General features: G+C 71.8%; 44 protein-coding genes (2 of these 44 running past the window's edge). 18 read left to right on the top strand and 26 right to left on the bottom strand.

The genetic code is table 11. From position 1 onward, the window contains the following. The 10 genes from gltX to HCC61_RS20445 form a co-directional block, all read right to left on the bottom strand. Positions 1-521, bottom strand: the 5' end (the start) of a protein-coding gene (gltX, locus tag HCC61_RS20490; protein WP_169137383.1) for a glutamate--tRNA ligase. 1,048 nt of this gene lie to the left of the window's left edge; only the first 521 of its 1,569 coding nucleotides appear in the window; its start codon is at positions 519-521; its stop codon lies off the left edge, out of view. After that, positions 514-1,296 carry a fumarylacetoacetate hydrolase family protein gene (locus HCC61_RS20485; RefSeq protein ID WP_169137382.1) on the bottom strand — a complete coding sequence of 261 codons (783 nt, stop codon included), beginning with the start codon at positions 1,294-1,296 and terminating at the stop codon, positions 514-516. Before HCC61_RS20485 ends, gltX begins: the two co-directional genes overlap by 8 nt. Positions 1,297-1,883: 587 nt before the next feature. Beyond that, a complete protein-coding gene (locus tag HCC61_RS20480; RefSeq protein ID WP_028435360.1) occupies positions 1,884-2,468 on the bottom strand; it encodes an ATP/GTP-binding protein in 585 nt (194 codons plus the stop codon). Then, entirely contained in the window at positions 2,449-3,111 is a 663-nt protein-coding gene (locus tag HCC61_RS20475; RefSeq protein WP_169137381.1) for a DUF742 domain-containing protein, read from the bottom strand. The genes HCC61_RS20480 and HCC61_RS20475 overlap by 20 nt, the downstream gene beginning before the upstream one ends. Before the next feature lie 136 nt (positions 3,112-3,247). Continuing rightward, on the bottom strand, positions 3,248-3,661 hold the full coding sequence (locus HCC61_RS20470; RefSeq protein WP_169137380.1) for a roadblock/LC7 domain-containing protein: 414 nt from the start codon (positions 3,659-3,661) through the stop codon (positions 3,248-3,250). Positions 3,662-3,671: 10 nt separating this feature from the next. Then, on the bottom strand, positions 3,672-6,935 hold the full coding sequence (locus HCC61_RS20465; protein WP_169137379.1) for a nitrate- and nitrite sensing domain-containing protein: 3,264 nt from the start codon (positions 6,933-6,935) through the stop codon (positions 3,672-3,674). A 497-nt stretch (positions 6,936-7,432) separates the two neighbouring features. Continuing rightward, entirely contained in the window at positions 7,433-8,017 is a 585-nt protein-coding gene (locus HCC61_RS20460; protein ID WP_169137561.1) for an ATP/GTP-binding protein, read from the bottom strand. 16 nt (positions 8,018-8,033) lie between these two features. After that, complete coding sequence (locus tag HCC61_RS20455) at positions 8,034-8,444, bottom strand: DUF742 domain-containing protein (protein ID WP_028435355.1); 411 nt, start codon at positions 8,442-8,444, stop codon at positions 8,034-8,036. Positions 8,445-8,518: 74 nt separating this feature from the next. Beyond that, positions 8,519-8,932 carry a roadblock/LC7 domain-containing protein gene (locus HCC61_RS20450; RefSeq protein ID WP_028435354.1) on the bottom strand — a complete coding sequence of 138 codons (414 nt, stop codon included), beginning with the start codon at positions 8,930-8,932 and terminating at the stop codon, positions 8,519-8,521. A gap of 9 nt (positions 8,933-8,941) precedes the next feature. Next, on the bottom strand, positions 8,942-12,553 hold the full coding sequence (locus tag HCC61_RS20445) for a nitrate- and nitrite sensing domain-containing protein (protein WP_169137378.1): 3,612 nt from the start codon (positions 12,551-12,553) through the stop codon (positions 8,942-8,944). 548 nt (positions 12,554-13,101) lie between these two features. Between HCC61_RS20445 and HCC61_RS20440 the strand changes: the two genes are divergently transcribed. Beyond that, positions 13,102-13,287, top strand: a complete 186-nt coding sequence (locus HCC61_RS20440; protein WP_169137376.1) for a hypothetical protein — start codon at positions 13,102-13,104, stop codon at positions 13,285-13,287. A 229-nt stretch (positions 13,288-13,516) separates the two neighbouring features. Here the strand turns inward: HCC61_RS20440 and HCC61_RS20435 are convergent, their stop codons facing one another. Together HCC61_RS20435 and HCC61_RS20430 are read right to left on the bottom strand one after the other, a co-directional pair. Continuing rightward, positions 13,517-13,741 (bottom strand): acyl-CoA carboxylase epsilon subunit, encoded by a 225-nt coding sequence (locus HCC61_RS20435; protein WP_169137374.1) that lies wholly within the window; start codon positions 13,739-13,741, stop codon positions 13,517-13,519. 26 nt (positions 13,742-13,767) lie between these two features. Further along, a complete protein-coding gene (locus HCC61_RS20430; RefSeq protein WP_169137372.1) occupies positions 13,768-15,405 on the bottom strand; it encodes an acyl-CoA carboxylase subunit beta in 1,638 nt (545 codons plus the stop codon). A gap of 465 nt (positions 15,406-15,870) precedes the next feature. Here HCC61_RS20430 and HCC61_RS20425 point away from each other — a divergent pair, with 465 nt between their 5' ends. Next, entirely contained in the window at positions 15,871-17,199 is a 1,329-nt protein-coding gene (locus HCC61_RS20425) for a cytochrome P450 (RefSeq protein WP_169137370.1), read from the top strand. A 107-nt stretch (positions 17,200-17,306) separates the two neighbouring features. Here HCC61_RS20425 and cimA read toward each other — a convergent pair whose 3' ends face one another. From cimA to HCC61_RS20395, 6 genes are all read right to left on the bottom strand, one after another. After that, positions 17,307-18,917 (bottom strand): citramalate synthase, encoded by a 1,611-nt coding sequence (gene cimA / locus HCC61_RS20420; protein ID WP_169137368.1) that lies wholly within the window; start codon positions 18,915-18,917, stop codon positions 17,307-17,309. A 606-nt stretch (positions 18,918-19,523) separates the two neighbouring features. Next, positions 19,524-20,627 (bottom strand): branched-chain amino acid aminotransferase, encoded by a 1,104-nt coding sequence (locus HCC61_RS20415; protein ID WP_169137366.1) that lies wholly within the window; start codon positions 20,625-20,627, stop codon positions 19,524-19,526. 229 nt (positions 20,628-20,856) lie between these two features. Beyond that, positions 20,857-21,894: a 3-isopropylmalate dehydrogenase gene (locus HCC61_RS20410; RefSeq protein WP_169137364.1), complete on the bottom strand. Its 1,038-nt coding sequence runs from the start codon at positions 21,892-21,894 to the stop codon at positions 20,857-20,859. Between the two features lie 118 nt (positions 21,895-22,012). Further along, a complete protein-coding gene (locus HCC61_RS20405) occupies positions 22,013-22,153 on the bottom strand; it encodes a hypothetical protein (protein ID WP_169137057.1) in 141 nt (46 codons plus the stop codon). Positions 22,154-22,520: 367 nt separating this feature from the next. After that, the gene (gene pruA, locus HCC61_RS20400) at positions 22,521-24,152 is read right to left on the bottom strand and encodes an L-glutamate gamma-semialdehyde dehydrogenase (RefSeq protein ID WP_169137362.1); all 1,632 of its coding nucleotides are present in this window, start codon (positions 24,150-24,152) and stop codon (positions 22,521-22,523) included. 94 nt (positions 24,153-24,246) lie between these two features. Next, the gene (locus HCC61_RS20395; RefSeq protein ID WP_169137360.1) at positions 24,247-25,176 is read right to left on the bottom strand and encodes a proline dehydrogenase family protein; all 930 of its coding nucleotides are present in this window, start codon (positions 25,174-25,176) and stop codon (positions 24,247-24,249) included. 336 nt (positions 25,177-25,512) lie between these two features. Here HCC61_RS20395 and HCC61_RS20390 point away from each other — a divergent pair, with 336 nt between their 5' ends. From HCC61_RS20390 to HCC61_RS20370, 5 genes are all read left to right on the top strand, one after another. Next, positions 25,513-26,778 carry a helix-turn-helix domain-containing protein gene (locus tag HCC61_RS20390; protein WP_169137559.1) on the top strand — a complete coding sequence of 422 codons (1,266 nt, stop codon included), beginning with the start codon at positions 25,513-25,515 and terminating at the stop codon, positions 26,776-26,778. A 431-nt stretch (positions 26,779-27,209) separates the two neighbouring features. After that, positions 27,210-28,748, top strand: a complete 1,539-nt coding sequence (locus tag HCC61_RS20385) for an FAD-binding oxidoreductase (RefSeq protein ID WP_169137358.1) — start codon at positions 27,210-27,212, stop codon at positions 28,746-28,748. Between the two features lie 187 nt (positions 28,749-28,935). After that, a complete protein-coding gene (locus tag HCC61_RS20380; RefSeq protein WP_346777308.1) occupies positions 28,936-30,072 on the top strand; it encodes an EfeM/EfeO family lipoprotein in 1,137 nt (378 codons plus the stop codon). Then, positions 30,069-31,379: an iron uptake transporter deferrochelatase/peroxidase subunit gene (gene efeB, locus HCC61_RS20375; RefSeq protein ID WP_169137356.1), complete on the top strand. Its 1,311-nt coding sequence runs from the start codon at positions 30,069-30,071 to the stop codon at positions 31,377-31,379. The genes HCC61_RS20380 and efeB overlap by 4 nt, the downstream gene beginning before the upstream one ends. Before the next feature lie 178 nt (positions 31,380-31,557). Next, complete coding sequence (locus HCC61_RS20370; protein WP_169137354.1) at positions 31,558-33,396, top strand: alkaline phosphatase family protein; 1,839 nt, start codon at positions 31,558-31,560, stop codon at positions 33,394-33,396. A 142-nt stretch (positions 33,397-33,538) separates the two neighbouring features. Here HCC61_RS20370 and HCC61_RS20365 read toward each other — a convergent pair whose 3' ends face one another. The 6 genes from HCC61_RS20365 to HCC61_RS20340 are packed head-to-tail and all read right to left on the bottom strand — an operon-like array spanning position 33,539 to position 40,083. Continuing rightward, positions 33,539-35,002, bottom strand: coding sequence for a UbiD family decarboxylase (locus tag HCC61_RS20365; protein ID WP_206322748.1), 1,464 nt, complete (start codon positions 35,000-35,002; stop codon positions 33,539-33,541). Beyond that, entirely contained in the window at positions 34,995-35,801 is an 807-nt protein-coding gene (locus HCC61_RS20360) for an alpha/beta fold hydrolase (protein ID WP_169137352.1), read from the bottom strand. The genes HCC61_RS20365 and HCC61_RS20360 overlap by 8 nt, the downstream gene beginning before the upstream one ends. After that, positions 35,798-36,292, bottom strand: coding sequence for a (2Fe-2S)-binding protein (locus HCC61_RS20355; protein WP_169137350.1), 495 nt, complete (start codon positions 36,290-36,292; stop codon positions 35,798-35,800). Before HCC61_RS20355 ends, HCC61_RS20360 begins: the two co-directional genes overlap by 4 nt. After that, entirely contained in the window at positions 36,289-38,631 is a 2,343-nt protein-coding gene (locus tag HCC61_RS20350) for a molybdopterin cofactor-binding domain-containing protein (RefSeq protein ID WP_169137348.1), read from the bottom strand. The genes HCC61_RS20355 and HCC61_RS20350 overlap by 4 nt, the downstream gene beginning before the upstream one ends. Further along, positions 38,591-39,487 (bottom strand): FAD binding domain-containing protein, encoded by an 897-nt coding sequence (locus HCC61_RS20345; protein WP_169137346.1) that lies wholly within the window; start codon positions 39,485-39,487, stop codon positions 38,591-38,593. The genes HCC61_RS20350 and HCC61_RS20345 overlap by 41 nt, the downstream gene beginning before the upstream one ends. Beyond that, positions 39,487-40,083 (bottom strand): SRPBCC domain-containing protein, encoded by a 597-nt coding sequence (locus HCC61_RS20340; protein WP_169137344.1) that lies wholly within the window; start codon positions 40,081-40,083, stop codon positions 39,487-39,489. Before HCC61_RS20340 ends, HCC61_RS20345 begins: the two co-directional genes overlap by 1 nt. A gap of 171 nt (positions 40,084-40,254) precedes the next feature. On the opposite strand from HCC61_RS20340, the gene HCC61_RS20335 reads away from it, so the two are divergent. The 3 genes from HCC61_RS20335 to HCC61_RS20325 all read left to right on the top strand — a co-directional run bounded on the left by HCC61_RS20335 (position 40,255) and on the right by HCC61_RS20325 (position 43,930). Further along, entirely contained in the window at positions 40,255-41,028 is a 774-nt protein-coding gene (locus HCC61_RS20335) for an IclR family transcriptional regulator (RefSeq protein ID WP_169137342.1), read from the top strand. A 210-nt stretch (positions 41,029-41,238) separates the two neighbouring features. After that, positions 41,239-42,570, top strand: a complete 1,332-nt coding sequence (locus tag HCC61_RS20330) for an MFS transporter (protein WP_169137340.1) — start codon at positions 41,239-41,241, stop codon at positions 42,568-42,570. A 40-nt stretch (positions 42,571-42,610) separates the two neighbouring features. Continuing rightward, a complete protein-coding gene (locus HCC61_RS20325) occupies positions 42,611-43,930 on the top strand; it encodes an MFS transporter (RefSeq protein WP_169137338.1) in 1,320 nt (439 codons plus the stop codon). Between the two features lie 62 nt (positions 43,931-43,992). Here the strand turns inward: HCC61_RS20325 and HCC61_RS20320 are convergent, their stop codons facing one another. Continuing rightward, entirely contained in the window at positions 43,993-44,862 is an 870-nt protein-coding gene (locus HCC61_RS20320) for an AraC family transcriptional regulator (protein ID WP_169137336.1), read from the bottom strand. A gap of 234 nt (positions 44,863-45,096) precedes the next feature. On the opposite strand from HCC61_RS20320, the gene HCC61_RS20315 reads away from it, so the two are divergent. Continuing rightward, positions 45,097-45,789, top strand: a complete 693-nt coding sequence (locus HCC61_RS20315) for a class I SAM-dependent methyltransferase (RefSeq protein WP_169137334.1) — start codon at positions 45,097-45,099, stop codon at positions 45,787-45,789. Positions 45,790-45,804: 15 nt separating this feature from the next. Here the strand turns inward: HCC61_RS20315 and HCC61_RS20310 are convergent, their stop codons facing one another. Continuing rightward, positions 45,805-46,497 carry a TetR/AcrR family transcriptional regulator gene (locus tag HCC61_RS20310; protein WP_169137332.1) on the bottom strand — a complete coding sequence of 231 codons (693 nt, stop codon included), beginning with the start codon at positions 46,495-46,497 and terminating at the stop codon, positions 45,805-45,807. A 203-nt stretch (positions 46,498-46,700) separates the two neighbouring features. Here HCC61_RS20310 and HCC61_RS30840 point away from each other — a divergent pair, with 203 nt between their 5' ends. The 7 genes from HCC61_RS30840 to HCC61_RS20280 form a co-directional block, all read left to right on the top strand. Next, positions 46,701-47,615: a hypothetical protein gene (locus tag HCC61_RS30840; RefSeq protein ID WP_240969136.1), complete on the top strand. Its 915-nt coding sequence runs from the start codon at positions 46,701-46,703 to the stop codon at positions 47,613-47,615. Next, positions 47,612-48,643 carry a 2-oxoglutarate and iron-dependent oxygenase domain-containing protein gene (locus HCC61_RS20305; RefSeq protein WP_346777298.1) on the top strand — a complete coding sequence of 344 codons (1,032 nt, stop codon included), beginning with the start codon at positions 47,612-47,614 and terminating at the stop codon, positions 48,641-48,643. The genes HCC61_RS30840 and HCC61_RS20305 overlap by 4 nt, the downstream gene beginning before the upstream one ends. A 138-nt stretch (positions 48,644-48,781) precedes the next feature. Then, positions 48,782-50,389 (top strand): amino acid permease, encoded by a 1,608-nt coding sequence (locus HCC61_RS20300; protein WP_169137328.1) that lies wholly within the window; start codon positions 48,782-48,784, stop codon positions 50,387-50,389. Positions 50,390-50,984: 595 nt separating this feature from the next. After that, positions 50,985-51,815 carry an urea amidolyase associated protein UAAP1 gene (locus tag HCC61_RS20295; protein ID WP_169137326.1) on the top strand — a complete coding sequence of 277 codons (831 nt, stop codon included), beginning with the start codon at positions 50,985-50,987 and terminating at the stop codon, positions 51,813-51,815. Next, positions 51,812-52,567, top strand: a complete 756-nt coding sequence (locus tag HCC61_RS20290; RefSeq protein ID WP_169137324.1) for an urea amidolyase associated protein UAAP2 — start codon at positions 51,812-51,814, stop codon at positions 52,565-52,567. The genes HCC61_RS20295 and HCC61_RS20290 overlap by 4 nt, the downstream gene beginning before the upstream one ends. Next, positions 52,564-56,175, top strand: a complete 3,612-nt coding sequence (uca, locus tag HCC61_RS20285; RefSeq protein ID WP_169137322.1) for an urea carboxylase — start codon at positions 52,564-52,566, stop codon at positions 56,173-56,175. The genes HCC61_RS20290 and uca overlap by 4 nt, the downstream gene beginning before the upstream one ends. Next, a protein-coding gene (locus tag HCC61_RS20280) for an allophanate hydrolase (RefSeq protein WP_169137320.1) crosses the window boundary here: on the top strand, positions 56,172-57,671 show its 5' portion. Its footprint extends 153 nt past the window's final position; only the first 1,500 of its 1,653 coding nucleotides appear in the window; its start codon is at positions 56,172-56,174; the stop codon falls past the right edge of the window. The genes uca and HCC61_RS20280 overlap by 4 nt, the downstream gene beginning before the upstream one ends.

Here is a 57,671-nt window from a genome sequence, read left to right as displayed (position 1 = left end):
ATCTGCTCGGCGGTCAGGTCGCGGCACTTGCCGTCGTAACCGGACGGCCTGCCGGCCTTGCGGGCGGCCTCGCGGCGCACCTCCAGCTCCTCGGCGGTGCAGTAGCAGGGGTAGGCGAAGCCGCCCTCCTGGAGCCTGGCCGCGACGTCGGCGTAGATCTCGGAGCGCTGGGACTGCCGGTACGGACCGTGCGGGCCTCCCCCTGGGCCTGCGGCCCGGGCGGTACCCCCAGGGCCGCCCGAGACGGCGTCGAAGGCCGTGGGGCCCTCGTCCCAGTCCAGGCCGAGCCAGCGCATCGCGTCCAGCAGCTGCTCGTACGACTCCTCGGTGTCGCGCGCCGCGTCGGTGTCCTCGATGCGGAAGACGAGGGTGCCGCCGTGGTGGCGGGCGAACGCCCAGTTGAACAGGGCGGTGCGGACGAGGCCGACGTGGGGGTTGCCCGTCGGGGAGGGACAGAACCGTACGCGAACGTCCTTCGTGACGGCCGTGGACGGGGGCGCGGTCGCGGTCGCGTCAGTCACGCTTGACCACCTTGTTGGTGAGAGTGCCGATGCCTTCGATGGTGACGGCGACCTCGTCGCCGACGGCGAGCGGGCCTACGCCCGCGGGGGTTCCGGTGAGGATGACGTCGCCGGGCAGCAGCGTCATCGCCTCGGTGATGTGGACCACCAGGTCCTCGACGGAGCGGACCATCTCGCTGGTGCGTCCCAGCTGGCGCTGCTCGCCGTTGACGGTGCACATCACGCCGAGGTCGGACGCGTCCAGCTCGGTCTCGACCCACGGGCCGAGGGGGCAGGAGGTGTCGAAGCCCTTGGCGCGGGCCCACTGCGACTCGGCGCGCTGGATGTCGCGGGCGGTGATGTCGTTGCCGCAGGTGTAGCCGAGGATCACGTCCTTGACGCGCTCGCGGGGCACGTCCTTGCACAACCGGCCGATGACCACGGCCAGTTCGGCCTCGTAGTGCACCTCGGAGGAGAAGGACGGGTAGGTCACCGGGTCGTGCGGGCCGCACACGGCGGTGGACGGCTTGAAGAATACGACCGGGGTGTCCGGGACCTCGTTGCCCAACTCCCGGGCGTGCTCGGCGTAGTTGCGGCCGATCGCGACCACCTTGTTGGGCAGTACGGGCGGGAGCAGCCGCACCTTGTCCAGCGGGAGCTTCTGGCCCGAACGCTCGAACTCCGCGAAGGGATGGCCCTTGATGATGTCGAGGACGGGGCCGCCTTCGGTCTCCGCGTCCCCTTCCACGACGCCGAAGGCGACGTTTCCGTCGAGGGAGAATCTTGCGATGCGCACGGGTTCGGGCTGCCCTTCGGATGAGGCCGGTGTGGCGGTACGGGGGTGACGACGCTCCAGCGTATGCGATGCGGTACGGCGGGGGCTCCGCCCCCACCGTCCCCCGCCCGTGGCGCAGCCCCGGGGGCCCCGGGTGCCCTCGGGTGGAGCGGTGGGCGGAAGCGGCGCCCGGGCCGGGGCGGTCGGGCCTCTGTGCGGGGCGGGGCCCGTCGCGCGGACCCCGGTACGTGAGCAACCGCCGGACACGCGCGTCGCGGTGCGGCACCGTCGCGGCGGAAAAAGGGTAGGCCCGGTATGTGGACAACCGCCGGGCACGTGCGTCGGGGTGCGGCACCGTCGCGGCGGAAAAAGGGTAGGCCCGGTACATGGACAACCGCCGGGCACGTGCGTCGGGGTGCGGCACCGTCGCGGCGGAAAAAGGGTGGGCCCCGTACGTGGACAACCGCCGGGCACGCGCGTCGGGGTGCGGCGCCGTCGCGGCGGAAAAAGGGTGGGCCGGGAGCGGCGCCGCGGGCGGGAGAGCCCGGGGATGCGAGGAGCCGGACCCCTGGGGGTCCGGCTCTTCGGGGGCGGCGCGCGGAAGCGCGCTAGCGCAGGCGGGCCATCAGCGCGTGCTCGACCAGCGTGATCAGCGCGCTCTTCGCGTCCGCGCGGTGACGCGCGTCCGTGGTGATGATCGGGGCGTCCGGCCCGATCTGAAGGGCCTCGCGGACCTCCTCCGGCGTGTAGGGCTGGTGCCCGTCGAAGCCGTTGAGGGCGATCACGAAGGGAAGGCCGGAGTTCTCGAAGTAGTCGACGGCCGGGAAGCAGTCCGCGAGGCGGCGCGTGTCGACCAGTACGACCGCGCCGATCGCGCCGCGGACCAGGTCGTCCCACATGAACCAGAAGCGGTCCTGACCGGGCGTACCGAAGAGGTAGAGGATCAGGTCCTGGTCGAGGGTGATGCGGCCGAAGTCCATGGCCACCGTGGTGGTGGTCTTGTCGGCGGTGTGCGACAGGTCGTCGATACCTGCCGACGCCGACGTCATCACGGCCTCTGTGCGCAGCGGATTGATCTCCGACACGGCACCGACGAAGGTCGTCTTGCCCACACCGAATCCGCCAGCAACCACGATCTTCGCGGAAGTGGTGGAACGGGCAGCAGCGCCGCCGCTAGAGCTTCCGAAGTCCACTGAGCACCCTTTCGAGCAGTGTCACGTCTGGCTGGCCGTCGGAGTTGGCGTCGTCGCCGCCAGGCTGGTGGATGGCGACGAGACCCGCTTCGGCCAGGTCGGCGACGAGGATACGGGCGACGCCGAGGGGAATGGTGAGAAGTGCAGAGATCTCAGCTACCGATTTGATCTCGTAGCACAGGCGGCAGATCCGCTGGTGCTCGGGCAACTGGCCCTGGAGCCTCGCGGGTTCGGCCGACGTGTGCACCAGCGCCTCGATGGCTAGCTGGTAGCGGGGACGGGTCCGTCCACCCGTCATTGCGTACGGGCGCACCAGGGGCTGCTGCTCGCTGCGGCCGCCCTGCTCGGGCTTCTTGCGCGGCTGCGGCTGCACCGGCTGGATGCGGGGCGGCGGTGCCTGCTCGAACTGGCGGCGCTCGTACTCCCCGTAACGCGAGGAGTCGTAGAGACCCTCGTCATAACGGGACGGCTGCCGGCGCCGCGGCGGTGGCGGCGGCTGCTGTCCGTGCCCCTGCGGCTCGTCTCCGGGCTGCTGCGGAGCGGCGTGCCGGCTGCTGGGCGTGGAGGGGAAGTTGAAGCGCCTCGGGCGCCCGTTCTCATGACCGCTGCCGTACGACGACGGGCCGCCTGGGGGCATTGTCATGTTTCCTCCTCCGACTTACGGACGTGCGGGCCACACATTGTTCCGTCCTGCTCCGGCACCACCTTCAGCGGGCTCCGCACCTCCGCACTTTATGGCGCTCGGGCGCAACGCGCACTGCCTGTCTGCCGGTTGAGGACTAGTTCAGCAGGCTTCCTTGCAGTTCGGCACGGAGATCCGGGGTCAGGACCGTACCCGCGCGATCGACGAGAAGTGCCATTTCGTACCCGACGAGGCCGATGTCCGCCTCGGGGTGTGCAAGAACCGCGAGCGAAGAACCGTCCGAGATGGACATGATGAAGAGAAATCCACGCTCCATCTCCACAACCGTCTGGTTCACTCCGCCGCCCTCGAAGATCCGGGAGGCTCCGGCCGTGAGTGAGGTCAGCCCGGACGCGACCGCCGCCAACTGGTCGGCGCGATCGCGCGGGAAGCCCTCGGACATCGCGAGCAGAAGTCCGTCCGCGGAGACCACCACAGTGTGGGACACACCTGGGGTGCTCTCCACGAAGTTGGTGATCAACCAGTTCAGGTTCTGCGCCGCCTGGCTCATCGGGCTCACACTAACGCTCCTGATCGTAGGTGCTGCCGGGGCCGAAGCCCTGTCGGTCATTCTGGGAGGCGTCACCCGCTCCGCGCCCTCGTCGGATGCCGCGGTGGAGGTTGCTCAGCCTGCCGCGGACGTCCTCGGGTGCGCGGGAGACCATGGGGCCTCCCGTGGGGTTCGCTTCGGCGGTGCCCGCGACCAGGTTGGCCCTGGGCACCCGCCGGGGAAGGCCGGATGAAGTGACCCCGCTGGTCTGTGGATCACGCACTCGGCCGGCCCGGCTCCAGCGCTCGTCGTTGGCGTTACGCCAATCCTCGGAGGGTTCCGGTTGAGGCTGGTGCTGCTGGTGTTGCTCTGCCGGCCCGTCCACCTGCCGTGACTGCGCCGTCTCCCGGCGCGGAAGACCGGCGCCGGTCGTGGTGCGGTAACTGCTCGGGGCCGGGCCCGGACGGTCGAAGCCTACGCGGTCAGGCCCATCTTCGTGAACGCCCGTACCGGATTCCGCTTCTGGTCCCGGTGAAGCGTAGTGGCTCCCGCCGGAGTACAACTGGTCGGGTTGCGAGGGCAGTTGGGGTTCCGGCGGCTGCGGCCCCGGCTCGGGCTCCCGCTGGCCGCGGAAGGCCGGGAACGACGGGCGGTCGGGGAACTGCTGGCGAGGGGGGAACTCCGGTGCCCGTCCCGGCTCACGGGGCTCGCCGCGCTGCGGCGGCTCTCCCCACTGCCCGAACTCCTGAGGCTGCCCGAACTCCTGAGGCCGCTCGAACTCCTGAGGCCGCTGGAACTCCTGGGGCAGCGGGAACTCCCCGGTCCGGCCGGGCTCCTCGCGCTGCGGAGGCACCTGGCCACGTGGAGGCTCCTGACCCCGCGGGGGTTCCTGCCACCGGTGCTGTCCGCCCGGCGCGTCCCACACGTCGTCGCGCGCGTACTCCGCCTCCTCGCGCTGCCGGGCCTCCATCGCCTCGCGGGCCTCGTCGCGCAGCTGCGCGCGCCCTATCGGATGGACGGGGCCGAGCGAGGAGAGGTCGTCGGGCACCTCGTAACTGCCGCCGTCGTAGCCGAGTTCGCCCGCGTTGCGGGACGGCGGCAGTCCGCGGCCGTACCCGGGCGGCTCGGGCATGCCCGGGCCCGGCGGGACCTCGGGCATGATGCGGGAGACCGTGAAGTCCTCGTAGCCCTCGTCCTCGCCGCCGCCGCCCTGGGTGATCCCCTCGGGGAGCATGACCAGGCACGTCGTGCCGATCTGCTCGCCGGAGGGCCGCAGTTGGACGCGGATCCCGTGCCGGTCGGCGAGGCGGCCCACGACGTACAGGCCCATGCGTCGGGCGAGGCTCGCGTCGACGGTCGGCGGGTTGGCCAGCTTGTGGTTGATGTCCGCGAAGTCCTCCGCGGTCAGTCCGACGCCCTTGTCGTGGATCTCGATCACGACCCGGTCGTCGGGCAGGCGGGTCGCGGTGACCTCGACCCGGGTCTGCGGCGAGGAGAACGAGGTGGCGTTCTCCAGGAGTTCGGCGAGCAGATGCACGAGGTCGTTGACGACGTCGCCGTGGATCTCGGTCTCGGGGACCCCGGAGAGTTCGATGCGCTCGTAGTGCTCCACCTCGGACGAGGCGGCGCGGAGGATGTCGACCAGCGGCACCGGCTCGTTCCAGCTGCGGCCCGGTTCCTCGCCGGCGAGGACGAGGAGGTTCTCGCCGTTGCGCCGCATACGGGTCGCGAGGTGGTCGAGCCGGAAGAGGCTCTCCAGCTGCTCCGGGTCGGCCTCGTTGTTCTCCAGGTCGGAGATGAGGCCGAGTTGGCGCTCGATGAGGCCCTGCGTGCGGCTGGAGAGGTTGGTGAAGATGGCGCTGACGTTTCCGCGCAGCAGCGCCTGTTCGGCGGCGAGACGCACGGCCTCGCGGTGCACCTGGTCGAAGGCGCGGGCGACTTCGCCGATCTCGTCGGTGCTGTCGAGCGGAATGGGTGCGACACGGGTGTCGACTCGGCCCGGATCCGTGCGCGACAGCTGGTCGACGAGCATCGGCAGCCGCTGCTCGGCCACGTCGAACGCGGCGTTGCGCAGACTGCCCATGCTGCGGCTCATCGAGCGGGCCATCATGCCCGCGAGGAAGAAGGCGAGCAGCAGGGCGACGAGGACGATGACCCCGTTGATCAGGGCGTCGCGGGCGGCGTCGTCGGAGATCCGGGCCGTCTCCGCGACGGCGCGGTCGGCGAGTTCCTTCTCGACGGCGCGGTACGCGTCGAACTTGCCGGTGCTCGTCGCGAACCAGCTCTCGGGGGTGATGCCCTGGGCGGCGAGCGCGCGCTTCCCGGCGCCGGAGACGATGACGGGGATCGCCTTCTCCGTCGACGGCGGGGGCACGAACTCCTTGCCCGCCGCGGTCGCTTGGGCCCTGGCCTTGGCCACACGGGCCTTGCCCTTGGCCTCGGCCTTGGCGGTCTCCTCCTTCAGCAGCTTCACGTCCGTGGGGCGCCCGCCGCCCACGTACTCCTCCAGGGCGATGCGTTCGAGGTACGCGTAGGAGGTCAGGGCCGTGTTCTGCCGCTTCGTGTCCGCCTTGCCGGGGCCGGGGCTCAGCAGCAGGTGCATGCCGATGGAGCGCTCCAGCGACTGGGCGGCCTTGCCGAGCGAGACCGAATAGACCGTGCGGCCGTAGGAGGTGACGTTGCCGGTGCCGAAGCCGAGTTCGTTGGAGAACTCCATCAGCGGGTGCTGGACCTCGACGTAGCCCTCCTCGGTCTGCACTCCGCCCAGCCGCTTGGTGTACGCGGCGGCGCGCAGGGGGCCCAACTTGGGCTCGCCCTTGCGGAAGACGGCGAGACGTCGCTGGAGGCCCGGCTTGTCCGGCATGGCCGCCACCGCGTCGTCGAAGTCCTTCTTGGCGCGGTCGGTGACCTTGCGGGCCTTGTCGACCACCGGGTCGTTGCGGTGGCCCGCCAGCAGAGGTGCGGCGGTGCGGTCGCGCTCGTCGAGGATGGCGTTGCCGTACGCGGCGGCGGCGCGGACGAGTTCGGCGGTGTGCTGTGCGTCCTCGGCCTCGTTCCAGGTGTCTATCGAGTCGTTGACGCGGAAGCCGCCGAAGACCAGACCTACGGCCACGGGGATGAGGAGGATGGCGTAGAGCCTCGTACGCACCCGCCAGTTGCGGACCGCGAAGCGGCTGCCGGGGCGTCCCGGCCCGTCGGGCAGGTCGGATGTCGCCGAAACCCGCGACGGCGGGGTGAAGTTGCCTCTCGACTCCACCCGGGTCCCTGTCGCAGCGCCCGTCTTGCTTCGCCTCACGCGACTCCTCACCTCTTGACCCCCGGTGTCCGTATCCGACGTCCACGGGCCGGCGACGTGCCAACTCACTACCGCTGAGTTTCAGCGCATTTCAGCACGTCAGGACTGCGTCAGCCAAACACTTCATCGAGGCCGGTACGAGGGCTCGACGGGGCTGCCGAATAGGGCATAAAGGGGCGAGAGGTGCGAAGAGTCCGGGATTTGTGAGCAGAGTGAAGCCTTCTGCTCGCCAGCCGTATTCACAGCTTCGTAATTCACTGTCGAAACGTTATGAACCTGAAGGAGCGCGCGGCGGGACGCGGCCGGGCGGCGCTGAATCGCCCGGCGAAGCTTCCCGGCGGCTGCCGGAGCGGGCGCCAACTCGGGTCCGTACGGGGCGAGTCGGGCACCGGCATGCGGCGCTCGGGTGCGCACGGGCCGCTCGCCGACGAGGCCGCACCCGCCGGTCAGCCGCGGCCGTCATGCCGGCCGGTGGGCGAACCGGCCGGCGGCGCGGCCTACTTGAGGCGGGCGAGCAGCGCGTGTTCGACCAGCGTGATCAGCCCGCTCTTCGCCTCGGCACGGTGGCGCGCGTCCGTGGTGATGATCGGGGCGTCGGGCCCGATCTGAAGGGCCTCGCGGACCTCTTCGGGTGTGTAGGGCTGATGCCCGTCGAAGCCGTTCAGCGCGATGATGAACGGCAGGCCGGAGTTCTCGAAGTAGTCCACGGCCGGGAAACAGTCAGCCAGACGCCGGGTGTCGACGAGGACCACGGCGCCGATCGCACCGCGCACCAAGTCGTCCCACATGAACCAGAAACGATCCTGCCCGGGTGTGCCGAACAGATACAGGATCAGGTCGTCGTCCAGCGTGATGCGGCCGAAGTCCATGGCCACCGTCGTGGTGGTCTTGCCGCCGGTGTGGGTCAGATCGTCGATCCCGGCGGACGCGGACGTCATGACCGCTTCCGTACGGAGCGGGTTGATCTCGGAGACGGCGCCCACGAAGGTCGTCTTGCCCACGCCGAAGCCGCCGGCCACCACGATCTTCGCGGAGGTCGTCGCACGGCTCGGGGCCGGTGCTCCTGCTCCGTAACCCACCATCTGGCCCGTCTGCGGGCTAGAGCTTGCGAAGTCCACTGAGCACCCTTTCGAGCAACGTCACATCTGGCGCGCCGCCGGGCTCGGAGCCGCCGCCGGGCTGGTGGATGGCCACCATTCCGGCCTCGGCGAGATCGGCGACCAGGATCCGGGCCACGCCCAGCGGTATCGCGAGCAGGGCGGAGACCTCCGCGACCGACTTGACCTCACGGCACAGGTGGCAGATGCGCTGGTGCTCCGGGAGCAGACCTTGCAGTTGGACCGGGTCGGCGCTCGTGCTCACCAGCGCTTCGATGGCGAGCTGGTACCGCGGCCTGGTTCGGCCACCCGTCATCGCATAAGGGCGCACCAGCGGCTGGTCGCCCTCACCTCCGTACGGTGCGTGCTGGTATGGGGCACCGTACGGGCCGGGCGAGGCTGGCGGGGTCATGGCTCCTCCGGGCGAGGCATGAGGTCGGGGTCGAGTAAAGGTCTGAGGTGGCTCATGTAGCGGGAGCTTTCAGATCAGTTGAGGATGCTCCCCTGAAGTTCAGCGCGCACATCAGGGGTGAGGACGGTTCCCGCACGGTCCACCAGCAGCGCCATCTCGTATCCGATGAGACCGATGTCGGCCTCCGGATGGGCGAGGACTGCGAGCGACGAACCGTCGGATATGGACATGATGAAGAGGAAGCCGCGCTCCATCTCCACCACTGTCTGGTTGACAGGACCTCCTTCGAAGATCCGGGAGGCTCCCGCGGTCAGTGAGGTCAGCCCGGACGCGACCGCCGCCAACTGGTCGGCGCGGTCGCGCGGGAATCCCTCGGACATGGCCAGAAGGAGGCCGTCCGCGGAGACCACCACCGTGTGCGACACACCTGGGGTGTTGTCCACGAAGTTGGTGATCAACCAGTTCAGATTCTGCGCCGCCTGGCTCATCGGACTCAACTAACGCTCCTGCTGGTAATGGGGGCCCACGCCGCGGCCGTTCGTCGTACCGGCTTGTCGGCCCTGCTGGATGCCGCGGCGGAGGTTGGTAAGCCGGCCACGGACGTCATCGGGTGCACGCGAGACCTGCGGTCCTGCTTGTGCGGAGGACTGCTGCTGGGCGGTGCCCGCGACCAGGTTGGCCCTGGGCACCCGCCGCGGCAGGCCGGAGGTGGTCACCCCGCCCGCGGCGGGCTGGCGGACCTGCTCCGCGCGGCGCCAGCGCTCGTCGTTGGGCGAGGCTCCCCAGTGGGCACCTGTGTCGTGGGACGCGTGCGCCGCGTGCGAGGAGTTGGCCGCGTGCCGCTGCGGCATCGGCGGCACGGCCGAGGCCGGCTGACCCGGCCGGGGCGCGTGCGCCGGAGCGGGACGCTCCGCCGCCTCGGGGGACTCCCGCTGCGGGGGCGGGGGCGGAGGCGACGACGCGGCGCGGAACCAGTTGGACTCGATCGACTCGAAGATCGGCGTCGGTGCGTCGGCGGCCGCCGGCGGACCCGAGGGTATTCCGAAGTCCGGGTCGTACGCGGTCTCCTGCTCGCTCTGCGGCTGCTCCGCCTGCTGCTCGCGGCCCGGTGCGGCACCCTGGCCGCCGCTGGTCGCGCCGGTGTACCCGGGGCGGGCGAACTCGCCGGTGTCGTTGGACTCCGACTCGTCGTGACCGCGGGGCCCGTCCTCGCCGGGGCCGGAGGCCGACGCCCAGCTCGGACGCGGCTGGTCCCAGTCCTGCGGGCGCATGAACTGCGAGGTGTCGCTGGGCCCCCCGGGCTCCGGACGCTGGAACTCGCCGGTGTCCGAAGGCGATTGCGGCCGCCGGAACTCACCGGTGTCGGCGGGCGACTGCGGGCGCTGGAACTCACCCGTGTCCGAACCCGACCGGGGACGCGCGAACTGGCCCGTGTCCGAGGGCGATTGGGGACGCTGGAACTCGCCCGTGTCCGAACCGGACTGCGGCGCCGCGTACTCGCCCGTCGTCTGGCTCTCGCGCTCCCAGGGCGCGGAACCGCCCCAGTCGCCGCCGGGACGCTCGAACTCGCCGGTGTCCTGGCCGCCTTGGCCGCCGCCGGCTCCCGCGCCGCCTGGCAGTGCGCCTGCCGGGCCGGTGCGCTGCGGCAGCGGCGGAACCTGGCGGTTCGGCCGCCCGGCACCCGGGCCCTGACGGTCCTGGCCGCCCTTGGGGGGGCCGCTGTCGCCGAAGAAGTTGGTGGTCGGTGCGCCGCCGTCGCCCTGGCCGGAGCCGGCGCCCACCGGGACGTCCGAACCCGGCAGCGCGGGCCGGGGTTCGCCGCCGCCCACCTGACGGGTGGGGAGCTTGGCGGCACCGCCGGGGCCGCCGCCCGGGCCGCGCTGGAGCGCAGCCGCGAGACCGGCGCCCTTGGGGACGCTCGCGCCGCCGCCGGGGCCACCGGCCGCGCCGGGCTTGCCCTTGACGCCCTGCGGGCCCTGTGCGCCGCCCTGCGCGACGTCGACGGGCAGCATGACCAGCGCCGTCGTACCGCCCGAGTCGGACGGGCGCAGCTGGATGCGGATGCCGTGACGCAGCGAGAGGCGGCCGACCACGAACAGGCCCATGCGGCGGGAGACCGACACGTCGACGGTCGGCGGGCTGGCCAGCCGCTCGTTGATCGCGGAGAGGTCCTCAGGGGAGAGGCCGATGCCGGTGTCGTGGATCTCGACCAGCACCCGGCCGTCGGGCAGGGCGTGACCGGTGACCTTGACCTTCGTCTGGGGCGAGGAGAACGACGTGGCGTTCTCCAGCAGCTCCGCGAGGAGGTGGACGAGGTCGTTGACCACGCGGCCCGCGACCTCGGTCGCCGGCACGGAGTTCAGCTCGATGCGCTCGTACTGCTCCACCTCGGAGGCCGCGGCACGCAGCACGTCGACGAGGGGGACGGGCCTGGTCCAGCGGCGGCCCGGCTCCTCGCCCGCGAGGACGAGGAGGTTCTCGCCGTTGCGCCGCATGCGGGTCGCGAGGTGGTCCAGCTTGAAGAGCGAGGAGAGCTGGTCCGGGTCGGCCTCGCGGGACTCCAGCTCGGAGATGAGCGAGAGCTGACGCTGGATGAGGCCCTGGCTGCGGCGCGAGAGGTTGGTGAACATCGCGTTGACGTTGCCCCGCAGCAGGGCCTGCTCGCCGGCGAGCCGGACGGCCTCGCGGTGGACGTCGTCGAACGCGGACGCCACCTTGCCGATCTCGTCCCGGCTGTGCACGCCGACCGACTCGACGGACGTGTCGACGTCCTGCGGCTCGGACTCGGACATCTGGCGGACCAGCTCCGGCAGCCGCTTGCGGGCGACGTCCTGAGCGGTGTCCTGGAGGCGCCGCAGCGAGCGGACCATGGAGCGGGCGACGACGAAGGCGCCGACGAGGGAGATGCCGAGGACGAGGAGGATGACGGCGCCGTTGAGGAACGCCTCGCGCTGCGCGTCGGAGCGCAGTTCACGTGCCTGCTGCTCCATCTGCGAGAGCAGCGTGGACTCGATCTTCCCCATCTCGTCGATCTTGGAGCGGTCCTGGTCGTACCAGTCGGGGTACGAGCGGTTCTCGCTCTTGATGCCGTCGGGGTTGTTCAGCACGCGGTCGCGGTACTTGTCCGCCAGCGTGATGTTCACGACGCCGCCGTCGAGCGGCTTCGTCAGCTCGGAGGCGCGCTCCTCGCCGTAGATCTGGTTGAAGCTGCCGAGGGAGGCGCTCTCGCTCTCGGCGGCCGTCTTGGCGTAAAGCCGGTCGCTCTCGGAGAGTTCGGGGCCGCCCTTGCGCGCGAGACCGGCGGAGATGATCGCCCGCTGGATCGACGCGTACTCCTTGGCGGTGGAGAACGACGACAGGGCACGAGTGCTCTGGATCATCTCCGAGTTGTTCGTCGCCTGCGCCATGTCCTGGGAGAGCGACAGCAGCGAATCGATCAGCTGGTTGTAGCTGTTGACCGTCTGGGAGACCGACGACGGGTTGTCGTACGCCCGTTCACGGATGTTCTTGATCGCGGTCAGCTGCCGCGTGATGTCCAGAACGGTGGACTGCACGCCCGCCATCGACCGGTCGCTGCCGTCGATGTCGGAGGTGGCTTCCTTGAACGCCTGGAAGGACTGGTCCGTCTTCTCACGCGGGCCGACGACCGTGTCGTCCTTGGAGTCCCCGGTCGCCGTCAGCGGGCCGGCCGAGCGGTCCCGCTCCTCCTGGAGCGCCGAGGCGAGTTCGGTCGCCTGCTCGGTCATCTCCGTGAGCAGCTTCATGTTGTCGAGCTGGTCGACGTTGCCGAGGGAGTCCTGAATTCGCAGGGCACCCAGGGTCGTTGCCGCGACAACGGGGAGAGCGAGCAGCGAGACCAGACGCGTACTGATGCGCCAGTTGCGCAGGGCAGCTCGCGAGCCCGGCCCGGGAGGCGTCCTGAGCCGCTGCTCGGCGCCCTTGGCGTCGCTCTTCACGGCCGGACGATTCGTCGCCGCGCCGTCCTCTTCATGCACGGCGGCCGTGGGGCCGCTCTGCTGGGCGCGCTGGGGTGTGGATCCGCGGTCCGTCATTCCGCGCGGCTCCGGATCCCCCGCAGCGCTGCCATCCCTCTTGAAACGTCCCTGCACTAGCGTCGCAACCTCTGGACCAGGCGCCCCTCCGCTTGGGACGGCGGGACGGTATCGAGTCGTGGGGGTCCCAAGGCCCCCCTGGCGGTCGTGAAGTGACCGGCGCGCGTCCCCTGACCGCCACGCGGCGCTGCTCTGCGCCCCTGCGCGCCGGTTGTTTCCCGCAGCGGTCCGTGGAATTCCAGCACAGTGCCGGATCTCCAACAAGGCCTGTGGAGAACCCGGGAGAGCATGTGACACTCCGGCAACATGCGGTCACTTACGGTGCAGCGCACTTGCCGTGATTCCGGACTTTTCCTCTGCGGGTCTCCGGCCTTCACGCCCCAGCCCTATCAGCCGCGGAGGCGGAACCTCACGTCTGGCCCCGATGTCCGCTTCGACCTGCGGAGCGGCTCATCACGTAAGTCCCTTTTGCCCGCGCTCCGGTGAGGAAACTCACACGCTCCGCGTTGCCGGTGTCACGTACGGGAAGGAAGTGGCGTCCTAATCTTGTTTACAGAACACCGCGTAGCGACAAGTCAATTGGAAAGTGCGAGGTACGGTCGAGCGTGAAGACCACCCTTATCATGCGCAATACAGCCAACCCGCGCCGCACCACCCTGGCTCATCTCCAGGACGCGGACGAGCTGACCACGATGACCGTCGCCGCAGAGGCCGCAGAGGGCCCCGACGGCCTTCCCGCACAGACCGCGAATCCCGAGCGCACCGTGCTCGAGGACGCGGCCACCGGCTGACTGGGCGCGGCGCCCGGGATCTTCCCGATACACAGCAGGACGGCCTCCCGTGGGTTCACCGGGAGGCCGTCCTTCGTTCGTCCGGCCGGTGTTCGTCCGGCCGGTGTTCGTCCGGCCGGTCTTCCGCTTGCGGGCCGGGGCACGCACACGAGTCGGCCACGGGCCGTGCGCCGTGCGTACGCCCTCAACGGCGCCCGCACGGGCGGGAGTCGGCCGGGAGCCGGGCGGTTCAGCCCTGCCAGCTGTGCGGCGCGCGGAAGCCGCGGGCACGCTCCAGGCGGCGCCAGCGCGCCTTGCCGCTGCCCGCGCTGCGGGAGGCGGGGATCTGCGCGTGCCGGGCGGAGGCGGCCGCGCGGGCGAGCAACAGGGCCGTGACGGCGGCGAGTTCTTCCTCGCTCGCCTCGCCCTTCTCCACGCGGACGAGACGGCTGCCTGTCGTGTCGGTCGCATTCATCGAAGTCTTCATCCCTTGCTGCGAGGTCACTGCGGGGGGTTTCCGTGCTTGCGTGAGGGCAGGTCGGCGTGCTTGCTGCGGAGCATCTGGAGGGAGCGGACGAGGACTTCGCGGGTCTCCTGGGGCTCGATGACGTCGTCGACGAGTCCGCGTTCGGCCGCGTAGTACGGGTGCATCAGCTCGGCCTTGTACTCCTTGACCATCCGCGCGCGCATCGCGTCCGGATCGTCCGCGCCCGTGATCTCCCGCCGGAAGATCACGTTCGCCGCGCCTTCCGCGCCCATGACCGCGATCTCGTTCGTCGGCCACGCGAAGGTCAGATCGGCGCCGATGGACTGCGAATCCATCACGATGTACGCACCGCCGTACGCCTTGCGCAGCACCACCGAGATCCGCGGCACCGTCGCGTTGCAGTACGCGTACAGCAACTTGGCGCCGTGCCGGATGATCCCGCCGTGCTCCTGGTCCACGCCCGGCAGGAAGCCCGGCACGTCCAGCAGCGTCACGATCGGGATGTTGAACGCGTCGCACATCTGCACAAAGCGAGCGCCCTTCTCCGACGCCTCGATGTCCAGCACTCCGGCGAGCGACTGCGGCTGGTTGGCGACGATGCCCACCACCTGGCCGTCCATCCGGGCCAGGCACACGATCAGGTTCGTCGCCCACCGCTCGTGGATCTCCAGCAGATCCCCGTCGTCGACGAGCTCCTCGATCACCTTGCGCATGTCGTACGGGCGGTTGCCGTCGGCAGGCACCAGGTCGAGCAGCACCTCGCCGCGCCGGTCGGCCGGGTCGGTGCACTCCTCGGCCGGAGGGTTCTCCCGGTTGTTCGACGGCAGCATCGACAGCAGGTACCGCACCTCTTCGAGGCAGGTCTGCTCGTCGTCGTACGCGAAGTGCGCCACACCCGACGTGGCCGCGTGCACGTCCGCACCGCCCAGCCCGTTCTGCGAGACCTGGGCGCCGGTCACCGCCTGGACCACGTCCGGGCCCGTGATGAACATCTGCGAGGTGTCGCGGACCATGAACACGAAGTCCGTGAGCGCGGGGCTGTATGCGGCACCGCCCGCGCACGGGCCCAGCATCACCGAGATCTGCGGGATGACCCCGCTCGCCCGGGTGTTGCGCTGGAAGATCCCGCCGTAACCGGCGAGCGCCGAGACGCCCTCCTGAATACGGGCGCCCGCACCGTCGTTCAGCGAGATCAGCGGAGCCCCGGCGGCGATGGCCATATCCATGATCTTGTGGATCTTCGTCGCGTGGGCCTCCCCCAGCGCCCCGCCGAAGATGCGGAAGTCGTGCGCGTAGACGAACACCGTCCGCCCGTGCACCAGCCCCCACCCGGTGACCACACCGTCCGTGTACGGCTTCTTCTCCTCCAGCCCGAAACCCGTGGCACGGTGCCGCCGCAGCGGTTCCACCTCACGGAACGTCCCCTCGTCCAGCAGGAGTTCGATCCGCTCCCGGACGGTCAGCTTGCCCTTCGCGTGCTGAGCCTGCGTCGCCCGCTCGCTGGGACCCTCCAGCGCCTTCTCACGCAGGGCACGCAGCTCCGCCACACGCCCCCGTGCGTCCCGCGCATCCGGCCCCGCGGCTTCGGGCGCCGGCGCGGACTCCTCCGCGGCCTGCTCCGCCTGCTGCGACGACTGGGTCTGATCGGTCATGTATAGACCCTACGAAACGACAGGGTCATTCATCCTCGTCAGATTCAAACAGTGTCCGGGCACGATTCATGGTCGCGCTGGACAGAACGGCGCCACAGCAGGGCCTGTGGGCAGGGAACTCTCACATGTGGGGCGCACCGGGCTGTGGAATTCCCACAGCCCGGTGCGGAGCCCGTGACGAGGCCCTGCCAACCAGCGGGGACGGTCGCAGCTGTCCGACGGCCACAGTCCAGGCAGCCGCAGCTCAGGGCGGCCGCAGGTCAGGGCGCCGCACCGCACAGCCCACGCCCGTACCACCGGTCCCCTGGCCCACCGTGCTCCCCGCTTCACCACCGGGCGGCTTGGCCTGCAACTCCCTTGTGCGGAAGGGGTGTTGAGCGGAGCCTTTGGCCGGAGTCCTCTGGCGGCCGGGGGCGCCGGTCCCGTCCGCCCGCCGCCCGCCGCCGGCCCGCAGGAGCACCGTCCATGACCGAAGCACCCGAAGCACCCGGGGGACACATCACGCCCGAGGGACACGTCACGCCCGAGGCACCGGGGGCACCCGAGCCGCCCGAGACACCCGAGCCGCCCGGCGCGCCGCACCGCCTGGACCCGCGCGGAGTCGCCCAGCACGCCGTCAACGAGCGGCTGCGCCGCCGGGGCCCGGCCGTCGCCGTGACACTGCCGGGCGGTGTCGAGGCGGCGGCCGTCACCGGGCACGCGGAGCTGCGGGACTTCCTCACCCATCCCCAAGTGGCCAAGAACGCCTGCCACTTCGCCGCCCTCCAGGAGGGCCGTGTGCCCGAGGGCTGGCCGCTGACCGTCTTCGCCACGGTCGAGGGCATGACCACCGCCGACGGCGAGGACCACAGACGGCTGCGCGGCCTGGTCAGCAAGGCCTTCACGGCACGCCGCGTCGAGGGCCTGCGGCCGCGCGTCGAGGAGCTGACCGCCCGGCTGCTGGACGAGCTGCCGGACGCCGCCGGCCAGGACGGCGAGGACGGCGTCGTCGACCTGCGGCAGCACTTCGCCTATCCGCTCCCGATGGGCGTCATCAGCGAACTCCTCGGCGTCGACGACGAGTTGCGCGACCGGCTGCACGAGCTCTCCGGCGTGCTGGTCAGTACGAGCGCGGAGCCGGCCGAAGTGGTCGCCGTCAACCGCGAGGTCGTCGAAGTCCTCACGCACGTCGTCGCCACCCGTCGCGCGGTCCCGGGGAGCGACCTCACCAGCGCCCTCATCGCCGCCCGCGAGGAGGACGGCGACAGGCTGAGTGAGACCGAACTCGTGGGCACCCTGATGCTGATGATCGTGGCCGGGCACGAGACCACGCTGAACCTGATCACCAACGCGGTGCGCGCGCTGTGCGCCCACCGGGACCAACTCGCCCTGGTCCGCGCCGGATCCGCCTCATGGCAGGACGTCGTCGAGGAGACGCTCCGCTACGACAGCCCCGTCAGCTACTTCCCCTTCCGCTACCCCACCGCGGACCTCGCCGTCGGCGGCACGGTCATCGCGCGGGGCACGCCGGTACTCGCCGGCTACACGGCCGCCGGGCGCGACCCCCGTGCGTACGGACAGGACGCGGCGGCCTTCGACGTCACCCGCGCCGACAAGCGCCATCTCTCCTTCGGGCACGGCGCGCACTTCTGCATCGGGGCACCGCTGGCCCGTATGGAGGCGGCCGTCGCCCTGGAAGCCCTCTTCGGCCGCCACCCGGACCTCGAACTCGCCGTGCCGGAGGAGGAGTTGACCCCGCTGGGCAGCTTCGTCGGGAACAGCACGCGGACCCTGCCCGTACGCCTGGACGGCTGAGCTGTTACGGCGCGGGGCCCGGGGAGGCGCGGGGCCCGGGGACGGCGTCCGCCCCCTGGCACCCGGCCCTGGCACCCGGCCCCGAACGCCGCCGCGCCTGCCGGCACTCACTCGTGCGGTTCGACGCCCGCCCTCAGCAGCCCGTAGGTGTATCCGTCGTCCAGCGCCTGCCACGAAGCGGCGATGATGTTGTCGGCCACGCCCACCGTCGACCACTCCACGCGCCCGTCGCTCATGGAGACCAGCACCCGGGTCGTGGAGTCGGTGCCGTGGCCGCCCTCCAGGATGCGGACCTTGTAGTCGACGAGAGAGAGCCTGGCCAGCTCCGGATGCAGCCGCTCCAGCCCGCTGCGCAGCGCGCGGTCGAGCGCGTTGACCGGACCGTTGCCCTCCCCGGTCGCGATGATCCGCTCGCCCTTGGCCCACAGCTTGACCGTCGCCTCGTTGGCCTGGTCGCCGTCGGGGCGCTGCTCGACGATGGTGCGCCAGGACTCCAGCCGGAAGAAGCGGCGGGGCCGGCCGTGCACCTCGTCGCGGAGCAGCAGCTCGAACGAGGCGTCCGCGGCCTCGTAGGTGAAGCCCTTCAGCTCCTGCTCCTTGACCCGCTCCACGATCCGCCCGACCAGGTCGCGCTCGCCCTCCAGGTCGTAGCCGAGCTCCTTGCCCTTCAGCTCGACCGAGGCGCGCCCGGCCATGTCGGAGACGAGCATCCGCATGGTGTTGCCGACCAGTTCGGGCTCGATGTGCTGGTACAGGTCCGGATCGACCTTGATCGCGGACGCGTGCAGCCCGGCCTTGTGCGCGAAGGCCGAGGTGCCGACGTACGGCTCGTGGGTGGAGGGCACGAGGTTGACGACCTCGGCGATCGCGTGCGAGATGCGGGTCATCTCCTCCAGCGAGCCCTCCGGCAGCACCTGCTTGCCGTACTTGAGCTGGAGCGCGGCCGTGACGGGGAAGAGGTTGGCGTTGCCGACGCGCTCGCCGTAGCCGTTGGCGGTGCACTGGACGTGGGTGGCACCGGCGTCGACGGCGGCGAGGGTGTTGGCCACCGCGCACCCGGTGTCGTCCTGCGTGTGGATGCCGAGCCGGGCCCCGGTGTCGGCGAGGACGGTGCGTACGACGGCCTGGATCTGCGCGGGCAGCATCCCGCCGTTGGTGTCGCAGAGCACGACGACCTCGGCGCCCGCCTCGTGTGCGGCGCTTACGACCTGCTTCGCATAGCGCGCGTCGGCCATGTAGCCGTCGAAGAAGTGCTCGCAGTCCACGAAGACCCGGCGGCCCTGCTCGCGCAGATACGCCACGGTGTCGCGGACCATCTCCAGGTTCTCCTCCAGGGAGGTGCGCAGCGCCAGCTCCACGTGCCGGTCGTGCGACTTCGCGACGAGCGTCACCACCGGGGCGCCCGAGTCCACCAGCGCCTTGACCTGCGGATCGTCGGCGGCGGCCGTGCCCGCCTTGCGGGTGGCGCCGAAGGCGACGAGCTGGGCGTGCCGGAAGCCGATCTCCTCGCGGGCCCGCTGGAAGAACTCGGTGTCCCGCGGGTTGGCGCCCGGCCAGCCGCCCTCGATGAAGCCGACGCCGAACTCGTCGAGGTGACGGGCGATCGTCAGCTTGTCGGCGACGGTCAGATTGATGCCCTCGCGCTGGGCGCCGTCGCGCAGTGTGGTGTCGAAGATGTGGAAGTTGTCGTCCGGGGCGGCCGGGGCGTCCGTGCTCATGGCTGCTGTGGCTCCTGGTGGATGCTGTGCTCCTGGAGAGGGGGATCCGTACTGCCGGGATCCGCTCGTCCCTCGATTCTTCTGCTTGCGCCTACTGCTCGCGCTCCCTGGTGCGCTGTGCTGCCGGCACGTCCCTGCTCGCCCTTGGCGCCGTCGCCTCCGGCTGCGGGTGGGCCGGAAACCAAAAAGACCTCTCGCGGGTGCGAGAGGTCTGGCGCGCGGGTCTGGGACACGTTGACCGCTGCCGCTCGGGTCTTCCGCGGCAGTCGGTCACTGAGGACCGGCGCGCCTGCTGCCGATAATCATGGCGAACGAGGACACGGGGGGAGTCTTGCACATACCGGCCCGGTGTCCGCAAGGCGTCTCACCATCCGGAAACGAGCACGCGGCGGCGGGCGCTCGCGGTCTGCGGATCGCGGGCCGCGGCTCGCAGGCCCCGCCACCGGCGGGCGCCGGGCGCCAGGGGCGGCGAGCGGCAGGCGGACCGGGCCCGGGCCCGCACCGCGACGGAAGACCGGCCGCGCCGGTTCGCAGGGCAGGCCCCCGGGACACGCACCGGGGGCCTGCTCCGCGGGGCAGCGCCGCCCCGCTCGTCTCGTCGTCTCGTCAGGCCAGCGGCCGCATCCAGTGGTGCCGGTCCTCCGCGTGGCCCGTCTGCACCGCCAGCAATTCCTCGCGCAGCCGCATGGTGATCTCGCCGGGCTGCCCGTCGGCGACCTTCCAGCCGCCGCTCGCGCACTTCGCCTCGCCGACCGGCGTGATCACGGCCGCCGTTCCGCAGGCGAAGACCTCGGTGATGCTGCCGTCCGCGTTGCCGTCCCGCCAGTCGTCGACGGTGATACGGGCCTCCTCCGTCGCGTAACCGAGGTCCGCGGCGAGCGTGAGCAGCGAGTCCCGGGTGATGCCCGGCAGGAGCGTGCCGGTGAGGGAGGGCGTGACGATCCTCGCGTCCGCGCCGGAGCCGTGGACGAAGTAGAGGTTCATGCCGCCCATCTCCTCGATGAAGCGGCGCTCGATCGCGTCGAGCCACACGACCTGGTCGCATCCCTGCTCGGCGGCCTCGGCCTGCGCGACGAGCGAAGCGGCGTAGTTGCCCGCGCACTTGGCCTCGCCCGTGCCGCCGGGCGCCGCACGCACGTACTCCTGGGAGAGCCAGACCGACACCGGCTGCACCCCGCCGGGGAAGTACGAGCCGGCGGGCGAGGCGATCAGCATGAAGAGGTATTCGTTGGCCGGCCGCACGCCCAGGCCGACCTCCGTCGCGAACATGAAGGGCCGGAGGTACAGCGACTCCTCGCCGGTCCCCGGCACCCACTCCTTGTCCTGGCGCACGAGCAGCTCGCACGCCTCGATGAACGTCTCCTCCGGCAGCTCCGGCATGGCCAGCCGGCGGGCGCTGCGCTGGAAGCGCCGGGCGTTGGCGTCGGGGCGGAAGGCGGAGACGGAGCCGTCCGCCTGCCGGTAGGCCTTGAGCCCTTCGAAGATCGACTGCGCGTAGTGCAGCGTCATGTTGGCGGGATCGAGCTGGAGAGGCGCGTACGGCTGGAGCCGGGCGTCGTGCCATCCGCGGCCCTCGGTCCACTTGATCGTGACCATGTGGTCCGTGAAATGACGGCCGAAGCCCGGGTCCGCCAGCACCGCCTCGCGCTCCGCGGCGGGAAGCGGCTGCGAGGAGGGCTTGAGGTCGAAGTCGATTCGAGGCGTCGTCATGTGAGCGCGTCCTTCACTGTGTGTCGTGGCGGACCGCGCTCCCGTGCACCCGCGTCGCGTGCCAGGACGTGCGGGCATTGCCTCGTGCGTCGGTCCCGCGTCCGATTGTCGCGCGCGGCACCCTCGCCGAGGGAGTCCGGGTGAGCGGCCCCTGGATGGATGGTGGCACCCCGACCCCTCACTGGCCCAGCGGCCGGGTACCGATGCCCGGCCTGAGTCCTGGACCGGGTCAGCCGGATACCGCCGCGGCCAGGGCGTCGCCCGTCTCTTCCGTGCTGCGGGCGCCGGCGCGTGCGGCCAGGTCGGCCGTGACGGCGTCCTCGACGCGTGCGGCCTCACCCTCGAAGCCGAGGTGGCGCAGCATCAGCGCGACGGACAGCACGGTGGCGGTCGGGTCGGCCTTGCCGGTGCCCGCGATGTCGGGCGCGGAGCCGTGGACCGGCTCGAACATGGACGGGAACTCGCCGGTCGGGTTGATGTTCCCCGAGGCGGCGAGGCCGATGCCGCCGCTGACTGCGGCGGCGAGGTCGGTGATGATGTCGCCGAAGAGGTTGTCGGTGACGATCACGTCGAAGCGTTCCGGGTCGGTGACGAGGAAGATCGTCGCGGCATCGACGTGCAGGTAGTCGGTGGTGACCTCGGGGTACTCCTCGCCGACCTTGTCGAAGGTGTTCTTCCACAGGTGACCGGCGTGCACCAGCACGTTGTTCTTGTGCACCAGGGTCAGCTTCTTGCGGGGGCGGGCCTGTGCGCGCTCGTAGGCGTCACGGACGACGCGCTCCACGCCGTACGCGGTGTTCACGCTGACCTCGTTGGCGACCTCGGCGGGCGTGCCGGTGCGGATGCTGCCGCCGTTGCCGACGTACGGGCCCTCGGTGCCCTCACGGACGACGACGAAGTCGATGCCGGGGCGGCCCGCCAGCGGGGTCCCGGTGTTCGGGAAGAGCTTCGAGGGCCGCAGGTTGACGAAGTGGTCGAATGCGAACCGCAGTTTGAGCAGCAGCCCGCGCTCCAGCACCCCGGAGGGCACGCTCGGGTCGCCGATGGCGCCGAGCAGGATCGCGTCGTGCTGCTTGAGCTGCTCCAGCTCCGCGTCCGTGAGGGTCTCGCCGGTGGCGTGCCAGCGCTCGGCGCCCAGGTCGTACTGCTTCGTCTCCAGCTTCACGTCCTGAGGAAGGACGGCGCCGAGGACCTTCAGGCCCTGCGCCACGACCTCCTGGCCGATTCCGTCACCGGGGATCACTGCGAGGCTGATGCTGCGAGACATGCGGAGACCCTACCTGCCGTCCCAGGAGCTGACATCGCTGTCCATATTCCGGACTGACGCGGCTCCTGGGCGCGGCTCCTGACCGGCGGCTCCTGGGAGCGCCGGGCGGTGCCGGCGGTCAGTGGCCGGTGGCGCCGCCGTTGTCCCGGCGGTCGAGGGCGCGCTGGAGGGCGGCGGCGGCGTTCCTGCGGTCGGCGTCGCGGCTCGTGCGGGCCGTGCGGGCTGCGTGCCGGACACGGCGGCGGGCGGTCTCATCCATGATCAGCAACTCCTTCTGCACACAAGGGCTTCGAGAAGGGAACGCGGGGCTGCATGCGATGCCGGAATGGGCGGGGGCGGGCGGTGCGTCAGAGGTCGCAGGGGTCGCCTGCGCTCGTGCACCGGGCCTCATCCGCCGTTCGCTGGATGAGCGAGACGTTCGGCTCTCCACAAAGGTAGAACCGGATCGCCGTGATGTCTCGCCAATTAGTTGGCCTTCCTACTATCTGAGACGAACACCACTCGATTCAGGCCACCCACCCTCCGGGCCTCCCGTTCTCCGTGTGCCGGAGGGCACGCGCGGCGGCCCGGCACCGCTCGTGAGAGGTGCCGGGCCGCGGGGTCGGGCGTGCGCCGCAGGGCGCGGGTCAGCCCATGTGCGGGTACCGGTAGTCGGTCGGCGCCACCTGGGTCTCCTTGATCGCGCGCGGCGACATCCAGCGCAGCAGGTTGAACTTCGAGCCCGCCTTGTCGTTGGTACCGGAGGCGCGGGCGCCGCCGAAGGGCTGCTGGCCGACGATGGAGCCGGTGGGCCGGTCGTTGAGGTAGAAGTTGCCCGCGGCGAACCGGAGTTGCTCGCTCGCCTCGGCGAGCGCCGCACGGTCCCTGGCGAGCACCGCACCCGTCAGCGCGTACGCGGCGACGGACTCCATCTGCTCCAGCATCGCCGCCCAGTCGCCGTCCTCGTAGACGTGCACGGCGAGGATCGGCCCGAAGTACTCCTCGGAGAAGACCTCGTTCGCGGGGTCGGTGCAGGCGATGACCGTCGGCTTCACGAACCAGCCCACGGAGTCGTCGTATTCGCCGCCGACGAGGATCTCGCACGTGGGGTCCTGCTTCGCGCGGTCGATCGCGGCCTTGTTCTTCGCGAAGGCGCGGTCGTCGATCACGGCGCCGATGAAGTTGGACAGGTCGCTCACGTCGCCCATCGCCAACCCCTCGGTCTCGGCGAGGAGTTCGTCCTTGAGACCGCCGTCCCACAGCGAGCGCGGAATGTACGCACGGGACGCCGCCGAGCACTTCTGACCCTGGTACTCGAAGGCGCCGCGCACCATCGCCGTCTTCAGCACGGCCGCGTCCGCGGTCGGATGGGCGACGATGAAGTCCTTGCCGCCGGTCTCGCCGACGATGCGCGGATACGACTTGTAGCGGTCGATGTTCTCGCCGACCGTGCGCCACAGGTACTTGAACGTCCTCGTCGAGCCGGTGAAGTGCACGCCCGCCAGGTCCGGGTGGGGCAGCGCGACCTCGGAGACCTCCTTGCCGTCGCCCGTGACGAGGTTGATGACGCCCTTGGGCAGTCCGGCCTCCTCCAGCATCTCCATCAGCAGCACGGCGGAGTGCGTCTGCGTCGGGGAGGGCTTCCAGACCACCACGTTGCCCATGAGGGCGGGTGCGGTCGGCAGATTCCCGGCGATGGCCGTGAAGTTGAAGGGCGTGATCGCGTAGACGAAGCCCTCCAGCGGCCGGTGGTCGAGCCGGTTCCACACGCCCTTGGGCTGGATCGGGGGCTGCTCTTCGAGGAGTTCGCGCGCGAAGTGGACGTTGAAGCGCCAGAAGTCGATCAGTTCGCAGGGCGCGTCGATCTCCGCCTGCTGCACGGTCTTGGACTGGCCCAGCATCGTCGACGCGGCGATCGTCTCCCGCCAGGGCCCCGACAGCAGTTCCGCGGCCTTGAGGATGATCGCGGCGCGGTCGTCGAAGGACATCGCGCGCCAGGCGGGCGCCGCGGCGAGCGCGGCGTCGATCGCGTCCTGGCCGTCCTGCCTGGTGGCGTTCGCGTAGGTGCCGATGACCTTGCCGTGGTTGTGCGGCTGTACGACGTCCACGCGGGCGCCGCCGCCCATCCGCTTCTCGCCGCCGATCGTCATCGACAGATCCGCCGGGTTCTCGGCGAGTTCCTTCAGCTTGCGCTCCAGCCGGGCGCGCTCGGGGCTGCCGGGCGCATAGGTGTGCACCGGCTCGTTGTACGGGGCGGGGACCTGGGTCACAGCGTCCATGGCTGCCGTCTCTCCTTCGTACGAGGGCACTTTCGGGGTTGTTCCGGCGCCTTGTTCCGGCGCGTTGTCCGGGCGCGTTGTCAGGGCGCGCTGTTCAGCCGCGGGTGGCGAGCGAGCGGAGGAAGAATCCGAGGTTGGCGGGACGCTCCGCGAGGCGCCGCATGAAGTATCCGTACCAGTCGGTGCCGTAGGGGACGTATACGCGCATCCGGTGGCCCTCGGCCGCGAGCCGTAGCTGCTCGCCCTCGCGGATCCCGTACAGCATCTGGAACTCGAACTCGTCGTGCTTGCGGCCCAGACGCCGCGCCAGCTCCTGTGCGACCGTCACCATCCGCGGATCGTGCGTGCCGACCATCGGATAGCCGCTGCCGGACAGCAGGATCTTCAGGCACCGCACGTACGCGCGGTCCACATCGGCCTTGCGCTGGTGGGCGACCGACGCCGGTTCCTTGTAGGCCCCCTTCACCAACCGTACGCGCGAGCCCTTCCCCGACAGGGCCTCGCAGTCGTCCTCCGTGCGGAAGAGATAGGACTGGAGCACGGCCCCGGTCTGCGGGAAGTCCGCGCGCAGCTCGGCGAGGACGGCGAGGGTGGAGTCCACGGTGGTGTGGTCCTCCATGTCCAGGGTCACGGTCGTGCCCGCACGGGCCGCGGCCTCGACCACCGGCCGTACGTTGGCGAGCGCGATGTCGTGCCCGCCGTCCGGCAGCGCCTGCCCGAAGGCCGACAGCTTCACCGACATCTCGGCACGAGCGCCCAGGCCCTCGGCGGCCAGGGCGCGCGCGAGGGCGAGATAGGCGTCGCGGTTGCGCAGCGCCTCGCTGCGGTCGGTGGTGTCCTCGCCGAGATGATCGAGGGTGACGTCGAGACCGCGGTCGGTCAGCGACCGTACGGTCTCCAGGCATGCGCCCAGCCGCTCTCCGGCCACGAAGCGGTTCACGACGGGACGCGTGACGGGCGCGGTCGACACGAGACGGCGGATGCCGTCACTGCGCGCGGCGGCGAGGAGCACTGGTCCGAACACGGGCACCTCCACTGACGTTCCTTCTTCGCGCTCCAGGCGTCGTGTGGCGGCCCCGCGAACCGGAACGGAACGGCTGCTGAGGACGGGGCGCCACGGCGTCGGAAGCCACCCTGAATCTAAGGATCGCGCCGTACGGGGACCATCGACAGCTGTCACGCATCCGTGTCCCAGATCTCAGACATCTGTACGAGAATGGTGGGGCGGAAGCGGTGGCCGGTGCGGCGGGCCGGTGGACGGCCCGGTCCGGCGGACCGGCGGGCGCCCGGCGCCGCGCAGGGACAAGCGCACCGGATGGTCCCGGCAGGGCTGGACTGGGCAGGGCAGGGCAGGAAGATCATGCGCGAGGACGACTACCAGGCACTCGTCGACGAGGTCTGCGCGCTGCTCGGCACCCCCGCGACGCTGGAGGGCCGCGACTTCGCGCTGATCGCCTTCGGCGCGCACGAGGGCGACGGTGACGGTACGGAGCCCGCGCTGGACCCGGTCCGCAGACGCTCGATCCTCGGCCGCCGTTCCAGCGCCGAGGTGCGGGCCTGGTTCGAGAGCTTCGGCATCACCAGGGCCACCGGGCCCGTACGCATCGATCCGGAACCGGCCGCGGGCGTGGAGCACGGCCGCATCTGCCTGCCCGTGCGGCACGCGGGCGTCGTGCACGGATACATCTGGCTGATGGACGACGGCGCGCTCGACCTGGCCGATCCGCGGCTGGCCTCGGCGATGACGGTGGCCTCGCGGATCGGGGCGCTGCTGGCGGCGGAGGAGCACGCGGAGGCCCGCACGGGCGAGCTGCTGCGGACCCTGCTGGTCGAGGACGAGCGGGGAGCGGGCGGGAGCGGGAGCCGGAGCGCCGGCGAGGAGGCCGCGGCCGAGCTGGGCGAACTGCTCGGACCGGCGGCCTCCGGAACGCTGGCGCTGCTGGCGGTCCTGCCCTGGCGGACCCGGGACGAGGCCGGGGGAAGCGGCGGGAGCCGGGAGGCGGGCGGTGGTCCGCCCGCGCCCGTACCGCCGCATGTGCTGGCCCGCTGTCTGCTCGTGCTGCCGCCGGACCCGGCCCGGCCGCACCGGAAAGGCGACGCCCGTGACGGACCGCCCGCCCTCGCCGCGCTGGTGCGGCTGCGCTCGGCGGACTCGCTCGACCCCGCGCATGCCGCCGCGACGCAGCTGCTGCGCGTGCCGCTCTCCCCCGCCACCGCCGGCGTGAGCGCGCCCCGACGGGGTCTCTCCGGCGCCGTACCGGCCTGGCGGGAGGCGCTCGCCGCGGCACGGGCCGCCGCGGCGGAGCCGGGACGGCTGGGGCCCGTGGCGGAGTGGGCGGCGATCGGCCCGTACCGGCTGCTCGCCGCCGTACCGGCCGGGGCGGACGCCGCGGGCGACCCCGCCGTACGCGCGTTGCTCCGCCCCGCGCACGCCGAACTCGCCCGCACCGCCGAGGTGTTCCTGGACCACGCGGGCCAGGCGGGCCGCACGGCCGCGGCGCTCGGCATACACCGCCAGACCCTCTACTACCGCCTCTCCCGGATCGAGTCGCTCACCGGCCTCGACCTCGACGACGGCACGTCACGGCTGCTGCTGCACATGGCGCTGAAGGCGGCGCGGCTGTGAACGGGACGCGTTCCTCGTCCCCCGCTCCCACATCCCGGCCGCGTGCCGCTTCGTGAAACCGGGGACGACCGCCCGCAGCGGGTAGTCCAGGTCTTCCGGACGAAGACCGTCGTGCGGCGCGGGGTGCTCGCGGTCCCGCTCGTCGAGCCGGCCCCGGTGCGGCGGTGTCGCGATGCCTCACGGGCGGTGCCTCACGGATGCGGCGGCCCCTCACCGGCGGTGCCTCACGGATGCGGTGGTGCCTGACGGGTGTCGCGGTGCCTCACGCGTGTGACGGCTCGCTTGTCACGGCGTGGTGAGCGGCCCATTGCTTATGGATCGGCACGATATGCCCGTACCGGCCCGTGTCCTGCGGCGCCGACACCGGGTGGCCGCCGGACCGCTTCTCCCCACGGCCGAATGCGACCACGTGAGCGATCGGAGAGACCAGAATGACCAGTCGTCGTACGGTCCTGCGGTACGGAGCCCAGGCGTCACTGCTGGCGGGAGCCGGGCTGCTGAACGGCCCCTCGGTGCGCGGTGCTTACGCGGCCGACGGAGGCGCGCGGAGAGCGGCACGCCGGCTCCCCGCGTCGGCATGGCGGGATCTGGCACGGGCGCTGAGCCCGGGTGCCGGGCTGTACCGCCCGGGGGACGCCCCGTATGAGCGGCTGGCCCTGCCGGACAACCTCCGGTACGCGAAAGTGCAACCTGCCGGCATCGTCGCGTGCGCGACGGAGCATGACGTGCGTGCGGCCCTCGGCTGGGCCGCCGACCACGGGATGCCGTTCGCGCCGAGGTCCGGAGGGCACAACTACGCCGGATACTCCACCACCACCGGCCTGCTGATCAGCCTGCGGCGCATGAACGACGTGACGCCCAGCGGCCGCACGCTGGTGCTGGGCGGCGGCGCCACCAACTCGGACGTCTCCGACGCCCGGGCGGCCGACCTCTATTTCCCGGGCGGACGCTGCCCCGGCGTCGGCGTGGCCGGGCTGACGCTGGGCGGCGGGCTCGGCTTCAACGACCGCCGGTGGGGCATGACTTGCGACCGGCTGCTGGAGACCCGGCTCGTGCTCGCCGACGGTTCCCTGGTCCGGGCGAGCGCGGACGAGAACGCGGATCTGTTCTGGGCGTGCCGCGGCGGAGCCGGAGGCAACTTCGGCATCAACACCGGTTTCGTCTTCGACGCCGTCGACGTCTCCGGGCTGCGCGCCACCGTCTTCGACGTGGCCTTTCCCGCCCGGCGCGGAGTCGAGGTGATGAACGCCGTCCAGGAAGTCCTCGCGGCGGACGAGCGCGACGACTTCGACGTCCGGATCGGCTTCAGGAACGACGGGGACGGAAGCGCGCCCGTCCTGTGGCTGCTCGGCCAGCGGCTGGGCCAGGAGGACCGGCTGCGCCGCGCCCTCTCCCCGGTGCTGCGTCTGGGCCCGGAGAAGGCGTTCGTACAGGAGCGGCGCTTCTGGAACGCCCAGGACTTCCTGATGGATCGCCCCGGCGCTCCGGCCGCCATGGCGTCGAAGTCCCTTGTCCCCCACCAGTGGCTCGAACCGCGCACCGTCGAGGACATCGTCGAGTGGATCACCCACTGGCAGCCCGGCCGGAACGGCAACGCCGGCTACGTCACGCTGTTCGCCATGGGCGGCGCCAGCTCGAAGCCCTCCCCGCACGAAACCGCCTACCCGCACCGCAGGGCCACGTTCGTCATCGACATCGGCAGCAACTGGGCGCCCGGCACCCCGGATGACGTCGTCGGTCACCTGCTGGCCCAACTGCGCGCCATGCACCGCACATTGGTCCGTGCGTCCGGGACGTCGGCGGCGTACGTCAACTTCCCCGACCCCGACCTGCGCCACTGGCAGCACGCCTACTACGAGGGCAATTACGAGCGGCTCGTGACCGTCAAGCGGCGCTACGACCCGACCGGCCTGTTCCGGTACGGCCAGAGCATCGGCGAGCGAGCCGGCCTCCGGTCCGCCGGGCACTGACAGGCCTCCGGTCCGCCGGGCGCTGACGCCCCCGATCGGCAGCGGCGGCGCCGCATTAGCATGGCCGCTGCCGCCGTACGGCGCGGCGTGATCGTCAGGAGGTCGTGTGTCTCGTCCCGGCGCCATACCCCTCTCGCGGCGCGCGCTCGTGGGCGTCTGCGGGGCGGCCGCCGTGGCGGTGGCCGCCGTGTCCGCGTCCTGGTGGCCGGGCGACCGGCCTCACGACGGTGCGGTTGCGGCCGCCGACGGCCTGCCGCACACGGGAGTCGAGGTCTCCGGGGGCAAGTGCGGGCGCGGCTGGGACCATGCCCGTCCGGGCATCCAGGTCTTCGAGTTGCACAACGGGTCCGACAGGGCGGCCGAGGTGTATCTCAGGGACGCGCGCAGCGGAGCCGCATACGGCGAGGTGGACGGCATCGGGCCGGGCACGACCCGCACGCTGCGCGCCGATCTCGGCGACGGCACCTACTCCTTCGCCTGCTTCCCGGACGACGGCGCTCCCGCCGTCGGGCCCAAGGTCCGGGTGCACGGCGGCCGGGGAGGACACGGCGGCCCCGCGGCCCGCCCCGTCGACCAACACGACCTGATCCCGCCCACGTTGAGCTACCAGCACTGGATCGCCGGCCGGATGGGCCCGCTCCTCGACGCGACGGAGAAGCTGCGTTCGGCCATCGACGACGGCGATCTCGCGCGGGCCCGCGAGGCCTGGCTGCCCGCGCATCTCACGTACGAGCGGATGGGCGCCGCGTACGGCACGTTCGACGACGCGGACGGGGCGATCAACGGCACCACGGCGAGTCTGCCCGGCGGCGTGCACGACAAGGACTTCACCGGCTTCCACCGCATCGAGCACGGGCTGTGGCACGGGGAATCGGCGTCGTCTCTCCGTCCGTTCGCGGACCGGCTGGTCGAGGACGTACGTACGTTGCGCAAGGACTGGAGCCAGGCGCGCATGGACCCCCTGGACCTCGGCCTTCGCGCGCACGAAATCCTGGAGAACACCGTGCAGTTCGAGCTGACCGGCCGCACCGACTACGGCAGCCACAGCAACCTCGCCACGGCACGCGCCAACCTCGACGGCACGCGCGTCGCCCTGTCCCGGCTGCGCCCGCTGCTCGCCTCGCGCTATCCGCGGATGGGGCGGCTGGACGACGAACTCGACGGCATGCAGGCACGCTTGGACGGCCACGAGCACGACGGGCACTGGACGCCGCTGGGCGAACTCGGCCGCATGGAGCGCGAGAAGGTCAACGCCGACGCGAGCGAGCTGGTGGAGCGGCTGGCGGACATCGCCGCCCTGTGCGACGTACGGAGAACCCGATGACGGACGACAGCGAGGTGCGCAGGCGCGGCTTTCTGCGCGGAGCGGCAGCGGGGGTCGGCGGGGCCCTGGCCGGTACGGGTCTCATAGCCGCGGACCACAGCACGGCGGAGGGCCCGCCGGGTGCCGCATCGGCGGCTGCCGCCTCCGGCGACGGCGCGGGCGCCGGCGTGGGCGGCGCGGGCTCGGGTGCCGGCGCCGAAGTGCCCTTCCACGGCGTCCATCAGGCGGCCATCCTCACGCCCCCGAGACGCACCACCGCCTACGTCTGCTTCGACGTCACCGCCGAGAAGCGGGCCGAACTCGCCGATCTGCTGCGCACGATCACCGAGCGGGCCCGGCTGCTGACGCGGGGCGGCACGCCGTCTCCCACCGGGATCACCGCGCCGCCGCCGGACTCCGGGATCCTCGGTCCCCGGCTGCCGTCGGGGCGGCTCTGCCTGACGGCGGCGGTGGGCGCATCGCTCTTCGACGACCGCTTCGGACTGGCGGGACGCAAGCCCCGCCGGCTGCGCACCATGGAGCCGTTCGCGGACGACGACCTCGACGAGGACCGCTGCCACGGGGACCTGAGCCTCCAGTTCTGCGCCGACGACAGGGACACGGTGCTGCACGCGCTGCGTGATGTCGCACGGCACACCCGGGGCGCCATGCAGGTCCGCTGGCGCATCGACGGATTCTCCAACCCGCCCCGCCCGTCGGGCGCTCCGCGCAACCTTCTGGGGTTCAAGGACGGCACCGCCAATCCGTCGCCGCTCGACGCGCGTGCCATGAAGCGTCTGGTGTGGGTGGGACGCGGCTCCGCGGAGCCCGCGTGGGCCGTCGGCGGCAGCTATCAAGTGGTGCGGCTGATCAGGATGCTGGTGGAGTTCTGGGACCGGGTCTCGCTCACGGAGCAGGAGCGGATGTTCGGCCGCAACCGCGAGACGGGCGCGCCGCTCGACGGCGACCACGAGACCGACGTCCCGCGATACTCCCGGGACCCCAAGGGCGACGTGATCCCTCTGGACAGCCACATCCGCAGGGCCAATCCGCGTACGCCCGGCACCGGTGAACAGCGCCTGCTGCGCCGCGCGTACAACTACGACCTCGGCACCGACGCCAACGGCAACCTGGACATGGGGCTCCTGTTCAGCTGCTACCAGCAGGATCTGGAGCGGCAGTTCGAGACGGTGCAGAAGCGACTGGAGGGCGAGCCGCTCGTCGACTACGTATCGCCGTTCGGGGGCGGCTACTTCTTCGCGCTCCCGGGGGTACGGGACGGTTCGGACTGGCTGGGGCGCGGGCTCCTCGCAGACAAGGACACATGACGCCCCGCCAACTGCCGGTCGCGGTCAAGTCTTGGCATGTTCTCTCTGAAGAGAAGGTCACTTCCGGGTCATCGGAATTCAACCGCACGATGATGAACTGCGTGCCGGGGACGGGCGATCCGACCGGACCACGCACGGCACGGAATCATCATCCGGACAGCAGTGGAGGGCAGGCCGCATGGGAAGCGCAGCGAGAAGGACGGGCGCACGTCGCTGGGGCGCGCTGGCCGGAGCCGCGGCGCTGACCGTCCTCGGCGGGTCGGCGCCGTCCTGGGCCGCTGCGCCCGCCTCGCAGCACCAGCGGCCGGCCACACCGGTCAAGCACCTGGTGGTCATCTTCGACGAGAACATCTCCTTCGACCACTACTTCGCGACCTACCCGAAGGCCGCGAACACGGACGGCACGAAGTTCCATCCGTCCCGGCACACCCCGAAGGACATCGACAACCTGCGCACGGCGGGGCTGCTGAAGAAGAACCCGAACCAGTACCTGCCCAAGCGCCTCACCGAGGAGCAGGCGGTGACCTGCGACCAGAACCATTCCTACGGACCCGAGCAGTACGCCTACAACGGCGGCAAGGCCGACAAGTTCGTGGAGAACACCGACTCCGGCAAGTGCTCGGGCGACCTCTTCGGCGAGCCCGGCCTGGGAATGGACTACTACGACGGCAACACCGTCACCGCGATGTGGAACTACGCCCAGCACTACTCGCTCAGCGACCGCTCGTTCGGCTCGGCGTACGGGCCGTCGACGCCCGGTGCGATCGAGCTGGTGTCGGGCCAGACGCACGGCGTGGTCTCCACCGACCCCGAGTCGTCCACGGAGCACCCGAAGCAGACCGACAAGCCCGACCCGGCCGCGGTCTCCTCGCCCGACGGCAAGGGCGTCGGCACGATGATCAACGACCCCGATCCGGCGTACGACGATTGCAGCGGCGAGGACCACACCAAGGACGACTCCTTCGCGGAGCTGAAGGGCAAGAACATCGGCGACCGGCTCAACGAGAAGTCGGTGAGCTGGGGTTGGTTCCAGGGCGGCTTCCGCCCCGGCAAGGCGTGGGACGGAAAGGACTCGCATCACGCCGAGTGCGGGGACGTCAAGCACAAGAACGTCGGCGGTGAGGAGGTCGTGGACTACAGCCCGCACCACAACCCCTTCGCGTACTACAAGTCGACGGCGAACCCGCACCACATCTCCCCCCGCTCGGTCTCCGAGATCGGTCACGACGGCAGGGCGAACCACAACTACGACCTGACGGACTTCGACGCGGCGCTGAAGTCCGCGCATCTGCCCTCGGTCAGCTTCCTGAAGGCACCGTCATACCAGGACGGGCACGCCGGCTACTCCGACCCGACAGACGAACAGCACTTCCTGATCAAGCAGATCAACAAGATCCAGCAGGCGCCGCAGTGGAAGGACACCGCGGTCGTCCTGGCCTACGACGACTCCGACGGCTGGTACGACCACGTCTACGCCAAGCCGCAGAACGGCTCGAAGGACAAGACGAAGGACACCGGCGGCAAGCCCGTCGACTCACCGGCCTGCCGCAAGGGCCCGAAGGCCGCGGGCGGTTACAAGGACCGCTGCGGTCCCGGTACGCGGCAGCCGCTGATGGTGATCTCGCCGTACAGCAAGGTCAACGACATCGACCACACGCAGACCGAGCAGACCTCCGTCACCAGGTTCATCGAGGACAACTGGCACACGTCCGCCATCGGCGACCACTCCTTCGACGCGCGGGCCAAGTCGCTGACGGGCATGTTCGACTTCCGGCACCCCAACGGGAAGCAGGTGCTGCTGAAGAAGGACGGGTCGGTCAAGTCCGTGAGCGGCATCACGGACGTGAAGCCGGTGAAGACGCAGATCCAGGACCGGACCGCGGGGCGGCAGGAGATGACCGAGTCGGGGCTGCCGGTCCCGGGCGTCGCCCTCGGGATCGGCGCGGGCGTCATCGTGATCGGCGGCTTGGGTGCCGTGCTGGCCGTACGGCGTCGCCGTGCGACCGCTGACGCGTGAAGGGCGAAGGGTGACGGCTGACGGCTGACGACGCCCCCGGGGGGGCCTGCTGCCCGGCATGAGCAGGCACCCCGCGGCCGTCGTTCCGCAACGTCCGCTCCGCCCACGCGAACCGGAGCCTCCGCACCGGCCGCGCGCGCCGTCAACCCTCCAGCGCCGCACCCCACTTGCGCCGGATCTCCGCCAGATGTTCCGGGGCGCTGCCGACCACCTCGGGGAACGAGCCGAGGCGCTCATAGGGGCGGCATGCGTCGATGATGGCGCGGTTGTTGTGGGGGGTGGCGCCGTCGGGAAGCATCGGGTCCAGCCTGCTGCCCCAGGTGCGCCGCATGACCTCGAAGTCCTCCGCCGGGTCGGTGCGCGTCGAGACGGCCCAGATCACCTGGTCCAGGTCGCGCGGGTCGATGTCGTCGTCGACGACCACCACGTACCGGTTCATATACGCCGCTGCCGGCAGCTGCGCGGCGAGGTGCGCCACCTGGCGCGCCTGCCCCGCGTAGCGCTGCCGGAGCGAGACGGCGATGAACAGCCGCCCCCCGCCTGCCTCGTGGGCCCAGGCCGCCTCGACGCCCGGCACGCCGGTCGCGACCAACTCGTCGTGGATCATCGCCGACTTCATCACGGTGCGCATGTAGGAGTAGTCGTGCGGCGGGCGGCCCGGCGGCGCTCCGAGCAGGATCGGATCGTCCCGGTGGTACATCCTCGTGATCTCCAGCGCGAGGCACGGCCTGCGCCTGCCGGTGTAGTAGCCGGTCCACTCGCCGAACGGGCCCTCGTCGCGCTTGTGATCGGGGCGCAGCCACCCCTCGACGGCGATCTCGCCGCCCGCCGGGATCGGCAGTCCGGTGTCGGGGGCGAGCACCACGGGGACGCCTTCGCCGAGCACCGCCCCGGCGTAGGCCAGTTCGGAGACGCCGGCCGGCACCTCGGTGCCGCCGAGGACGAGCAGCAGCGGGTCGTGCCCGAACGACACGGTCACGGGCGCGTACCCGTGGCGGGCGAACCACCGCTCGACGTTCTGCGCGCCGTGCTTGCCGGGCACCGCGGAGATCGTCACCGATGCGCCCTCGTCCTGGACCTCCATGCGGTAGCAACCGCCGTTGTGCACACCGGTGTCCGGGTCGCTGGTGACGACGAGGCAGCCGGTGCCGATGAACCGGCCGCCGTCCCGGTCGTGCCAGCGCGGCACCGGGAAGTCCAGGAGGTTCACGTCCGCTCCGGCGACCTCGTTGGCCAGCAGCGGGGCGCTCTCCACGGGGCGTACGGGGTGGTCGGCCGCGGCGGCCGCCCAGGCCGACGGCTTGCCGCGCAGCGCCGCCACCAGCCCCACGTCGTCCAGGTCGTCGCCGAGCCGCAGCGTACGGCCGAGGCGACGGGCGGAGCCGGTGCTGCCGGTGAGCACCCGCAGGCCGGGGGCGTATCCGCGGATCTCGTCGAACAGCACGGCGGGCGGCTCGGGCATCCGGTAGCTGAGTTCGGCGATCGCGCCGAGCTCCAGGTCCCAGTCGGCGCCGCGTACGTGCCGCAGCTCGCCGAAGTGCTCGATCGCCGCGATGTGTTCGCGGAGGCTCAGCGCGGGCTCGGGCATCGCGGACGGCTCAGCCATCGCGGCTCTCCTGCACCAGGTCGCCGGCCAGGTGACGGGCGATCAGCGGCCACGTGCCGGGGCGCTCGACCAGGCTGAGGTGCCGGGTCGCCGGCAGCACCCGCAGCGTGGCGCCGGGGATTCCGTCGGCGAGCGCCTCCGCCATCGCGGGCGGTGTCGCGTAGTCCTCGTCGCCGACGAGCACGAGCGTGCGGGCCCGGATGCCGCCGAGCAGCCCGGTGGCGTCGAGGTCGCCGAGCGCCGTGCAGGCGGCGGCGTGCGCCCGCGAGTCCGTGGCGCGGAAGATGCCCGCGACCCGGTCGGCCTCGGCACGGTTCCGGTGCAGGAAGTCCGGGGAGAACCAGCGGTCGAGCTGGAACTCCACCTGCTCCTTCCGCGGGGTGGCGAGCGCCTTGCGCGCCCGCTCGGCCCAGGTGTCCACCCGGCCGGGCCCGTAGCAGGCCGTCGTGTCGGCGAGTACGAGTCCCTCGACGAGGTCGGGGCGTGCGGCGGCGAGCACCACGGCGGTGCTGCCGCCCATCGACAGGCCCACGACGTGCGCCGGCCCCAGGTCCAGCTCCTCGATGACCGCGGCCGCGTCGCCGGCCATGTCGGCCACGGTGAACGGCTCGCCGTCCCAGCCGGAGCCGCCGTGGCCGCGGGCGTCCGGCGCCGCCACCCGGTGCGACTCCCCCAGGTATTGGGCGACCGGTTCCCAGACCGCGCCGCTGAGCGCCAGCGGGTGCAGCATCAGCACGGGCGGCCCGTGATCACCGGTGCGGCGTACGTGGAACCGGCCCCGGGAGGTCTCGACGATCATGCGCTTTCTCCCATCAGGTCTCCGTCACGGGCCTCGGCCCGGCGCTCGGCCGCCGACTCGACGGCCGCGACGATCTCCGAGTAGGTGCCGCAGCGGCAGATGTTGCCCTCCAGGTGGTCGGTGATCTCCTCACGGCTGGGCGACGGGTTCTCCGCCAGCAGCTCATGGCTCATCAGCACGAAGCCGGGGATGCAGTATCCGCACTGCATCGCTCGGTTCGCGACGAAGGCGTCGACGACCTCGTCGCCGTCGGGCAGCCCGTCCGCCGTCGTGATGCGCGCCCCGTCGTACCGGGCGGCCAGGGCCAGGCAGCTGCTCACGCTGCGGCCGTCGGCGAGCACGGTGCACGCACCGCAGGCACCCACCCCGCATCCCTCCCGCACGCTGGTGGCGTCGGCGCGGGTACGGAGCACGTCGAGCAGCAGGTCCTCGTCCTCGACGACGACCCGGTGCGCGACGCCGTTGACGATCAGTTCGACGGTCGCGCTCATGCGGTGCCGCCTTCCGTGTCCCGGTCGTGGAGAGCGGTGAGGATGCGTTCGGGGGTCAGCGGCAGCCGCGTGAAGCGGATGCCGAGGGCGTCGCGCACCGCGTTGGAGATCGCCGGTGCGAGCGGGATGATCGCGGTCTCGCCCACGCCCTTGGCGCCGAACGGGCCGGTGCGGTGCGGACTCTCGACGATGATCGGCGTGAGCCTGTCCGGCATGTCCTTGACCGAGGGCAACTGGTAGTCCAGCAGCGTCCCGTTGACGATCTGCCCCTCGTCGAAGACGAGTTGGTCGAAGAGCGCATGCCCGACGCCCATCACCGCGGCACCGGTGAGCTGCTGCTCGACCAGTGCCGGGTTGATCGCGTGCCCTACGTCCCCGGCCACCGCCAGGTGCTCGATGTGCACTCGTCCGGTGGCGGTGTCCACGTTCAGCCGCACGGCCGCGGCCCCGGCGAACCAGTGCTCGGTCACCTGCGGCGAGCGCCCGGTCTCCTTGTCGTAGGGCGCCCAGGACGTGGTGAACTCGGCCTCGGTGGTGAGCGTGGTGCCGCGCGCGCCGAAGTGCGCGTGCAGCAGCTCTGAGATGCCCACGGTGCGCTGGGTCTGCGCGCTGACCAGTCCGTCCGGGGTCAGCTTCACATCGGTCCGTGCGACGCCGAAGTGGTCGGCGGCCAGGGCGGAGAGCTTGTCGCGCATCGCCTCCGCGGCCCGCCGTACGGCGTTGCCGGTGTGGTACGTGGAGCGACTGCCCGCGGTGATGGTGTCGTACGGCGTGACGTCGGTGTCCGCCGTCACCACGCGCACCCGCCCCTCTCCCAGGCACAGCACCTCGGCGGCGATCTGCGCCATGATCGTGTCGCTGCCCTGTCCCATGTCGACCGTGCTGATCAGCAGCGTCGCCGAACCGTCCTGGTTGAGCTGGAGGGTGGCGTTGGAGATCGTCGGGGTGAGCACGGCCTTGATGCCGACGGCGACGCCCCTTCCGCGGCGCAGCCGGCCGTCCTCCCTCCTCAACGGGCCGTCCCAGCCGACCGCTTCGGTGACCGCGTCCAGGCAGGCGGTGAAGTCGGCGCTGTGCATGGGCGTGCCCATCGCCGCCTCGTCGCCCTCGCGCAGCAGGGTGCGGCGGCGGAACCCGGCCGGATCCTCGCCGCGTTCCCGCGCCAGCTCGTCGATCAGCGACTCGTGCGCCCAGGTCACCTGGGGTACGCCGAAGCCGCGGAACGGCCCGGCCGACGGCTTGTTGGTGTATACGCAGCGGGAACGGACACCGGCGTTGGCGATCCGGTACGGGCCGTTGGCGATCATGCCGGACTTCGCCGTGATGCGCGGGCCCACGTCGGCGTACGCACCGGTGTCGTACCTGACGTCGGCGTCGGCGGCGACGATCGCGCCGTCCGCGTCCGCCGCCATGCTCCCGGTGACCGCGGCCCCGTGGCGCGTGGTGAGCAGGAACGCATCCTCGCGGCTCGCCGCGATACGCACCGGCACGCGCTGCGTCCAGGCCAGCGCGGCGGCCAGCGGTTCGAGCCGGTCGTACATCTTCGCGCCGAAGCCGCCGCCCAGCGGCGCGCAGCGCACCCGCACGCGGTTCAGCGGCAGTTCCAGCAGATCGGCGAGGGACTGCCGGACGTACGACGGCGTCTGCGTGGTGGTCAGCACCTCCAGGCGGTCGCCCTCGGGCCAGGCCGCGGTGTAGGGCAGCTCGATCGACACGTGGTGGGTCGGCGGGCACCAGAACTCGCCGCTGACGGTGTGCGTCGCGCCCCGTGCGGCCTCCTCCGGGTCGCCCTTCCTCAGCACGTACTCGTAGTTGACGTTGGTGTCGCGTACGCCGTGGAGATGCCGCAGGTCGCCGAAGACGGACGACGGGCGCAGCTCCTCGTGCACGTATGCGCCGCCCTCGACCGCCGCGTCCACGTCGTGCACCGGCGGCAGGTCGTCGTATTCGATCTCGATCTCGTCGGCGGCCTCCCGGGCCGCCGCTGCGGTGTGCGCGATCACCGCGGCCACCGGCTCGCCCACGTACCGCACCTTGCCGACGGCCAGGCACGGCTGGTCGGTGAAGGCGGGGCCGGTGAAGATCCGCTCGCCCAGCAGCCGGTACAGGTCGCCGCCGGTGACCACCGCGACCACGCCGTCCACCGCGGCCGCGCGTTCGGTGGCGACTGCGGCGATGCAGGCGTGCGGCCGGGTGCTGCGGCAGACCGCCACCTCACGGCACGCGCGCACCGGTTCGTCGGCGGCGTACCGCAGTTCGCCGCGGACCCTCGCCCGGCCGTCCGCGCGGGCCCATCGCTCACCGACCGCGACGCCGCCCGCTGAGGAATCCACGTTCATCCGAGCGCTCCTTCCATGCCGATCGCACGGCCTCGTCGACGGCGACGAAGGCCAGCCGGGTCTTGTACTCCACGCCGCCGCGCACGTCGGGGATCGGGTCGATCAGCGGCTCGACGGCGGTGCGCGCGGCCTCGGCGGCGTCGTCGGCCGTGGCGTCACCGGGCAGCTCGACCTCGGTGAACACCGGCGTGGACGCGACCGCTCCGAGACCGAGCCGCAGATGTGCCGGACCGCGGCGTCCCAGCCCGCGCGCGCGGCCGTCGACCAGCGCGGCAGCCGACGCACACGGCCAGTCGTTCGCCGACAGGCTGCTCAGCTTGGTGAACCCCGCACCCGCTGCCTCCGGTTGAGCGGGAACCTCGACCGCGGTGACGATCTCGCCGGGCCGTACGGCGGTCTCCTGGAAACCCACGAAGAACTCGCGGACCGGTACCCGCCGGGCCCCGGACGGACCGGTCAGCTCCACGACGGCGTCCAGCACGAGCAGCGCGGTGGGCGGGTCGAGCCGGTAGTCGCCGTGCGCGAGGTTGCCGCCGACGCTGGCGGTATTGCGGACCCGCGGGTTCGCCACGTGCCCGTACACCCGGGCGGCGAGCGGCGCGACGCGGCGGGCGGCGGAACCGGTCTCGACGGCGCGCAGCGGCGTCATCGCGCCGATGCGCAGGCCGTCCGCGGTCTCCTTGATGCCGGACAGCCCGGGGATGCGGGATATGTCGACCAGGTCCGAGGCGAACAGCACGCCCTGCTTGGAGAGGATCTGCACGGCCGTGCCGCCCCCGTACACCATCCCGTGATCGCATTCGGCCAGCAGCGCGCACGCCTCGTCCAGCGTCTCCGGGCGGTGCAGGACGGGCATCACGCGCTCCGTCGGCGCCGCAGGAAGGCCAGCAGCCGGCGCCACCGGGAAGGACGGCGGGGAGGAGCATCGTCCTTCCCGGCCGGTGCCGTTGCGCGGCCGGTGCCAGCGGGGGCCGGGGCGGGCGCGTCGCCGGCCACCACGGCCACCGGCTCCCCGGCGCAGATCCGGGTGAAGGCCTCCACGAACTGCCGCTCCACCTCGGCCGACCGGCGCCTGACGATCGCCTCGCCGAGCCGCCCGATCTTGCCCCACAGCGCGATGTCGAACCCGTAGGTCACGGTCGAGGCGTCTCCGTCGGGGCGCACGGTCAGCAGTGCGTCGATCTTGATGGAGCTGCCCAGCTTGCGGTCCTCGCCCTTGAGCACCGCGCGCACCTGCTCCGGCTCCCGCATCTCCGTGATCTCCGCGGAGAACGCTGCGCTGAACCGGACGTGCGCGATCTCGTTGACCAGCCGCCCCTGGTAGTGCGTCTCGTCGGTACGGGCCAGCTCCGTGCAACCGGGCACGCAGGAGCGCATCGCCTCCGGGTCGAGGAAGGTGCGGAACACCCGCCCCGGTCCGGCGGGGACGGCGAATGACGAACCCAAGTTCATTTGACCACCATAGGAGACTCCTTGTCCTGTATACAGGACACTAGGTCCAGGCGGGAATGCCGTCAACGGCCCGGACACCGGATCATGCCGGCCACCCGACGTCGGCTAACGTGACCGCTGACCCGCCCGCATCCGCCCGCCCATGCCGAACTGCGCCGCCAGGAGGGGAACATGGCCAGCGACGTCCCGGCCGTCACGAACGCGGTCCGCGTCCTCGAGCGGATCGCGCGCGACTGGCCGGACAGCGTCGCGTCCGGGTCGCTGATCGAGGATCTCGGGCTGAACCGCAGCACCTGCTACAACATCCTCGGCACGCTGCAACGCGCGGGCTGGGTCGCCAGCCGCGGCGACCGTACGGGCTGGTCCCTGGGACCCCGGCTGCTCTCGCTCACCGGCATGTCCACCGAGATGGTCGTCGACGTCGTACAGCAGGAACTCGACGACCTCAGCCAGCGGTTGGGGTTCATCGCGTTCGCCGTGCAGCGGCACGGCGCCGACGAGTACGCCGTACTGGCCAAGGCCGAGCGCGGCCAGGGCATTCGCATCACGGTGAGCATCGGCGACACGTTCCCCTTCTCCGCTCCCGCGATCATGCGCGCCTTCCACGCCTGGTCCGACGCCGACGAGGTGGACCGGCAGGTGAAGCGGAACGGCCTGAAGGCGTTCACCTCCGAGACCGTCACCAAGCCCGCGAAGCTGCGCACCATCCTCAAAGCCACCCGCGAGCGCGGCTACGGCATCAGCGTGCGCGAGTACGACCTCGGGCAGTCCGGGGTGGCGGCACCGGTCTTCGACAGCCGGGGCCGAGTGGCACTCGTGCTGTGCTCGCTCGCCTTCTCCTCCGAGCTCAACGAGGAGAACGTGGACCACGCCGGAACGCTGATCCGCGAGTGCGGGCTGCGCATCACGGCACGCACCGGCGGGGTCGCACCCGGCGCCGACTGAGGCATCGCCGGCCCGGCGCCACGGCGCACCCCGCGGCGCACCCCGTGGGACACCCAGCAGCACACCCAGCAGCGCACCCACCCGGCAGACACCTCTGTCATGTGCATTGACGCCGCATGCATCCCCTCTTAATGTGCCGCCTGCGAGACTCCACGTCCTACATACAGGACAAAGCCAGGAATGTGAGGCGGCGCGACAGGGAGGCGCCCGATGAGCGAAGTGACGGCAGCAGAGCGCGCGCCGTGGTATCGCGGCATCGGCCGGGCCCAGTGGCGGTCGCTGTTCGCCGCGAACCTGGGCTGGCTTTTCGACGGCTTCGAGACGTACGCGCTGATCCTCACCGCGGGCACCGTCCTGCACCAGCTCGAACCGGGCGCGCCCGCCGGGCAGGTCTCGTTCCTGACCGGCGCGACCATCGCCGTGACCCTGCTCGGCTGGGGCGTCGGCGGCATGCTCGGCGGCGTCTTCGCCGACTACTTCGGGCGCCGCCGCGCGCTGCTGACGTCGATGGTGGCGTACGCGGCCTTCACCGGCCTGACCGCCGTCTCCTGGTCGTGGACGTCGTTTCTGGTGCTGCGGTTCGTCACCGGCTTCGCGCTCGGATCGGAGTGGGGCACCGGCACGTCGCTGGTCGCCGAGATGTGGCCCGCGCGGGCACGGGCCAAGGCCGCCGGACTCATGCAGTGCGGCCTCGGCCTCGGATTCTTCATCGCGTCCGCGTGCTGGTACTTCGTCGCGCCTCTCGGGCCGTCCTCGTGGCGGTACATGTTCCTGATAGGCGTGCTGCCCGCCGTGTTCGCGCTGTGGCTGCGGCGTACGGTCCCCGAGTCGAAGCCCTGGGAGGGAGCCCGGCGGCAACGCCGCGATCTGCGGCGGCGTGACCGCGCCCAACTCACCGAGCGGGAGCGCTCGTACACCACGTTCACGCTGCGCGCGATACTCACCGACCCGAAGCTGCGCCGGGTCACCGTCATCGGCTCGCTGATGTCCCTGGTCACCACGCTCGGCTGGTGGGGCATCTCCACGTGGGTGCCCGCGTACGTCGCCACGCTGGCCGCCGGCTCGGGCGAGAACGGGGCGGCGTGGGCCAGCCGGGCCGGGATGATCTACAACGGGGGCGCGATCGCCGGGTACATCGCCTTCGGCTTCCTCGCCGACCGGCTCGGCCGACGGCCCGCCGTGATGCTCTTCTTCGGGGCGTCGCTGGTGCTCACCCCGGTGCTGTTCCTGTGGACGCACAGCCTCCAGATCGCGGTCGTCGTGCTGATCGTCAACGGCTTCTTCACGCTCGGCCAGTACACGTGGATGCCCGTATGGCTGCCCGAGCTGTACCCCACGCACCTGCGCGCGACCGGAGCGGCGTTCGTCTTCAACGCCGCGCGGTTCATCGCGTTCCTCGGGCCGCTGCTGTCCGGGGCGATCATCTCCCAGCTCGGCGGCTACGGGACAGCCGCGACCACCGTCGGCCTGATCTACGTACTCGGGCTGGCCATCGCCCCGATGTGTCCGGAGACACGCGGCGTCCGGCTCCCCGAGAGCTGACCGGAGGGGTCCGGCCCCGCCGCCACGCGGAAGGAACTCGATGTCCACCGTCTTGACCAGCAAGGGCGCGGACGGCACCACCGGCGTGCCGGTGCCCCGCCGCGAGATCGCGCTGACCCTCTTCTTCGCCTTCCTCGGCACGCTCTTCGACGGTGCCGAGCTGAACCTGGTCGGCTACCCGCTGGCGTACATCTCCGACACCCTGCACGTCGGCACCTTGCAGCTCATCCAGGTCGTCACGCTCCAGGGCTTCGCCTCGATCGTCGGCGGCATCGCCTTCGGCTGGCTCGGCGACCTGGTCGGCCGCCGCTGGACCTACACGATCTCGGTGCTGCTGTTCGGCATCGCCGCCATCGCAGGTGGGCTCGCCCCGACGTACCTGCTGTTCCTGCTCAGCCGACTGGTGGCCGGGGTGGGCATGGGCGGGCTGTTCGGCCTGTCGTTCTCGATGTTCGCCGAGTGCTGGAAGACGAGGAAGCGCGGCCTGATGGGCGGGTCGATCCAGTCCATGTACTTCGTCGGCCAGATCGTCACCGAGGGCGTTCTCTACTTCTGCATCACCGAGTTGGGGCCCGACGCCGGCTGGCGGACCGGGTACGTGCTGCTCGGCGCGGCCACCGTGGTCATCGCGGCCCTGGCCGCCTTCCTGCTGCCGGAGTCGAAGCAGTGGCGCGCGTACCAGACGGAGCTTCGCGCCGGGCGCCTGCCGGAGGGACTGCGCCGCAACAAGGTGCCGCTGGTGGACCTCTTCCGCCGCCGGTACGCCTTCGGCACCGTCCTGTTCGTGGTGCTGGCGACGGCCATGTTCCTCACCACCAACTCGATGATCGCGTACCTATCCACGTTCCTGATCAAGGTGGAGAAGGTCTCGCTGGGCACCACGAGCGTCATCGTGCTGCTCGCGCTCGTCTGCACCGCGATCACGTACCCGCTCGGCGGTGCGCTGTCGGACGTCCTCAAGCGCAAGTGGGCCTTCCTCTGGTGCTGCGCCTTCGGCGTGATCGGCTTCGCCTGGTTCCTCGGACTCGTGCTGAGCGGCTCCGCGCATGTCGCCGGGGACTTCTGGACGTACCCGACGTTCTGGGCTCTGATGCTGTGCGCGGGCGCGTGCGGCGGGTTCGGGATCCTCGGGGTGTGGATGGCGGAGTTCTTCCCGACCCGCGTCCGCTCCACCGGGTCCAATCTCAGCTACTACGCCGGGCGCGGTCTGGGCGCCGGGGTGTTCCCGCTGTTCGCGCTGACGGTCGCGGGGACGGTGCCGCTCGCGCTCGCTCTCGGGATCGTCGGCCCGGTCCTCGGAGCGGTGCTGGCGGTGGCCGCTCCGGACCACACGGGCCGCACCATCGAGGCCGTCGAGTGAGCCGAGCGAGCCGAACCAGCCGAGCGCGCCGAGCCGTTCGAGCCGGTTCCGGCGCCCGCCTGTCATCGTCCGTCGCGTGACTCCCGGGCCGCCCGGCGCCGCGTCGGCGCGGGAGCGGCGAGCGGCACGGTGTCGACGCGGGTGTAGGCGCCCGGTGTCTGCCCGGTGGCGCGGCGGAAGGCGTTGATGAAGGCTCCGGTCTTCCGGTAGCCGACGGCCCGGGCGGTGGCACCGACCGATTCACCGTCGGCCAGGAGGTGCGCGGCGGCGCGGATGCGGACACGGGTGCGCCACTGCGCGAAGGTGAGGCCGGTCTCGCTGAGGAAGAGGCGGGAGAGGGTACGGACTCCGGCGTGCACCTCGTGTGCCCAGCCGGCCAGTTCGCGTGGGTCGGCCGGGCTGGCGACGAGCCGTTCCGCGATCGTGCGCACCCTCGGATCGGCGGGCATCGTCACGTGGATCGTGCTGGACGGCAGCGGGGTGAGCAGGTCGAAGACGAGAGCTTCGGCGTGACCGCGGCCCGGAGCGGTGGGCCCGTTCCGGGCCAGGTGAAGGATGAGTTCGCGCAGCAGCGGTGTCACGGCGAGACCGGTGGGCTCGGTCCATGCGATCGGACAGTGCGCGGGCGCGAACCGGATGATGCACCCTTCACCGGCCTGCTGTGTCGCCCCGGTGTGCTCGGTCCCGGCGGGGATCCACATCCCGTACGCCGGGGGCACCAGCCAGTCGCGTTCCGTGGTGCTCACCGTCACGGTCGCGGTCGCGGTCCACAGGAGCATGGGCTCGGGGTGGGAGTGCGGCTCGATGCGCGTATGGGCGTCGACCTCGCCCCGCTCGATGCTGAGGATCGGCGACGTCCCGCCGTCCGGGCCGTTCGGGCCGTCCGGGCCGTCCGGGCCGTCCGTCGGAGTCCGCCTGTTCGCCGTGGTCATGGTGTCGATCGTCCGCTCCCCCCGCCCGTACCGATCCGGCGGTCCGGAGGTCGGCCGTTACGAGGCATCTGATGGCCGACCTGCGCCGGAACGGCGGCCTACGTTGAGGGTGCCTGATCAACGGGCCGGTGTCCCGGCGCCGTTCCGGCTCCCGGCGGTCGCGCTCGACGGCTGCGTCCGCCCGCGTGTGCCGGTCTCGCTCACCGGCCCCACATCGACCTTCGAGGAGAAGACATGGACTCACTGACCGCCGCACCGGTCTCCGACGTACTGACCCGCCTGTTCGACGAAGCGAGCGTCGCGGACCGGAAGCTGTACGAGGAGTTCGCCGACGGCTCCGCCTTCGGCGGCGAGAGCGTCAGCCGGCTGCTCGAGCAGGAGGCGAAGGACTACAAGAACGTCTACAGGAACTACGCGGGCAACTTCCTGAACGTATCGGCCGAGTTCGGCAGGTTCCTCTATGTCTGTGCGAGGGCTCGCCAGGCGAAGCGCATCGTCGAGTTCGGCACCTCGTTCGGCGTCTCCACCATCCATCTGGCCACCGCGTTGAATGACGGCGGCGGCGGACGGCTGGTCACGACCGAACTGGAGGCGTCGAAGGCCCGGCGCGCACAGGAGAACCTCGAAGCGGCCGGACTGGCCGACCTCGTCGACATCCGGGTCGGCGACGCGCTGGAGACGCTCCGGGACGGCGTCGGCGGAGAGGTGGACCTGGTGCTGCTCGACGGCGCCTTCAGCCTCTACCTGCCGGTCCTCCGGCTTCTCGAACCGCATCTGCGCCCCGGCGCCCTGGTGATCGCCGAGAACGCCATAGAGCCGTCGACGGACTACCTCGGCCATGTCCGCGACCCGGACAACGGATACCGCACCGTGTCGCTCCCCTTCGAGGAGGGCCGCGGAAACGAGATGTCGGTGTTCACGCGATAGCCCGCGGCCGGCGGTCTACCGGGGCTCTTCCCGGAGAAGCCCGCGCCCCTCGCGGTGCGCCTTCGCCACTGAGCGCTCGGTGATGCCGGCGACCCGCAGCGCGGCGTCGGCGGTGGCGTCGGCGAGCTCGGACGGCGGCCGTCCGGGCTCCCGCCTGCGTACCAGGATCACGCTCTCGACCAGACCGAAGAGCAGGTCCGTGCGCAGAGCGCCCTCCTCCTCGGGGAGGGATCCGCCGGCCGCCGTGGCGGCCAGCAACCGGCCGTAGGCGGCGCGGAGTTCGGCGCGCAGCAGGTGGAAGTCCGCGAAACGGCCGCCTTCACGGACCTCCGGCAGCAGGTACAGGGCGCCGAGGTTGTGCGGCTCGGCGCTGAGCAGCCCGGCGTCGGACCGGCACAGCGCCCACAGTCTCGCCTCGGGCGCGGCGTCGGTACGCGCGATCAGGCCGCGGGCGATGTCGAGCGACGGGCGCACCGTCCCCTCGACGAGCGTGGCGAGGAGCGCCTCCTTGCCGTCGAAGTAGTGATACATCGACGCCTGCCGCATCCCCGCGCGCTCGGCGACGGCACGCGTCGTGGTGGCGGTGTACCCGTACGCGGTGAACAACTCGGCCGCGGCGGCGAGCAGTTCGGCACGCGGCGGCAGGGCGTCGGTCCTGCGTTCCCGGACGCGCGGACGCCCGACTCTTCTACCGGTGCTGGTGCCCACGCGGCGATCTTCCCATACGGGGGCGGGCCTTCGGCCGGGCCGTCGCGCACCAAGCCGTCGCACGCCAAGCCCTCGCACACCAAAGGGCCGTGAGCGATGACTTACTGGGCGGATACGGGCGCGATACGCAGGGGCAACGGGCCGTACCTAATTTCTGTCGCCTGACAGGAAAGTGTTCCGCCGCTCACCACCGGGACGACGACATGCCCGTACCCGATCCCGCCACCGTCCCGCAATCACCCGCCTCCTCCCCGACGGGCCGAGTCCCCTGCGAACTCAAGGGCCTGTGGCGCCGCACGCTGCTGACGGCACCCGGCGCCCCGGCCGACACCACCACTCACGTGTCCTGGCTTCAGGGCCGCCGGTGCTATGCCGACCTCCGGCAGCCCGCAGGGTTCGCCCACGCCCCGCGTACGCGCGGACTGACCGATCTCACCCGCGCCCAACTGGCCTGCCTCGCCCGACAGGAGGCCTTCGCAGGCGAGTTGAGCCACGAAGGCGATGTGTGCCACTGGCACCACTCCGTCGACCTCCAGCCGCCCGCCGCCTTCCCCGACAGCGGCAGGGTGCGCACCGAGAACGGACTGCTCGTCGAAGAGGGCGTGCACGAGACGTATACGGAGCACTGGCGCCGGGAGATCTCCCCGGGGATCGCGGCGGTCACGGAGAGCCCCCATGACGCGGCCGCGCCGACGGGGGCTCCGCTCGCAGGGGCGCTGCTGCACGAGCCGGAGACGGGCCGTGCGGGAGTCCTGGTCCGGGCGGGGCCGTGGTTCGCGTACGCCCGCGGCCGGAATCCGCTGACGCACCTGCCCGCAGGGGCGTCCCTGGCCGAACTCGTCGCCGGCGCCGCATCCGTCCACGACGCCCGGCGCCTCCTCGACTGCGAGGTCTCCCTCGGCCGTGTGCGGGAGTCCGGCTGGCATCTGTCCCGTTCCACGCTCCCCGGGCGCACGGGCCGGCGGTTCATGGCATGGGCGTCCGGAAGCGACGGGCTCCACGTGAGCGACCTGGCCTCCGACGGAACACCCGTCACGCGCAGTTGGCGGATCACCGGCGCGGACGGGCCGCTCTCCCGTCTCCTGCCCCACTCCGGAACCCGAGGAGGCCCGTCGTGAGCTCACTCCAGGACTTCTCCGCCGTACCCGTCGTCGACATCTCCGGACTCCGTCTCGGTACGCCCCGCGAAGCCTCGGCCGTGGCGGACCGACTCGGCCGCGCCGCCCGCGAGGTGGGCTTCATGTACGTGGCGGGGCACGGCGTGGAGCCGGCGCTCTTCGAGCGGCTGCTGACCGTGACGAAGGAGTTCTTCGCCCTCTCCCACGAGGAGAAGATGCGCAACTACATCGGGCTGTCCCGCAATCACCGGGGCTACGTGCCCGAGGGCGAGGAGGTCTTCGCGGGCGGCACCCCGGACCGCAAGGAGGCCTTCGACCTCTCCGCCGAACTCCCCGCGGACGACCCGGACTTCCGTGCGGGCAATCCTCTCCTCGGCCCCAACCAGTGGCCGGACTCGCCGGATTTCCGTACGGCCGTCACCGCCTGGTACGACACCGTGGCAGCCCTCGGCCGCACGCTCTTCCGCGGCTTCGCCATCGCGCTCGGCGAACCGGCGGACGCCTTCGAGCCCCACCTCACCAAGCCGCCGAGCCAACTGCGGCTCATCCACTACCCGTACGACGCCGATGCGGCGGACCGGCCCGGCATCGGCGCGCACACCGACTACGAGTGCTTCACGCTGCTGCGCCCCACGGCTCCCGGGCTGGAGGTGCTCAACGGCGCCGGCCGCTGGATCGACGCGCCTCCCGTCGGGGACACCTTCGTCGTCAACATCGGCGACATGCTGGAGCTCTGGTCGAACGGCGAGTTCACGGCCACCACCCACCGCGTGCGCAAGGTCGCGGAGGAGCGCTGGTCCTTCCCCCTCTTTTGCAGTCTCGACTACGCCACGCCGGTACGCCCGCTCCCGCGGTTCGTGACCGCGGCCAGGCCGGCACGCCCCGGACTCGTCGCCGGGGAGCACCTGTTCGCCCAGACCGCCCAGACCTTCGGCTACCTCAGGCGCCGGATCGCGGCAGGCGAGGTCCGGCTGCCCGACGGCTCGCTGGCACTGTCCTCCTTCGGCCACTCCGAGACCGGGTCCTGACGCCCCGACGACGGGCGACGACGCCCTGACGCCTGCCGCCCGGCCCTCCGCCCCGAGGTCCTCCGCCTGACGCCCTCCACCCCGACGCCCGCCCGCCGGCTCCCACCCGAGCACGAGTCACGAGAGAAGAGAGCTCCCATGACCACCACCGCACCTCCCTCCACCGAACCCGCGGCTCCGCCGCCGACCGCCGCCCCGGAACACTCGCTCGTCACGTTCGGCTATCGGCAGGAGCTGCACCGCCGGCTCGGCCGGTACGCGTCCTTCGCCGCCGGCTTCTCCTTCATCTCGGTGCTGACGACCGTCTTCCAGTTCTTCGCGTTCGGCTTCTCCTTCGGGGGCGGCTCGTTCATCTGGACCTGGCCCGTCGTGCTGTGCGGACAACTGCTCGTAGCGGCCTGCTTCGCCGAACTCGCCGCCCGCTACCCGATATCCGGCGCCATCTACCAGTGGTCGTCGCGCCTGAGCACGCCCTCGTTCGGCTGGCTCGCCGGCTGGGTCATGGTGATCGGGCAGATCGTCGTCGTCGCGGCAGCCACCCTCGCCCTCCAGGTGGTCATGCCGGCCATCTGGCCCGGCTTCCAGCTCGTCGGCGGCGACCCCGCGCCCACCTCACCGTCCGGCGCCGCCAACGCCGCACTGCTCGGGCTGATCCTGCTGTTCCTCACCACCGTCGTGAACCTGCTCGACAACCGCGTGATGTCGTTCATCAACCGGCTCGGCGTCACCGCGGAGATCGCCGGCGTCGCCCTCATGGTCGTCCTGCTCTTCACGCACAGCGAGCGAACGCCCGGCGTCGTGGTGCACACCGGCGGCGCCGGAGGCACGATCGGGGCCCTGCTGATCGCCTCGTTCACCGCCGCCTACGTCATGGTCGGCTTCGACAGCGCGGGCGAGATGAGCGAGGAGACCCGGTTCCCGCGCCGCACCGCACCACGGACGATCCTCAGCGCGCTGGCCGCCGCCGGGCTCTGCGGCGGACTGCTCATACTCGGCGGGCTGCTGGCCGCCCCGAGCCTCAGCGACGGCCGCCTCGCCACCGACGGCCTCGGCTACGTGCTGACCAGCACGCTCGGCGACGGCGTGGGCAGGCTGCTGCTGGCCGACGTCGTCGTGGCGATCTGCGTGGCCACGCTGGCGGTGCAGACCTCCGCGTCCAGGATGCTGTTCTCGATGGCGCGGGACGGCGTGCTGCCGTTCTCGGCCCGGCTGGCCAAGGTCACACCGCGCACCGGCATGCCGGCCGCTCCCGCCGTCGTCGTCGCCGTGCTCGCCGGCGTGTGCCTGCTCCTCAGCTTCGCCGCACCGTCGGCCTTCCTGGCCCTCGGCACGACCTGCATCGTCATGCTGTACCTGGCGTACGTGATGGTCACCGGCCCGATGCTGGTGCGCAGGGTCCAGGGGAGGCTCCCCGCGGACCGCGCCGGCGGCCTCGACGAGACGGGCCGCCCGCTGTTCTCGCTGGGCCGCTGGGGAGTGCCGCTCAACGCGATCGCTGTGCTCTACGGGCTGGGCATGACCGTCAACCTCGCCTGGCCCCGCGCCGAGGTGTACGACCCGGAGGGCGGCCACTGGTACCTGCAATGGTTCACGGTCCTGTTCCTCGGGGCGACCATCGTCCTGGGCGTCGGCTACCGGTGGTGGCGGCATGTCAGGCGCGCCGCGGAGCGCTCGGCCGCGCGGGCACCCGCGGCGGGGACCGCCGCGGGCGAGGAGCCCGCGGAGGTCACCGAAGTGAGCGCGTGAGGGCTGCCGCGATCGGTCGCGAACACCGCGCGCCACGGGGCCGGTTCGCGGGTTCGCCGGTTCGCCGGTACAGGCCTGCGGTCACCGGCGAGTTGCGCACCGGCGCCCCGGTCCCTTCCGGGCGGGGCCCCGGTGCGGCCCCTCCGACCCGTACGCGACCGTCCGGCGCGTGACCTGACGCCCCGAACTCCGAGCCGAACTCCCCGTCGCCGCCGCACCGTTCAGCTCCGGGGCAGCGGGAGACACACACGTATGGGACCGCCCGCGCCCGCCCCGGTGCCGTCCCGGGCGCGGGCCCCTCCGACCCGTACGCGACCGTCCGGCACGTGACGCCCCGAACTTCCCGCCGAACTCCCCGTCGCCACCGAGCCGTTCGGCACGCGCCCGCCCCGGTCCGGCAATCGCGGGCGGGGCCGTCCGCAATCACTTCCCGCGGAGTCATCGGTAACGGCCGGGAAACGGCCGGGCAACTGCGCGGACTTCCCTCAGCCCTAATTTCTGTCGTGCGACAGAAATACCCGCGTCAAAGACGTCTGCCCAAGACGCCCGGACCAAGACCCCAGTCAGCGACGCCAGCCGAGCCGGAGGTGCAGACATGGCGACAGCCACCACGTACGGCGCCCGCGACCATGCCCGCGCACAGCAGGACACCCGTGTCGAGACCATGCCCGTGCTTCCCGCCGCCGACTGGCCCACGCCGCCGGAGGGCGTGCGCTCCGCCGACCTCGTATGGGCCGAGACCGTCGCGGGCGGCAACTACACCCACAAGGTCCTCGCGCGCGGTACCGAGTTGCGGCTCACCGACCTCACCGGGGAGGCCTGCGCGCACGTACTGCTGTATGTCGAGGGACGCCCCTGGGAGCGGCTCAACGCCGCCGACACCGTCAAGGTGCTGTGGAACGCCTACCTCGGCGAGGGCTCGCTGCTCCTGTCCGACCAGGGCCGGGTGCTGGCCTCCGTCGTCTCGGACACCTCGGGGCGCCACGACGCCCTGTGCGGCACGTCGACCGCCGCGCGGAACGTCCGGCGCTACGGGGACGGCGCACCACAGGGGCCCTCACCCGCCGGGCGCGAACTGCTCAAGCTCGCCGCGCTCAAGAACGGCCTGGAGCCGCGCGATCTGCCGCCGTCCGTCTCGTTCTTCCAGGGAGTCCGGGTGCTGCCGGACGGCGGGCTCGAGTACACCGGGACGTCCGGTCAGGGAGGCGAGGTCGTGCTGCGCGCGGAGCAGCCGCTCACCGTCCTCGTCGCCAACGTGCCGCATCCGCTCGACCCGCGGTCCGAGTACGTCTCGGGTCCGCTGGAGGTCCTGGCCTGGAAGGGGCGGGCGACGGCGCCGGGTGACGACCTGTGGGACGCGACCCCCGAGGGCCGCAGGGCCTTCCTCAACACCGCCGAGCACCTCATCGCCAGGGGGATCGCATGACCGCCGCAGCCGTGAACGGCGAGACCGGGACCGTGCCCACCACGACCGACCCCGCGACCGCGACCGACGCCGCCGGGACCGCCCCCACCGGAGCCGCCGCCGCGGCCGACGCCGCGACCGACGCCGCGCCCGACGCCGCCGGGGCCGTCGTGACCGAAGAGACCGTTCCCGCCCGCGCCCCCTGGTCGGCGTTCGTGCGCCGCGGGCAGCAGTTGACCATCACCGACCTGCACGGCAACCAGGCCGTCGACTTCCTCGTATACGACGCCCACGACACCGACGTCCGCTACAGCGCGGCCGACACCGTGCACGCGCAGGGCGGCATCTTCCTGACCACGGGCAGCGTGCTGATGTCCAACGAGCACACGCGGCTGATGACGATCGCCGAGGACACCTGCGGCCGCCACGACACCGTGGGCGGCGCGTGCTCCAAGGAGTCCAACACCCTGCGCTACGGCCACCACACCTGGCCGCAGCACGGATGCGTGGAGAACTTCCTGCTGGAGGGCGCCAGGTACGGCCTGGGCAAGCGGGACCTGGTCTCCAACGTCAACTGGTACATGAACGTGCCGGTCGAGGAGGACGGCACGCTCGGCATCGTCGACGGCATCTCCGCACCGGGCCTGAAGGTGGTGCTGCGCGCCGAGCGCGACGTCCTCGTGCTGGCCTCCAACTGCCCCCAGATCAACAACCCTTGCAACGGCTTCGAGCCGACGGCCGTCCGCATGACGATCACCGAGGGTGCCGCGTGACGACCGCCGCGTTCGACACCTTGCTCGTCGCCAACCGCGGCGAGATCGCCGTCCGCATCATCCGCACCGCCCGCCGCCTCGGGCTGCGCACCGTCGCCGTCTTCTCCGACGCCGACCGCGCCGCCGAGCACGTACGCCTCGCCGATCACGCCGTACGCCTGGGCCCGGGACCGGCCAAGGAGAGCTACCTCGACGCGGACCGGGTGCTGCGGGCGGCGCGGGAGAGCGGCGCCGGCGCGATACACCCCGGCTACGGCTTCCTCTCCGAGGACGCCTCGTTCGCCCGCCGCTGCGCGGAGGAGGGCGTCGTCTTCGTCGGTCCGACTCCCCGTCAACTGGAGCTGTTCGGCGACAAGCACAGCGCGCGCGCCGCGGCCGAGGCCGCCGGCGTCCCCCTCTCCCCCGGCACCGGTCTGCTGCCCGACGTCGACGCGGCGCTGGCCGCGGCATCGCGCATCGGCTACCCGGTGATGCTGAAGGCCACCGGCGGTGGCGGCGGCATCGGCATGCAGGCCTGCCACGACGCGGCGGAACTGGCCGACGCGTGGGCGCGCGTGGAGCGCGTCGCGGCCGCGTCCTTCTCCTCCTCGGGTCTCTTCCTGGAGCGGCTGGTGGAGCAGGCACGCCACGTGGAGGTGCAGGTCTTCGGCGACGGGCACGGCCGCGTCGTCACCTTCGGCGACCGCGACTGCACGCTTCAGCGCCGCAACCAGAAGGTCGTGGAGGAGGCGCCGGCGCCCGGCCTGCCGGACCGGCTGCGGCGGCGACTGGCCGACTCCGCAAGGGACTTGTGCGCCTCCGTGGACTACCGCTCCGCGGGCACCGTCGAGTTCGTCCACGACGCCGCCCGCGGAGAGGTCTGCTTCCTGGAGGTCAACACCCGCCTCCAGGTCGAGCACCCCGTCACCGAGGAGATCCACGGAGTCGACCTCGTCGAGTGGATGCTGAGGCTGGCCCGGGGCGAGAGCGGCCTGGTCCGCGAGCCCGGCGAGCCGCGCGGGCACGCGGTGGAGGCCCGCCTGTACGCGGAGGACCCCGGCCGCGGCCACCGCCCCGGCACCGGTCTGCTCACCCGCGTCGAACTGCCCCGCGGGCTGCCGGGGATCCGGGTCGACTCGTGGATCGAGGCGGGCACCGAAGTGACCGGCTTCTACGATCCGATGCTCGCCAAGGTGACCGCCCACGGCGCCGACCGGGAAGAGGCCATGAACCGGCTCGCCCACGGTCTCGACGCGACGCGTGTGGACGGCGTCGAGACCAACCTCGGCCTGGTGCGCGCCGCGCTGGACGACGCGGACGTGCGCTCCGCCGCGCACACGACCGCGACCCTCGCAGCGGTCGCCGACCCGACGCCCCGCATCGACGTCGTCTCACCCGGCACGCTCACCACCGTCCAGGACTGGCCGGGACGCACCGGCCTGTGGCACGTCGGCGTACCGCCCTGCGGGCCGATGGACGACCTGTCGTTCCGGCTGGGCAACCGCGCGCTCGGCAACGACGAGGGCGCACCCGGGCTGGAGTGCACCCTCCAGGGACCGGCGCTTCGCTTCAGCCGCACCACCACGGTGTGCGTGACCGGCGCCCCCGCTGCCTGCGCCGTGGACGGGGAACCGGCACCCCAGTGGGAGCCGGTCACCGTCCCCGCCGGCGGCACCCTGGAGGTCGGCGCGCCCACCGACCGCGGGCTGCGTACCTACGTACTGCTCGCGGGCGGCCTGGACGTCCCGGACTTCCTGGGCAGCGCGGCCACGTTCACCCTCGGCCGGTTCGGCGGGCACGGCGGCCGGGCACTGCGCGCGGGCGACGTGCTGCACGGCGGGGAGGTGTCCGGGCGGCCCGCCCGCATCGCACCGGCCCTGCGCCCGGCGTTCGGCACGACGTGGCACATCGGGACGGTCGAAGGACCGCACGCGGCACCGGAGTTCTTCACCGAGGAGGACGTACGGGACTTCTACGCCGCGGAGTGGAAGGTGCACTTCAACTCGGCGCGCACCGGCGTACGGCTGGTGGGGCCGAAGCCGCGCTGGGCCCGAACCGACGGCGGTGAGGCGGGACTTCACCCCTCCAACATCCACGACACCCCCTATTCGGTCGGCGCCGTCGACTACACGGGCGACATGCCGGTCCTGCTCGGCCCGGACGGCCCCTCGCTCGGAGGCTTCGTCTGCCCCGCGACCGTGATCACCGCGCAGCGCTGGAAGCTCGGCCAGGTGCGCCCGGGCGACACGGTGCGCTTCGTGCCCGTGAGCGAGACCGCCGCGGCCGTGCTGCGCCGCAACCCGGCCCGCACCCCCGCAGCGTCACGCGCCGCGAGCCGTGACGGCGGACTGCTGGGCCGGCTGGAGGAGTCCGCCACCCGTCCCGCCGTCACCTACCGGCGCGGCGGCGACGACAACGTCCTGATCGAGTACGGCCCGATGCAGCTCGATCTGGGCCTGCGCATGCGGGTCCACGCGCTGTCCGAGGCGCTGGCCGCGCTGGACCTGCCGGGAGTCGTGGACCTCACCCCCGGCATCCGCTCTCTCCAGGTGCACGCCGATCCGGACGTGCTGCCGCAGCGGGAGCTGCTGGACGTGCTGCACCGGGCGGAGGAGCAACTGCCGCCCACCGAGGCCCTGGTGGTGCCCAGCCGCACGGTCCACCTCCCGCTGTCCTGGGACGATCCGGCGACGCGCGAAGCGACCCGGCGGTATATGACGGGCGTTCGGGACGACGCCCCCTGGTGCCCCTGGAACATCGAGTTCATCCGCCGCGTCAACGGGCTGGAGTCGGTGGAGGAGGTGTACCGCACCGTGTTCGACGCCGAGTACCTGGTGATGGGGCTGGGCGACGTGTACCTCGGGGCGCCCGTCGCGACCCCGCTCGACCCCCGCCGGCGCCTCGTCACCACGAAGTACAACCCGGCGCGCACGTGGACGGCGGAGAACTCGGTGGGCATCGGCGGCGCCTACCTGTGCGTCTACGGGATGGAGGGGCCGGGCGGCTACCAGTTCGTCGGCCGGACCGTACAGGTGTGGTCCGGCTGGCAGCAGCGCGGGCCGTTCGAGCCGGGCAGGCCGTGGCTGCTGCGCTTCTTCGACAGGATCAAGTGGTATCCGGTTCAGGCCGGCGAACTTCTCGCGATGCGCGCCGACATGGCGGCCGGACGGCTTGAACTCAGGACCGAGGAAGGCGAGTTCTCCCTCGCCGAGCACCGGCGCTTCCTGGACGAGAACGCCGAGTCCATCGCCGGTTTCCGTGCCCGCCAGGCCCGTGCGTTCGCCGCGGAACGCCAAGTGTGGGAGGAGAACGGGGAGTTCGACCGGACCGACGAGCCGGGGCCGGGGCCGTCGGCCGCGGCCGCACCGCCGGAGCGCGTCAGCGTCCCGCAGGGCGGCGTGGCGCTGGAGGCCGAGTTCGCCGCGAGCGTCTGGCAGGTCTCCGTACGGCCGGGCGAACGGGTGCGTACGGGCCAGCAGTTGATGTCCCTGGAGGCGATGAAGATGGAATCGCCGGTCACGGCGCCGAAGGACGGCGTCGTCGCCGGGATCCTGGTGACGCCGGGAGACCAGGTCGAGGCCGGGACCGCGCTGCTGACCCTGGCCCCCTCGGAGGCGGCGGCGGCATGACGGCACTCGATCGCGTACGGGACGCCTACCGGCGGATCGCCGAGGCCCGCAGGCCCGAGATATGGATCGGCCTCCGGGCACGTGAGGCGGCGGAGGAGGACGCCCGCGCCGTCGACGCACGCGTCGCCGCCGGTGAGGCCCTGCCGCTCGCCGGCTCCGTCCTCGCCGTCAAGGGCAACATCGACGTGGCCGGACTGGAGACCACGGCCGGCTGCGCCTCCTACGCCTACCGGCCCGCGCGGGACGCCCCCGCAGTCGCCCGGCTGCGCGCCGCCGGAGCGGTCGTGCTCGGCACCACCAACCTGGACCAGTTCGCGACGGGCCTCGTCGGAACCCGCAGCCCGTACGGGGCAGTTCGCAACGCCGTGGACCCGGACCGCATCAGCGGCGGCTCCAGCTCCGGCTCCGCGGTCGCCGTCGCCCTGGGCATCGCCGACCTAGCGCTCGGCACGGACACGGCGGGCTCCGGCCGCGTGCCCGCCGCCTTCAACGGCGTCGTGGGCCTCAAGCCGACACGTGGCCTCGTCCCCACCGAGGGCGTCGTTCCGGCCTGCGCCAGCCTGGACTGCGTCAGCGTCTTCGCCCGCGGGGTGCCGGAGGCCGAGCGCGCCCTGACGGTGATGGCCGCGCCGCCCGGCCGTACGGCACCGCCCAAGCCGAACCGCGCACAGGGCCCGTGGCGGGTCGCCGTGCCACCGGGCGAGCAGCTCGGCGAACTCGCCCCGGGCTGGCGTGCCGCCTTCGAGACCGCGGCCCACCGCCTTTCCCTCATGGGCGCCCGGCTGCTGACGGTCGACCCTGCCCCGTTCCTCGAAGCAGGGAAACTGCTCTACGACGGCGCGTTCGTCGCCGAACGCCACAGCGCAGTAGGAACGTTCGTCGACAGCGCGCCCAGCGACGCGGACCTGGACCCGGTCGTCGCCGGGATCATTCGCAGGGCGGGCACCGTCCCCGCCCACCGGTTGTTCACGGACATGGCGGCCCTGGAGGCGCTGCGCGACCGCGCCGACGCGGTGCTCGGCGACGCCGACGCCCTGCTGCTGCCCACGGCGCCAAGACACCCCACCCGTACGGCCGTTGACGCCGACCCGATCGGCGTCAACTCGGACCTGGGCCGCTTCACCAACTGCGCCAACCTGCTCGACCTGTGCGCCGCCGCCGTCCCCGCGGGCGAGGTCGACGGGCTGCCGTTCGGCGTGATGCTGGCGGGCCGCGCGTTCGCCGACGACCGCATCGCCCGCATCGCCTCGCTGCTCGACCCTCCCGTCCGGCTGGCGGTCGTCGGCGCCCATCTCTCCGGTCAGCCGCTCGATCACGAGCTTCTGCGGCAGGGCGGACGCCTGCTGAGGGCCACCACCACGGCTCCCGCCTACCGGCTGCACGCCCTGCGGACGGACCCGCCCAAGCCGGGGCTGGTCCGCGCCGCCTCGGGCGGCGCCGCCGTCGAGGCCGAGGTGTGGGAACTGCCGCCCGCCGGGCTCGGCCGCCTCGCGGCA

The organism is Streptomyces sp. HNM0575 (assembly GCF_012726265.1).
Lineage (GTDB): Bacteria > Actinomycetota > Actinomycetes > Streptomycetales > Streptomycetaceae > Streptomyces.
The sequence above is the reverse complement of the archived record's forward strand: the minus strand, read 5'-3'. Positions and strand labels throughout refer to the sequence as shown.

Excerpts from the sequence above, each read along its gene's own strand:
- HCC61_RS20390 (WP_169137559.1), top strand. The coding sequence starts at position 25,513 with ATGCGCGAGGACGACTACCAGGCACTCGTCGACGAGGTCTGCGCGCTG.
- HCC61_RS20325 (WP_169137338.1), top strand. The coding sequence starts at position 42,611 with ATGTCCACCGTCTTGACCAGCAAGGGCGCGGACGGCACCACCGGCGTG.
- HCC61_RS20475 (WP_169137381.1), bottom strand. The coding sequence starts at position 3,111 with ATGACAATGCCCCCAGGCGGCCCGTCGTCGTACGGCAGCGGTCATGAG.
- HCC61_RS30840 (WP_240969136.1), top strand. The coding sequence starts at position 46,701 with ATGCCCGTACCCGATCCCGCCACCGTCCCGCAATCACCCGCCTCCTCC.
- HCC61_RS20360 (WP_169137352.1), bottom strand. The coding sequence starts at position 35,801 with ATGATCGTCGAGACCTCCCGGGGCCGGTTCCACGTACGCCGCACCGGT.
- HCC61_RS20300 (WP_169137328.1), top strand. The coding sequence starts at position 48,782 with ATGACCACCACCGCACCTCCCTCCACCGAACCCGCGGCTCCGCCGCCG.
- HCC61_RS20335 (WP_169137342.1), top strand. The coding sequence starts at position 40,255 with ATGGCCAGCGACGTCCCGGCCGTCACGAACGCGGTCCGCGTCCTCGAG.
- efeB (WP_169137356.1), top strand. The coding sequence starts at position 30,069 with ATGACGGACGACAGCGAGGTGCGCAGGCGCGGCTTTCTGCGCGGAGCG.
- HCC61_RS20290 (WP_169137324.1), top strand. The coding sequence starts at position 51,812 with ATGACCGCCGCAGCCGTGAACGGCGAGACCGGGACCGTGCCCACCACG.
- HCC61_RS20345 (WP_169137346.1), bottom strand. The coding sequence starts at position 39,487 with ATGCCCGTCCTGCACCGCCCGGAGACGCTGGACGAGGCGTGCGCGCTG.
- HCC61_RS20385 (WP_169137358.1), top strand. The coding sequence starts at position 27,210 with ATGACCAGTCGTCGTACGGTCCTGCGGTACGGAGCCCAGGCGTCACTG.
- HCC61_RS20295 (WP_169137326.1), top strand. The coding sequence starts at position 50,985 with ATGGCGACAGCCACCACGTACGGCGCCCGCGACCATGCCCGCGCACAG.
- cimA (WP_169137368.1), bottom strand. The coding sequence starts at position 18,917 with ATGAGCACGGACGCCCCGGCCGCCCCGGACGACAACTTCCACATCTTC.
- HCC61_RS20460 (WP_169137561.1), bottom strand. The coding sequence starts at position 8,017 with ATGGTGGGTTACGGAGCAGGAGCACCGGCCCCGAGCCGTGCGACGACC.
- HCC61_RS20355 (WP_169137350.1), bottom strand. The coding sequence starts at position 36,292 with ATGAGCGCGACCGTCGAACTGATCGTCAACGGCGTCGCGCACCGGGTC.
- HCC61_RS20315 (WP_169137334.1), top strand. The coding sequence starts at position 45,097 with ATGGACTCACTGACCGCCGCACCGGTCTCCGACGTACTGACCCGCCTG.
- HCC61_RS20430 (WP_169137372.1), bottom strand. The coding sequence starts at position 15,405 with ATGACCGATCAGACCCAGTCGTCGCAGCAGGCGGAGCAGGCCGCGGAG.
- HCC61_RS20415 (WP_169137366.1), bottom strand. The coding sequence starts at position 20,627 with ATGACGACGCCTCGAATCGACTTCGACCTCAAGCCCTCCTCGCAGCCG.
- HCC61_RS20450 (WP_028435354.1), bottom strand. The coding sequence starts at position 8,932 with ATGAGCCAGGCGGCGCAGAATCTGAACTGGTTGATCACCAACTTCGTG.
- HCC61_RS20330 (WP_169137340.1), top strand. The coding sequence starts at position 41,239 with ATGAGCGAAGTGACGGCAGCAGAGCGCGCGCCGTGGTATCGCGGCATC.
- HCC61_RS20370 (WP_169137354.1), top strand. The coding sequence starts at position 31,558 with ATGGGAAGCGCAGCGAGAAGGACGGGCGCACGTCGCTGGGGCGCGCTG.
- HCC61_RS20425 (WP_169137370.1), top strand. The coding sequence starts at position 15,871 with ATGACCGAAGCACCCGAAGCACCCGGGGGACACATCACGCCCGAGGGA.
- HCC61_RS20435 (WP_169137374.1), bottom strand. The coding sequence starts at position 13,741 with ATGAATGCGACCGACACGACAGGCAGCCGTCTCGTCCGCGTGGAGAAG.
- HCC61_RS20410 (WP_169137364.1), bottom strand. The coding sequence starts at position 21,894 with ATGTCTCGCAGCATCAGCCTCGCAGTGATCCCCGGTGACGGAATCGGC.
- HCC61_RS20455 (WP_028435355.1), bottom strand. The coding sequence starts at position 8,444 with ATGACCCCGCCAGCCTCGCCCGGCCCGTACGGTGCCCCATACCAGCAC.
- pruA (WP_169137362.1), bottom strand. The coding sequence starts at position 24,152 with ATGGACGCTGTGACCCAGGTCCCCGCCCCGTACAACGAGCCGGTGCAC.
- HCC61_RS20405 (WP_169137057.1), bottom strand. The coding sequence starts at position 22,153 with ATGGATGAGACCGCCCGCCGCCGTGTCCGGCACGCAGCCCGCACGGCC.
- HCC61_RS20365 (WP_206322748.1), bottom strand. The coding sequence starts at position 35,002 with ATGGCTGAGCCGTCCGCGATGCCCGAGCCCGCGCTGAGCCTCCGCGAA.
- HCC61_RS20340 (WP_169137344.1), bottom strand. The coding sequence starts at position 40,083 with ATGAACTTGGGTTCGTCATTCGCCGTCCCCGCCGGACCGGGGCGGGTG.
- HCC61_RS20350 (WP_169137348.1), bottom strand. The coding sequence starts at position 38,631 with ATGAACGTGGATTCCTCAGCGGGCGGCGTCGCGGTCGGTGAGCGATGG.
- HCC61_RS20470 (WP_169137380.1), bottom strand. The coding sequence starts at position 3,661 with ATGAGCCAGGCGGCGCAGAACCTGAACTGGTTGATCACCAACTTCGTG.
- HCC61_RS20320 (WP_169137336.1), bottom strand. The coding sequence starts at position 44,862 with ATGACCACGGCGAACAGGCGGACTCCGACGGACGGCCCGGACGGCCCG.